Raw genomic sequence first — 54,858 nt, 5'->3', positions numbered from 1 at the left:
GGCCCTGGGCCAGGTGCGCGTCCTCGGCCTCGTCCAAACCGAACCGGCGGACCACAGGAAGCCGGATCCGCCCCTCGGCCGCGGCCTCCAGCAGCGTGGCCAGCACCTGAGGGGTCTGGTCGTCGGCTCCCCCAGACAAGAAGGGAACCCCCAGATCGAAGGCAGCGGAGTCGGCGACCGTGACCACGCGGTCCACACCCCCGCGCAGCGCGACCAGCGCCGGAAGGGTCCCGTTGCCGGCCGAATCCAGGACCGCGTCCACCCCCTGAGGCGCGAGCTCGCGGACCCGCTCCACCAGGCCGTCTTCGTACGTGGTGGCCACCGCACCCAAAGCCCGGACCCGTTCCTGGTTGCGTTCCCCGGCCACGCCCACCACGGTGATGCCCTGTCCGAGCGCGATCTGGGTAGCGACGGACCCCACGCTGCCCGAGGCGCCGTTCACCAGCAGGGTCTCCCCCTCCTTCGGGTCCAGGACGCGCAAGCACCGCAGGGCGGCCTCACCCGGAACCGGCAGGGCCGCCGCCTCCGCCCAGTCCAGCCCCTCCGGCTTGGGCGCGTACACCGACAGCAGCGCGTATTCGGCGTATCCCCCGGTGGCCGACCAGCCAACCACCGCATCACCCACGGCCACACCGGTGACACCGGCACCGACGGCGTCCACCACACCCGCCACCTCAGAACCCAGCACGTGCGGCAAACTGAGCGGCATCACCTCGGCCATCTCCCCCGAACGCAGCTTGGCGTCGATCGGGTTGACCCCGGCGGCACGCACCTTGACCCGAACCTGGTCGGGGGCGGGTTCGGGTATGTCGGCCTCCACGACCCGCAGTGCGGACGGGGCACCGTACTCGGCGAAACTGACTGCGCGCATGGTGTTCTCCTCAGCAATCCTCGTGTCGGGACTCCTCCCCACTGTTCCACGAACACCACGGTCAACGGCGAAGGGCCCCGCACGCCCCAACCGGTCGGGCAGCGGGGTCCCCCGCGCCGCTCACGGGGGGCGGATCAGCCATCGAGGAATTCGAGCAACTCCGCGGTGACGAACCCGGGGATCTCCTCGACGAGCCAGTGCCCCGTGCCCGGCACACCCACCGCGCGCACGAAGTCCTCCATGCGTGTGTCCACGCTGGCGTGGACCGGGTCGAGTTGCCCCTGCGCGGTCAGGAGCGGGAAGGTGAGCATGGCGGTCACCGTCGCCCACGCGGATCGAAGAAAGCTGCCCGGGGACGGCTGTGGTGCGGCGAACATGTGTTCCTTCGCGGAAGAAGTAGCGGAGTCAGCGCCCGGTGGCGCCGTCGATCTGCTCGCGGAGGATGTCGGCGTGTCCGGCATGGCGGCCGGTCTCCTCGATCATGTGGGCGAGTGCCCAGCGCACGCTGGGGGCGGGGCGTCCCGAATGCGGCCGGGGAACCGGTGCGCCCGGGTCGGTGCACTCGTCGAGAACCCGGTTCGCGCGCTCGACCGCATCCCGGTAGCGGGCGACGACATCGGCCACGCTGTCCGTCGGCGCGGCCTGGAACGTCGCCGGCCATTCGATGGCAGCGTCCCCGAGGAACATCGCGCGCTCGACGAAGGTCAGGTGGTTGAGCAGACCGAGCAGGTTCGTTCCCGACAGCACTCCTGCTGTCAGGACGTGCGGTTCGGGGGCACCGTCGACCTTCGCGGCGATCGAGGTCCGCAGGTAGTCGAGGAACCCGCGCAGAACCTCGGCCTCGCTGTTCCCGGTCCGGGGCGGCGGGGTGTCACCGCGGCGGCTGGGGCGGGACGTGGCAGGCATGGCAGTCTCCTTCACGGGGCGCTCTTGGCGCCGGGTCAGACGGTGCGGCGGATGAGCAGGACGTGGTCGGTGACCTCGGCGGTGCGCCCGCCAGGGCCGGTCGCGATCCGGCGGGGTGCGTCGGCCCGCTCGACCGTCCACGTCGCCGGGTCCAGATCAAGGCCCGCGGCGACCTCCTGCGGGCTCGGGTACCGGGCACCGGAATCCTGGTCCCACGACCACGGCGCGGCTGAGCCGTGGTCGACGACCAGCAGCAGCCCGCCTTCACGCAGCGCGTGGACGGCCCCGCGCAGGACGGTCACCCGGTCCAGGTCGAAGGGGATGTGGAGGTAGTGCGCACAGACCAGGTCGAACCGGCCCCGCGGGAAGGACTCGTGCAGGTCATGCCGTTCGGCGGTGACCAGGTCGCCCAGACCGCGTGAGCGGGCCAGGTCGGCGAGCCGGCTGACCGCCAGGGCTGAGATGTCGACCGCGGTGACGTTCCACCCGCGGTGGGCGAGCCACAGCGCGTCGCCGCCATCGCCGCATCCGAGGTCCAACGCGTAGCCGGTCGGCAAGTCGGTGACTGTCTCAGTAAGCCGGTCGTTCGGCCGAGGTTCGGTGGCCGCGGTTCGGGCTGTGTAGAGGTCTTCCCAGAATGTGACCGCGTCTGTGGTGTCCATGAGGCTCCTTCTGTCCGAAGGAGCTCAGTATCGCCGCGGCGCCTACGATCTGGCACGAAATCTTGCGGTTATGGCAAGATGGCCACGTGGACCACGAAACGGAAGACGTGCTCGATGTGGTGGGGGCGCGGCTGCGTGCGCTGCGGCGCGACCGCGGCATCACCCTCGCCGACCTCGCGGTGACGACCGGGGTGTCGGAGAGCACCCTGTCCCGGTTGGAGAGCGGTCAGCGCCGGGCGACCCTGGAGTTGCTGCTGCCTCTGGCCCGTACCTACGGCGTCCCATTGGACGACCTCGTCGGCGCCCCGCGCACGGGCGACCCCCGGATCCACCTGAAGCCGATCCGGCGGTTCGGGATGGTTTTCGTTCCGCTGTCCAGGAGGCCGGGCGGGACACAGGCGTTCAAGATGATCATCCCCGCTCGGACGGAACCGCTCGAGCCCTCCCCGAAGACGCACGAAGGCTTCGAATGGCTGTACGTGCTCAACGGTCGCCTGAGGCTTGTGGTCGGCGAGCGCGACTTGACGTTGCCACCGGGTGAGGCGGCCGAGTTCGATACCTCCCTGCCGCACTGGTTGGGCAGTGCCGACGGCGGCGGGGTCGAGCTGCTCGTCCTGTTCGGCCTGCAAGGGGTGCGCGCGCACGTGCGCTCCGAATCCGCGACCGGGCCCTCGCCCCACTGACCGAGCACGGCTCTCCACCGGCCCTCAGCCGGGTCCCCGACCAGGTCCAGGCCTGTTCGCCTAACCCCGGCGGGTGACAGCCACCAGGTAGCGACAGGGCAGGCCGGTGGGATTGCGGTACGCGCAGGGAACAGGTGGGCCCAGTTGGAGGCAGTCGCCGCGGTCCAGGGTGTGCTCGACCGTACCCTCGTGGAAGGCGAGCGTGCCCTCCAGTACCCAGATCTGGTGGTGGGTGAAGCTGTAGGACTCGGCCGGGTAGTCCATCCGCGCACCAGGGGGTAGCTCCACCTCGACCAGTTCGATGGGTCCACCGGAGCTGGGCGAGACGGCACGGCGCCGGTACCCGGTCTCGGGGTCGGTCCAGGTGGGCTGCTCGTCGAGGCGGGCCAGCCGCCGGTCGCCCTGCTCGGCCCGGGCGATGAGTTCGGACAGGGTGATGCCCAGCGCGCCGGACAGGCGGCCCAGCAGGGAGGCGGTGGGTTGGGCGTCACCGTTCTCGATCCGGCTGATCATGGCCCGGGAGACACCCGAGAGCTCGGCCAGTCCGGCTCCGCTCAGGCCCTTGTTCCGGCGCAGTTTCTGGAGGGTCACGGCGAGGGCGGTCCCCAGTTCGTCGCTCATGCGTTCACCATAGTAGACAAGTTCGCTTACCATAATGGCCTATGAGCTCCCTGCTGACACAAGCCAGAGCCCGCGACGCCACCGCCGCCGACGCGGCGGCCTGCGCGGCGATCTACGCGCCCTACGTCACCGACACCTGCATCACCTTCGAGTTCACCCCGCCCACGGCGTCGGAGATGGCCGAACGCATCGCCGTGGCCCAGCGCGAGCACGCGTGGATCGTCTTGGAGGACAGGGAGGGCGTCATCGGCTACGCCTACGGCAGCACCTTCCGCAGCCGCGCAGCCTACCAAGCAACCTGCGAGGTCAGCGTCTACCTGGACCGGGAACGGCGCGGCCTCGGCGCGGGCCGGGCCCTGTACGAGGAGCTGCTGCCCCGCCTGGCCGAGCGCGGCATGCGTACCGCCGTCGCCTGCATGACCCTGCCCAACGACCCCAGCCTGGCCCTGCACCGGGCGCTGGGGTTCGAGGACGTGGGCATCATGCGGGGCGTGGGCCGCAAGCACGGCGGCTGGCACGACGTAGCCTGGGCCCAGCTGGACCTGGCCCCCGAGGGCTGACCGGCCACCGGGCGCACGGAACCCTGCGCCGGACACAAGTGCCCCGGCCGAACAAGGGGGCACAAATCCGCCTGCACGGATCCGGGGCGCGACCGTATGCTCGAGCAGGTCCCATCTCCCCACCACTGCCCCCTGGAGCGTTCCGTGTCCGCGCACACCACCCGCCACCGCCCCTCAGGACTGGCCTTCGCGCTCGCCTCCGCACTGGCCTTCGGCGGTTCGGGGGTCTTCGCCCGCCCCCTGCTGGACGCGGGGATGGATTCGCTGCACGTCACCTGGCTCCGCGTGGCCGGTGCCGCGCTGATCCTGCTCCCGGTAGCGATCCGGCACTGGCGGGTCGTCCAACGCAGACCCCTCCTGGTCCTGGCCTACGGCGTCTTCCCCATGGCCGGTGTGCAGGCCCTGTACTTTGCCGCGATTGCGCGCATCCCCGTGGGCATCGCTCTCCTGCTGGAATTCCTCGGCCCGGTCCTGGTCCTGCTCTGGGTGCGGGTGGTGCGCCGCAACAAGGTCTCCCCCGCGGCCGTGGTCGGCGTGGTCCTGGCCGTGGCCGGGCTCGGGCTCCTGCTGGAAGTCTGGGCGGGAATGCGCCTGGACGCGATCGGGGTGGGCCTGGCACTGGGGGCGGCCGCAGCCCAGGCCGCGTTCTTCCTGCTGGGCGATGCCATGGGCGACGACGCCGATCCCCTGGCCGTGATCGCCTTCGGATCCCTGGTCGCCACCGTCCTGCTGGGTGTGCTCGCCCAACCGTGGACGCTGCCCTGGGGCCTGCTCGCCGAACCGCTCGACCTGGGCGGGCTCGCCCTGCCAGGCTGGTCGATCGCGCTGTGGCTGGGCCTGGTGTGCACCGCCATCGCCTACTTCACCGGGGTCTCGGCGATCAAGCGGCTGTCCCCGCAGATCGCCGGCGGGGTGGCCTACCTGGAGGTGGTGACCGCGATCGTGCTCGCCTGGCTCCTGCTGGGCGAGGCACTCACCCCCATGCAGATCATCGGTGCCGTGGTCATCGTGACGGGCGCCTTCATCACCCAGACCGCGGTGCCCACCACCCCCGTCACGACCTCGGCGACCGACCCGGCCCCTGCCGACGTCCGCGCGTCGCTGGACCGCCGCTGACCCACCTACGAACGCCGCTTCTCCCGGTCAGCGTCGTACGGGCAGCGGGATGCGCTCCAGGTCGGCGGCCAGCACCACGTCACCGTCGAACTCCGCGCGCGCCTGTTCCACGAAGCGCGCGTCCTCGTCCTCGGTATAGCGCTCCGAAAGGTGGGTCAGTACCAGCAGCCGAACACCTGCCTGGGCCGCGATCCGCCCGGCCTGCCGCGCGGTCAGGTGCCCGTAGTCCCCGGCCAGCCCCTCTTCGGAGTCCAGGTAGGTCGACTCGATGACCAGCATGTCCGCGCCCTGAGCCAGCTCCACGGCCTGCGCGCACACCCCGGTGTCCATAACGAAGGCGAACACCTGCCCGGGCCTGGGCACCGCGCAGTCGGCCAGCTCCACCACCCGTCCGCCCGACAGCTCCAGCGCCCTCTGGCGCTGGAGCCGGGAGATGTCCGGGCCGCGCACCCCGAAGTGCTCCAGGCGTTCGGGCAGCATGCGCCACCCGTCGGGTTCCACCAGCCGATACCCGTAGGCGGGTACCGAGTGCCGCAGTGGAAGCGCCGTGACGGTGAAGGGCTCGCCCTCCCCCACCAGGCAGCTGCCCGACCCGCCTACGGGCTGGGGCACGAGGACATCGGTGTCGCGGAAGGACGTGGCGTACCGGAGCCGCTGCCAGTACTCCTCACCCGCGCCCGGGTAGGCCACCCGCACGGTGTGCGGTACCCCGTCGCGGGCGATGCGCTGGATCGTGCCGGGCAGTCCCAGACTGTGGTCGCCGTGAAAGTGCGTCACGCAGATCCGGGTGATGTCGGTGGCGGCCAACCCGGCCAACCGCATCTGCCGCTGCGTCCCCTCACCCGGGTCGAACAGCACACCCTGGTCGCCCCAGCGCAGGAAGTACCCGTTGTGGTTGCGCCGAGGGGTGGGTACCGCGCTGGAGGTCCCCAGGACCACGAGTTCTCGAACGGACATGGGCCGCATTGTCCCACCACCGGCGGCCGGCCCCGGCCGGGTTCAGCATCGCCAGACGCTCCACCCACCCCGGCCATCCCCGGTCGGGGCGCGGCCCGCCCGGAACATCTCCCGCGCACGGGCCGCCACACGCGGCGCCAGCGAAGCTGAAGGGGTGCGGTAAGTCCCGCTTGACTATTTCGCCCCTCGCGGAATCCCTAGACAAATCTGCCCCAAAAGCCCGCACTGAGGCGACATCCGACTCCCCTACCAGGCCCAACGATGCCTAAGGGTCTCGTTCCTGCTAGCGTGCGGATCGCGAAATACGGGATGATTTAGGAGACCTGAACATGGGGCAACAGCCTCGCGAGCAGTGGGGGACGCGCGCGGGATTCCTGATGGCCGCGATCGGATCGGCCATCGGACTGGGCAATATCTGGCGATTCCCCTACGTCGCCTATGACAACGGAGGCGGGGCCTTCCTGGTCCCCTACCTCATCGCCCTACTGAGCGCGGGTATCCCGCTACTCATCCTCGAGTACACCATCGGGCACCGGTACCGGTCCTCGGCGCCGCTCTCCTACCGACGCATCTCCCGCCCGGCCGAGGCCATCGGTTGGTGGCAGGTGGCGATCTGCTTCGTCATCGCGATCTACTACGCGGTGATCGTGGCCTGGGGTGTGCGCTACACCTGGTTCTCCATCGGCCAGCAGTGGGGAGACGACCCGGACGGCTTCTTCTTCAACGACTTCCTCCAGGTCAGCGACGAGCCCGGCATGGTCTCCGGATTCGTCTCAGGTGTGGCCTGGCCGCTGATCGCGGTCTGGGCGGTCGTCCTCATCGTGCTGGCCCTGGGCATCCGCCAGGGCATCGAGAAAGCCAACAAGATCTTCATCCCCCTGCTGGTGGTTCTCTTCGTCCTGCTGGTCATCCAGGCACTCACGCTGGACGGTGCCGCGGCAGGCTTGGACGCCCTGTTCACGCCGGATTGGGGCGCCATGCTCGACGGCGGGGTGTGGATCGCCGCATACGGACAGATTTTCTTCTCCCTGTCCATCGGCTTCGGCATCATGGTCACCTACGCCTCCTACCTGCGCCGTAAGGCCAACCTGACCGGCTCGGCGATGGTCGCGGGCTTCGCCAACAGCTCCTTCGAGATCCTGGCCGGTATCGGTGTCTTCGCCGCTCTTGGCTTCATGGCCGCCGCAGCGGGCACCGCGGTGGACGAGGTCGCCACCGACGGCATCGGTCTGGCCTTCGTCGCTTTCCCGCAGATCATCTCCACCCTGCCGCTGGGCGGAGCGCTCTTCGGGGTACTGTTCTTCGGATCCCTGGTCATCGCAGGAATCACCTCGCTGATCAGCATCGTCCAGGTGATCATCTCTGCGGTGCAGGACCGCACTGGGCTGGGCCGCGTGCAGACCGTCCTGCTGGTGGGCGGTGCCACCGCGCTCGCCTCGATCCTGCTCTTCCCGACCCCCGAGGGCCTGTACATCCTCGACACCTTCGACCGCTTCATCAACCAGTACGGCATCGCACTGGCCGGCCTCGTGTTGATCGTCGTGTTCGCCTGGGTCCTGCGGAAACTGCCCCTGTTCGAGAAGCACGCCAGTTCCGTCTCCTCGGTCCGGCTGGACTGGTGGTGGAAGGTCGCCCTGGGCGGCATTACCCCCGTCCTGCTGGGCTTCATGATGTGGGACAGCCTGCGCACCGAGCTCATGGAGAACTACGAGGGTTACCCGACCAGCTTCCTGCTGGTCGCGGGTTGGGGTCTGGCCATCGGCGCGATCGTCATCGGCATCGTCATCGCCTGCTTCCCCTGGAAGCGGGCCGACGCCATCGCCCGCCGCGACGCCGAGCGCGGCGCCACCGGGTACAGCGGTGACGAGCCGAACGAGCTGGACGAGCCCAACAAGGTCACGCCCACAGGCCACATCGACCAGGCCGCCGACACGGAAGGGGATCGCTGATGTCCACCAGCGCCATTGTCATGATGGTCTTCTCCATCGTCCTGCTCTGGGGCGGGCTCATCGCAGCCATCGTCCACCTGCGCCGCCACCCTGACGAACCCGAGTCGGAGTAGGCAACACGGAAAGCCACGAGTAGCGGGGTCGCGGACACGTGTCCGCGACCCCGCACTGTTCGTTGGCCCGCCCAGACGTTGGGGAAAGTCTTCACGGCCCCGGTCCGGCCTTCACCCGGGGCCTCCTCGTGCCCACCCGGTCCTCGTCGCCGGATGGGCCCCTGGCCCGGCTGGAGTCATGTCCGGGCCAGGGACGACTCAGGCGGCGAACTCCCGCACGATGCGCGCACAGAACGCGGGCAGGTCGTCCGGGTTGCGGCTGGTGGTGACCCCGTGGTCGGTGACGACCTCCTCTTCCACCACCGTTCCCCCGGCGTTGCGCACGTCGGTGCGGATGCTGGGGTAGGAGGTCAGAGTGCGTCCGCGCACCACGTCGGCCTCCACCAGCAGCCACGGACCGTGGCAGATCGCCGCGACGGGTTTCCCGCGGGCCACGAAGTCGCGTGCGAACCGCACCGCTTCGGGGTCGGACCGCAGGTTGTCGGGGTTGATGGTGCCGCCGGGGATTATCAGCGCGTCGTAGTCGTCGACGGCGACCTTGGCTACTTCCCGGTCCACCGCGAAGCGGTCGGCCGGTTCGATGTCGCCGTTCATGGCCTGGATCTCGCCCCCGTGCAGTGAGACCAGGTCCACGGTGGCCCCGGCTTCGATCAGTGCCCGGCGCGGCTGGACCAGCTCCACCTGTTCGACCCCGTCGGCGGCCAGAATGGCCACCCTGCGGCCGGTGAGTGTGTCGACCATGACATCCCCCTCGCGTGGTGCTCACGTGCCGGACCCGTCTGAAACGGGCCCCTGCCACGTTGGCGGCCCTACCCGCCAGAGCACCGGTTTTCACGCGCCCGGGCCACCAATGTCGGCGACCGCCCCTCTCACCTGCATGAACCTGGGCGGCCACTGCTGAGAAGGCACACCTGCCCCTCAGGCGCCCGAGACAGCGCGAACCGCCGCCGTGGGCGCGGTATCGGAGCGGGTGTCCGTCACCGATACGCCGAAGGAGTCCCGTGCCCAGTACCCGCCGCCTGTACCTCGCCCGCCACGGCGAGGCCGATCCGGCCACCGGCTCCTTGACCGCCCGGGGCCGCCGCCAGGCCGCCCTCCTCGGTATCCGTCTGCGCGAGTACGCCCCGCACGCCCTGTGGCACGGCCCTCTGCCTCGCACGGCCCAGACAGCACGCCTGGTCTCGGACCGACTGGAGGGGGTCCCGCCCATGGCACTTCCTGAGGCCGGGGACTACGCGCCCCACATGCCCGAGCGCCACGAACTCCCGCCCGCCGAGGCCGACGGGATCCTGGAGTTCCTGGACCGGGTCCCCGCCGATGAGCGCTCCCCCGAGCTGGGTCGGCGGGCGTTGGAGCGGCTCACCGGTCCCGCGGAGGGCGATTCGGAACGGCGCGAGGTGGTCATCACCCACGCTTACCTGGTGGGATGGCTGGTGTGTGCCGCCATGGAGGCCCCGCCCTGGCGGTGGTTGAGCGTGGGCGCGGCCAACGCCGGGCTGACGGTCATCCGGTACACGCCCGGGAGAGCAGCCTCGCTATCGGTGCTGAACGACCTCGGGCACCTGCCGCCGGAGCTGCGTTGGACGGGTTTCCCGCTGGAGCTGTGCCCCTGAGTCAGCCCGGGGTCGCCTCCCATACCTGGCCGGGGACCCGCTCCAGCAGGTCGATGAGGTGATCGGCGGATGCCACCATGGCTTCGGGGTCCAGCTTGGTGGCGTTCCAGGTCAGGACGTGGTCACCGGTGAAGCGGAACGGTACGCGTGCCTCGGGCCGCTCCAGCAGCCAGGCCCGCAGGTCGGGGCCGAGTACAGCCAGGGCGAAGGTGTCGTCGTCGGCCGCGATGCGGAAGGTGTCGTCGAAGGCCTTCTCGCCCACCTGCAGGTCGTGTACGCCCAGCAGCCCGAGCAGGGTGTGGCCGAAGTGCTCGGCCTTGACCTCCAGTACGGGGGTGTGCGGGGTGGCCACCGCAACGATGCTGTGGTGGTGCGTGGTGGTGGTCGTGCCCTGACCGGTGGAGGTCGTGTTGGTGTAGGTGTATTCGAAGGCCAGCACGCGGTGGCCGCGGTGGTCCGCGCAGAGCACGTGCTTGGCCTTGGCGTTGGAGCGGCCCCGCCTGAAGGGGGCTCCGCTGAACCGGTGGGTCAGCTCGGGGCGTTCGCGGTCATAGCTCCACCCCCGGTCGCGGGCCCAGGCCACCAGGGCCTCCACCCGTTCTCGTTCGGCGGCCGAACTCATCACCACGATCGCGATGATGACGACGACAGCGACGGCCATGAGGGCGATGGCGCCACCAGACATGGGGACACTTCCTCTCAGTGCGGCTCTCCACCTACTGAGACGCGCCCCATACCGCACCCGGTTCCGGCGACTTTGCGCGCCCCGGCCGTCGGTGGCGGAAGAAAAGCCTTGTGTTGCAGGGGTTATGGGGTGTCACTGCATCCCCCGGGTGCGTAGATTGTTCTGGCCACCACACGCACAAGCACCGAGGACCCCCATGAGCGAGATCGACTCCTCAGCCCCGCACTCCGCGCGAGTCTGGAACTACTGGCTCGGTGGAAAGGACAACTACCCGGCCGACCGTGCACTGGGCGACCTGATCCTCGCGGACTTCCCCGAGATGGGTGACGTGGCCCGGGCCCAGCGCATGTTCCTCATGCGCGCGGTCACGCACATGGCGACCGAGCTGGGCATCCGCCAGTTCCTCGACCTGGGAACCGGCCTGCCCACCACCAACAACACCCATGAGATCGCCCAAGCGGCGCTGCCCGAGGCACGTGTGGTCTACGTCGACAACGACCCCCTGGTCCTGGCGCACGCCCGGGCCCTGTTGGTGGGCTCGTCCGAGGGCGCCACCGAGTACGTGGACGCCGATGTACGCCAGCCCGCCGCGGTCCTGGAGGCCGCAGCCAACACCCTGGATCTGGGCCAGCCGGTGGGTGTGACCATGCTCGGAATCCTCGGCCACATGACGCACGAGGACGCGGTCCCGGTGACGCGTTCCTACATGGCGGCCCTGCCCCCGGGCAGCTGTCTGGCGGTGGCCGACAGCACCGACACCAGCGAGGGCATGCGGCGGGCCGCCGAGGCCTGGAACGCCGACGCGGTGCTGCCCTACATCCTGCGCACCCCGGAGCAGTTCGCCGACTACTTCGAGGGTATGGAGCTGGTCGAGCCGGGTGTGGTGCCCGCGCTGGAGTGGCGTCGGGGCACCATCGCCGTCGGTACGGGGGAAGGGGTGCCGACCGCTGCCGACGAGTACTGCGGTCTGGCCCGCAAGCGTTAGACGTGGCGTGGAGTCATGGCACCGACTCCCCCGGCCATGGCCCCTGGACCGGGCCCGGGTCCCGACGGCCGGGCAGGCCTGTCGGGGCGCTCGCGGCGTCTCAGCGCTCGGTGTGTTCTTGCGTGGCTGCCGCGGCCCCGCTCTCCGGGCCGGGCTCGTTGCCCGTGCGGCCCTTCACCGGTTGCCCCTCCTGCTCTCCCACCGGGTTGTCCGACGGTGCGGGAAAGGCGAGGAACCGGGTCAGCACCACCCGTGCATCCTCGGAGGCCTCTTCCACGGGGCGGTCGTAGGCCTGCATGAGGGCGATGTAGTCCTCGAAGAACGCCAGCAGCTCCTCGGGGTTGACCCGGATCTGCCCGCGCGAGTAGGGGAAGGCGTCCATCCAGAACCCCGGCCCCCGGGCTTCCCGCTGGGCGCGGCGGAACTGCTCGATGTCGTATTCGTAGGCGATGTCCTCGATGGCGTCCATCGCCGCCCGCATGCCCTCGTCCTGCTCGCTGCGCAGCGGGAAGCGGATGTCTTGGTGGGCGGCGCGCCACCAGCGCTCCCGGCCGTGCGCGTGTTCGGGGGCCTCGACGACGAAACCGTGCCTGGCCAGCTCACGCAGGTGGTAGCTCGTGGCCCCGGTGTTCAGGTCCAGGTCCCGGGCCAGGCGCGCCGATGTGGCCGGACCGTTGCGGCCCAGGTGGTCGATGATGCGTTGCCGACGCGGGTGGGCCAGTGCCTTGAGGGCCGCCAAGTCGGTGACCTTATGCGGTCCGAGCGATTCCATGGCGTAACGCTAGGCCTCAGCAGGTAGGACGGGCAACTCCGCTCCGGGTGGTGCAAGCACCACACTTCCTGCACAGCAAGGGAATCTTCTTGCACAAAAAAGTGTGCACAGATTATTGTGCACACACTGGACCCGACTTGGAGCCCCCATGCAGCAGCAGACGCACCCACCCGGACTCAGAGCCAGCGCCCTCATCGCCCTGGCACTCATCGCCGCCCTGATCGCCGGCGCGGTCATCACCCACCGCCCACCGCCCGAACCCGCCACACCCACCGCCGACGCCTTCCACACCCAGCGCGCCATGGACCACCTGGACGAGATCGCCCAGGAAGCCAGCCCCATCGGCAGCGCCGCCAACGACCGCAACCGCGACTACCTGCAACAGCAACTCCAGGAACTGGGCCTGGAGACCGAGGTCCACAGTGCCGTGGGCGCCCGCGCCTTCGGCGACCAGGTCGTCTCCGGACTGGCCCACAACGTCGTCGCCACCGTCCCGGGCACCGACCCCACCGGCCAGCTCGTGCTTGCCGCGCACTACGACTCCACACCCACCACCCCCGGAGCCAGCGACGACAAGATGAGCGTCGCGGTCATCCTGGAGATCGCCCGCCACCTGGCCGAGGGCGCACCACCCCGCAACGACATCGTGCTCCTGCTCAGCGACGGCGAGGAACCCGGACTCATCGGGGCCGAGGCCTTCGCCGAACACCACCCCGCCACCGAACAAGGCGGCGTCCTCATCAACCTGGAGGGCCCCGGCAACTCCGGCCCCTCCGTCCTGTACAACACCTCAGCCGACAACGCCGCCCTGGTCGACCTGCACGCCAGCACCGCACCCCACCCCGCCGGCGAATCGGCCATGGCCAGCGTGTACGAGCTCATGCCAGCCAACAGCGACTTCACCACGCTGACCGAACACGGCTTCACCGGACTGGAGTACGGCCCCCTGGACGGGCGCGTGTACTACCACCACCCGCGCGACACCGTCGAGGCCCTGAACCGCGACACCCTCCACCAGCACGGAGCCAACACCCTGGCTCTGACCCGCGAACTCATGGACACCGACCTGGACCGAACGGAAGCCGACACCAGCGCCACCTACTTCACCGTGGCCGGAACGGCCGTGCACTACCCGGGCACACTGATCTGGCCGCTGGCCCTGATCGCCACCCTGGCCGTGGCCGCACTGGGCCTGATGAGCCGCCTCACCGGCACCGCGACCACACCCCGCCTGCTGGCGGCCGCCGCCACCGGCATCGTCCCCCTACTCGGCTCCCTCGGGGCCGGGTGGGCGCTCTGGCAGGCCCTCATCCTGATCCGCCCCGAGTACGGCGACCTTCTGCCCGCCGACCCCTCCTACCGGCCCGAGCTCTACCGCTGGGCCGTGCTCGCGGTCGTCCTGGCCGTGGTCTGGGCCTGGCACCTGCTGGCCCGGCGCTGGTTCGGCGCTCAGGCGAGCGCAGTGGGTGTCCTGCTCTGGCCTGCCCTGTTCGGCGTGGCCATGGCCGCCTTGGCCCCCGGCGCCGCCTACGTGGGCACCCTGCCCGCCCTCGCAGGAGCCCTTGCGGGGATGGCCGCCCTGGCCATCGGTCCGGCACGCCCCAGGTGGCGGCTGGCGGCCCTGGCCGCGGGCATCGTGCCCGGCACGGTCCTGGCCGCCCTGACCGGCTACCTGTTCACCGCTGCCGTGGGCATGGACATGGGCACCCCCATCGCCGCACTGGGTTTCGGCATGGCGGCGGTACTCACCCTGCCCCTGCTGGAGGCGGCCCTGCCCGGCCCCGGCGCTCGCGCACCACAGCGCGTGCTGGCGCCGCTGACCGCACTGGCCACCGCCGCCGCCCTGGCCGCAACGGGACTGGTCGTGGACCGCTTCGACGAGGACCACCCGCGCATGGCGCACCTGGTACACATCACCGACGCCGACACCGGCACCGCCCAGTGGGCCAGCTACAACACCGCCCCCAGCGCGTGGGTGCAGAACTACGTCTCCCAGGAACAGACCCACGAGGACAGCGACCTCACCGTGCCGCGCGGAGTGTGGTTCGAACAGGTGGGCCCGGCACCCGACATCCAGGAGCCAGCACCCGAGATCGAGGTGGACGAGGTGCGCACACAGGACGGCGACACCGTCATGGACCTGACCCTGCTCTCGCACCGCGACGCCTTCGCCCTGGTCCTGCACCTGGACCGCAAGGTCACCGACGGAACCCTCCAAGCCCCCGACCTGCCCCAGAGCCAGCTACCCGCCATGGACACCACCAACGACACCCAGGACCTGCCCTACGAAGTCCACTTCTACAACCCACCCGAGGAGGGCCTGGCCATGACCGTGCACGTGGAGGGCACCGACCGGCCCGAGCTCGCCGTCTCCGACGCCACCCTGGGCCTGGAGGGCATCCCCGGCTTCGAGCCCCGACCCGACGACGTCGATCTCGCACCCTCCCTCGGCGTCATCTCCAGCGACACCGCCGTCATCACCCGCGCCCACCACTGGTAGCACCCGCTGGCAGAACGGTCCCGGCCAGGTGCGCAGCCCGCGAGCACCCGGCCGGGACCGCCCCTGGCACAGACCGAGGCCCATGGGGTGCCTCAACGCAGCCTGGTCCTCAGACGAAGACCTTGCCCGGGTTGAAGATGCCCCGCGGATCCAACGCCCCCTTGACCGCCCGGTGCATCGCCAACACATCCGGGCCCAGCTCATCGGCGGCGCCGCGCATCTTGAGCAGACCCACCCCGTGCTCACACGCAGGTCGTCATTGGCCGCGCCCGGCTGCACTCTCACGGTCTGCTACACCGGGTCGACCTCCAGGATCCGGTCCATCCGCTCGAAGGAGACCACCACCCACCGTTGCTGATGTCTTAAGCGAACATCAGCATCCCGTGCATTTCTTTACGAAAGGTCCGTGACGGTGTCACCACAACCTGGGTTGGGTGTCCTGACGACGGTGCCGGAGCTTCTTTCCGCATGTGCGGTCTTGCGCCACCGGCCCGCCCCGCACCCGCCCTGCGGCGGGTGCGGGTGGTGCGGGTCCTATGGTCGGCTCCACGGGCCTTCAAAGCTTGCGCTCCCCGGTCTCCGGCCACTCCAGTACCGGTACTGCCCACCTGCGCCGCCAGGGCGGCGAGGTTGCGTGCTGCGTTGACGTCCCGATCCAGCACGAGGGGACATGCGTCGCAGTCGAACACCCGGATGTGCAGCGGCAGCTTGGCTTTCGTCGCCCCGCACCCCGAGCAGGTCTTACTACTGGCGAACCACCGGTCGGCCACCACCAGGCGCCCGCCGCCCCAGGCGGTTTTGTAGTCCAGTTGGCGGCGGATCTGCCCGAACCCCGCATCCGCGATACGGCGGGCCAGACGCCGGTTCATGACCATCCCGGCCACATTGAGGTCCTCCACCACCACCGTGCCGTACTCCCCGGCCAGCGCAGTGGTCAGGTGGTGCAGCGCATCGGTGCGCAGGTTCGCCACCCGGTGGTGCACCTTGTTGCGGGCCTGGTTGGCCTTGACCCACCGCTTCGAAGGCGCGCGCCCGGTGCGCCGGTCCGGACCCTGACGACGCGACACCCTCCGCGAGGCCCGGCACAGGTCGGTCAGTGCCCCCTCCACATGGCGGGGGTTGGCCACCTGCCACACCCCGCCGTCGGAGTCGGCGACCACCGCCAAAGACTTCAGGCCCAGGTCCACCCCGGCCACCCCCTCCGGTGCGAGACCGTGGCCGAGAGGATGCGCGCGGTCCCGTTGGCCAGGCGGCGGTGGAGTTTGCGGGTGGACTCATGGGTGCGCACCCGCCCCACCACCGGCAAGGTGACATGGCGGCGGGTGTGCTCGCACCGGATTACCCCGGTGGTGAAGCGGCAGGACAGGGGCGCCCGGTGCTTGGACTTGGGCCGCGGCACCCCCACCTTCGGACCTTTGCGATCGCCGCGCTTGGCGGCGGAGTAGCCGTCAAAGGCAGCGGCGCCGCCTGCTAGGCCGGTGTTGTAGGCCTCTTTGGAGTTGTCGGCCCACCAGGTGGCGAACCGGGGGTCCTGGCGTTTGGTGGCGTTGAAGGCCCGCCGCAGGGCGGGCAGCGACCAGGACCGCCACGGGGTGCGCTCAGACTCAGCAACCCCGTAGGAGGCCTCGGCCGCGCGCTGGTCCCAGGTGGCCAGGACGTGCTTGCGGGCCCAGTTGAAGGCCGTCCGGGCGGCTCCGCAGTGCGAGCGCAGCCGCTGCTCGTCCTGGGCGCCGGGGTCCAGGGCGAAGACGTAGGCCTGGACCACGTGCCCGGGGCGGGGCTGAAACCCACGCTTCTTCTTGCGCTTGTTCTTGCCTTCCGCTTGTTGGTCGTCCTGCTGTAGAGCGGTCTCGGCCACGGGTTCCACCCCCTCCCGATGTCTCGTTCACATGTTCGAGAAAGACGTTAGCGGAGCGGGTGGGCCGGTGAGGGGGGGAATCGGTGAACTCCCCCTGATTCTTTTCTCCGGGGCGAACCGGTCCGAGTGCCGGGCTCTTCAACGGCAGCCTGCGGCCGTAGTGATCTTTGTTGACGGGGGTGGATGGTTGCTGAGGGAACCCCGAACAGCTCACAACCCCACCCCGGACATGGATGGCTCCTCCCTCACCGGCACCGACAGCCCGTTGCGTCCGTGCTGCCAGCACACTAAACCCGGGCCTTCGCCACGCACACACCCGAGTCGGACAAAACAGCATTTGCGGGGCGCGCGGTGTTAGCGTGAACCCTGGTCAGCGGCCACGACGGCCTCGGAGGTGGACATGAGCACGATCCTGGTCACCGGCGCCACCGGAACCCTCGGCAGACCCCTCGTCGAACAACTGCGCCGAACCGACCACCACATCCACACCCTCAGCCGCCACCCCGGAAGCCTGGACGACACCGCACACCCCGTCGACCTGCGCACCGGCCACGGCCTGGACCACGCACTCCACGGCGTCGACACCATCGTCCACTGCGCCACCACCCCCACCGGCGGAGACATCCCTTCCGCCACCCACCTCATCCGCGCCGCCCGTGCCGCCGACGTCTCCCACCTGGTCTACATCTCCATCGTCGGCACCGACCAGATCCCCCTGGCCTACTACCGGACCAAACACACCGTCGAAGAGGCACTCCTGGCCTCCGGCCTGGGCGTCACCATCCTGCGCACCACCCAGTTCCAAACCCTGGTCCAGAGCATCTGCGCCCGCCTGGCCCTCGCACCCGCCATGCCCTGCCCCGACATCGACGTCCAGCCCATCGACCCCGCCGAAGTCGCCCTGCGCCTGACCCGACTGGCCCAGGAAGAACCCGCCGGGCGCGTCCCCGACCTGGGCGGCCCCCGAGTGGAACCCTTCCACGACCTGGCCCGCGCCTACCTGGACGCCACCCGCACCCGCCGCCTCCTGTGGCCCCTGCACCTGCCCGGCACCACCTTCGCCGCCTACCGCTCCGGCGCCCACCTGGCACCCGACCGCGCGGTGGGCCGCACCACCTTCGCCCAGTACCTCGCCCGCCCCTGACCACACCGCTCACACCTGGCCCGCGACCTGCAACGGCACCGCGCTCAGCGGCTCAACCTGTGGTAACGCCCCAGGGCCAACGGCACGAACACCGCCAACAGCACCAGAGGCCACACCACCGCCATCAACAGCGCGTTCTGCGCCACCCACGACTCACCCACCACCGTGGTGTTACCGAACAGCTCACGGCAGGCCAACACCGTCGCCGACAGCGGGTTCCACTCGGCCGCCGGCGCCAACCACCCCGGGATCATCTCCGTGGGCACGAACGTCTCGGCCACCATCGCCAGCGGAAACACCAGCGAGAAGAACTTCATCGCCGCCTCAGGGCTGCGCACCAACAACCCCAGGTAGATCCCGATCCAGGTGAACGCCAACCGCAACAGCAGCAACAACCCCAGGGCCGCCAACGCCGCCACGGGCCCGTTGTGCCACTGCCACCCGATCAGCAGACCCATCCCCACCAGGACCGCCAGGTCCACCACCGCCGAGACCACGTCGGCCATGCTGCGCCCCACCAACAGCGCCGACGGCGCCATCGGCAGGGTCCGGAACCGGTCCACCACCCCGCGGCCCACATCCGCGACCACGGCGATGGTCGTGTTCCCGATTCCAAAGGCCATGGTCAGCGCGAACAAGCCCGGCAGGAGGAAGTCGCGGTAGTCATCGCCGCCCAACCCCATGGCCGCGCCCATCGCCTCACCGAAGACGAAACCGAACAACAGCACCGCCAGCACCGGGATCAGCAGCGTGCCGACCACCTCGTCGGGCTTGTGCACCAGGTGCGACAGGTAGCGCCGCGCCACCACCGCCGAATCGGCCACCGCCCACCCGGCACGCCCGGCCCACGCGCCGGCCCCCGCAGGCCCGCCCTCCCACTCGCCCTCGACGGCCCCGCCAGAAGACCTGTCCGCAACCGGTTCGGTGACCGTCATGACCGCGCTCCGTCCTGCTGCCCGCTGATCCGGGACCCGCCGTCCCGAAGCCCGTCCTCCTGCCGACCACCGCTCTGGTGCCCGGTCAGGCTCAAGAACACGTCGTCCAACGTCGGGCGGCGCAACGCGATGTCCTCCACGTCCAACCCCGCCTCGTCCAGGGCCCGCACCACCTTGGTCAGCGCAGCACCCCGCCCACCGAGCGAGACCCGAACGCTCAGCGCGTCCCGGTCGACCTCCGGCGGCGCCCCCGCCATACGACCCATCACGTCCGTGGCCACCGGCAGTTCCGCCGCGTCAGCGACCACGACCTCCACGCGGCCGCCACCCACCCGCGACTTCAGCTCCTCCGGGCTGCCCTCGGCGATCACCCGACCGGCATCGATCACCGACACCCGGTCGGCCAGCCGGTCGGCCTCCTCCAGGTACTGGGTGGTCAACAGCACCGTCGTGCCCGCCGCGACCAGCTCCCGCACGGCACCCCACACCTCCTGGCGGCTGCGCGGATCCAACCCCGTGGTCGGCTCGTCCAGGAACAGCACCCTCGGGTCCAGCACCAACCCGGCAGCCAGGTCCAGCCGGCGGCGCATCCCACCCGAGTACGTGCGCACCGACCGGTCCCCCGCACCCGTGAGGTCGAAACGCTCCAACAGCTCCTGGGCCCGCTGCTTCGAACGCCGCCGACCCAGGTGGTAGAGCCTGCCGAACATCTCCAGGTTGCGCCGCCCGGTCAGGAGCTCGTCGACCGCGGCGTACTGGCCCACGAACCCGATCCGCCTGCGCACCCACCTGGCCTGGGTCGACACGTCGGCCCCGGCCACCCGGGCCCGGCCCCCGTCGAAACGCAGCAGTGTGGCCAGCACCCGCACCATCGTGGTCTTTCCGGCCCCGTTGGGCCCCAAGAGCCCGTGTACCGTCCCCGGCGCCACCGCCAGGTCCACCCCGGCCAACGCCACCTTGCCGTTCGGGTAGTGCTTGCGCAGCCCCTGGGCCAGGATCACCGGTGCGCCGCTCATGAGACCACCGCCTCCTTGGCCCCCGCGCCCCCGGGACCACGCGGTGCGGGCACCATCGCGCGCACCGTGCTCACCTCGTCATAGCGGCCCACGGCGATCCGCGCGACATTGCGCACCGACTCACTGCCCTCCCGGTAGTAGGCGCAGTGCCCCGGAATGTCCCCGGTGGCGAAAACCCGCGCACCGAAACCCCGCCGCAGCGGCGAAGGGCCGTGCCCGATCTCTCCCACATGCCCCCGCGGGAAGAACCGGATCCAGTCAGCAGGGCCCAACCCGGCCCACAGGTTCCCGGTGAACCCCAGTTCGGCGCGGCTGCGCACCCCCATCCCGGGGCTGCCCAACGCCACGCAGTCACTGACCCGGGCCCGCCGCAGGGCCAGACCGCACACCACCGTGCCGTAGCTGTGCCCCACCAGAGTCACCCGCGCCGACCGCGGCAGGAACTCCGTCAACCGGGCCAGGTCCGCGGCGCCCTCCAGTGCCGGACGGCGCGACACCGCCTCACCGAACCCGCGCGGGGTCCGGTACCCCACCCACACCACCACCGCCACGCGCTCGCCCGGAGCGAGCTGCCCCATCGTGCGCAGCAGCGTCTCTCCGTTGGCGCGCGGCCGGGTAGCGCGCCTCTGGTTGAAGTAGTTGCCCAGGTAGTTGTCGTTGCCCGGGACCAGGACCGCGATGTGTTCCGCGGTGGCCGCGTCCCCCAGCTCCTCCACGATCCGGCCGTCCTCACGCCCGTCACAGGCCAGCACGCGAACGCCGAACCTTCGAGCGCGCTCATAGTGCAGGGGATCGGTGACTGGAACGCTGGTTGGGCCCGCCGTGACCATGACTTCCCCCGAAAATCCCCGTACCGCAGCTTCTCTGACCCATTCCACGCTAGAGAGGGACGGCCGTTACCGCGATGACGCTGACACCCGCTTCCCAGTCCAGCCGCACCCACCAACAGCAGTGGTGTCAGCACTACCTTCCACCGGATCGACCAGCCCTGACCAGGAAAAATCGCTTTGCCCGCCGCGATCGCCCCTGGGAGCATGCGCTCCATGCAGATCGTGACCCTGGCCCAACGCCCCGACCTCGCCGAGGTCCTGGACCGCCCAGAGCTCAACCCCGGTCCCGAGCTCATGGTCCACGACACGGTGGCCCAGGACCTGTGCCGGACCGCGGCCGAGCACAGCCTGAGCCCGCTCGCCGCACCCCTGCGCCCCACCCTCAAACACCGGTAGCCGCTGCACTGACCACCCACGCCAGTGCGACTACGACCACGGACCTCGCCCCGACCACCCGACCGCAGGAGCACTCCCATGACGCCGCTGCCCCCACCCCAGGGCCTGCACCCCGACGGCACCATCGCCCGCGAAGGCGCACTCGCCCGGATCCCCGCAGCCTTCACCCCCGTCGTGGACGCTCTACGCACCCGCCTGCCCGAGGTCTTCGGCCCCCGCCTGCACAGCGCCTACCTGTACGGCAGCCTCCCCCGCGGCACCGCCCGACCCGGCATCTCGGACCTGGACGCCCTCGCCGTCCTGCACACCCACCCCGACCGCGCCGAACAAGAACGCACCCGCACCCTGGAACGCGAACTCGACACCGCCTTCGCCCAGGTCGACGGCGGCGGCATCCTGCTCGACAGCGTCCCCACCCTGACCAGCGCCCTCGAACGCCACGACGGCGGGTTCTTCGTCGCCTGCCTGTGCACCCCCCTGTGCGGCCCCGACCTGGCCCAGCAACTTCCCGCCTACCGGCCCACCACCCTGCTGGCCCGCGAGACCAACGGCGACCTGCACCTGGCCATCCCCCGCTGGCGCACCCGCACCGCCCACGCCACCACCGAGGCCGAACGCCTACGCCTGAGCCGCGGCGTCTCCCGCCGCCTCACCCGCGCGGCCTTCACCCTGGTCATGCCCTCCTGGGGCGGCTGGACCAGCGACCTGGAACTGGCCGCCGACATCTTCGGCCACTACCACCCCCAGCGCCACCACCAGGTGCACGCGGCCGCCCGCACCGCACACCGCCCCACACCCGACCCCGACCACCTGCACGAACTCGTCGAGGACCTGGCGCCCTGGCTGGCCGCGGAGTACACCGCCACCCACGGGACCAAGACGCCCCGACCCGAACACCCCAGCTCTTGAACAACCCGGCTCAGACCCGCTCCAGGGGGACGTGCGCGCCACAGGGCTCACGCACACCGACCGCCATCCCGGGCTCCACGACCCCGCCGTCCAACACCACACCCATGATTCCGGCCCGGCGCACCAACCCACCCCGCTCGTCCCGGTACACCATCTGCTTGAGCAGCCCCTGGGAGAACCCGTCGATCTGCGCACACGGGTTCCGCAACCCGGTGACCTCCACGCGCGCCTGCCCCAAGCTCAGCACCGTGCCCTTGGACAGTCCCAACAGGTCCACGCCCCGGGTCAGGATGTTCTCGCCCATCTGCCCCGGCTCCACCGAGAACCCGGCCAGGGCCACCTCCTCGAAGAGTTCGGCGTGGATCAGGTGCACCTGGCGCAGGTTGGGCTGGGTGGGGTCGGCCGCCACCCGCGAACGGTGCTTGACCGTCCGGCCCAGGTGCGCGTCCCCCTCCACCCCCAGCCCGGCCACCAGGCGGATCCGAGGCCGGACCGGCTTGCTGAACGTGTGCTCGGGGCTGCTGCTGACCGACTCTACGACGGGGGCCATCGCCGTCCTCCACAACTACGCGCGCAACGGACGGCCCCAGCTTAGAGACCACGATCCCGGTGATCCGGGCCAGGGCCCCCGCAGGGTCCGGTTCGCGCTGGAAACTAGGTGCCCACCGCTCGCAACCCGGTCCGGTTCACCCGGTCCAGCGCCTGCGCGCTCGCGGCATCCGCCGGCAGGTAGACCACCAGATACTGGCCCTGGGCATCCAAACGCTCATAGGACAACCGCAGCTCACCCGCCCGCGGATGCGCCAACCGCTCCACACCGGTACTCGACGGCGCCGCCGGAGCGGCCGCCATCCGCCCGGTGAACTCCTCCCCGCCCACGATCGACAGCTCCTCCACCAGATGGGCCAGGTGCGGATCCTCCGGGGCCGCCTCCGCCCGCAACTCCGCCAACCGCGCCTCGGCCACCGCCGCCCAGTCCGGATAGGCCGACCGTGCCCGGTCGTCGGCGAAGACGAACCACACCCGGTTCGCGGGCTGGTCGTCCTCCACGTCCAACAGCCCCAACGGGCCCACCAGACGTTCATAACCCGACGTGTGGGCGAGCGTCTCACCCAACCGGTTGAACAGCGCCGCCGGAGCCGGCTCCAACCGGTCCAGCAGCGCCCGCATCGTCGCGCGCACCTCACGCTCGGGCGGCATCCCGCCCGGACACAGCGCACCGGCCCCCGACGCCACCTTCGACAGGTTGCGCAACCGCACCCGATCGCCCACCGACAACCCCAACGCATCGGCCAACGCCACCAGCACCTGCGGCGACGGGTTGCGGTCACGCCCCTGCTCCAACCGGGTCAGGTAGTCCACACTCACACCCGACAGCGTGGCCAACTCGGCCCGGCGCAGCCCCGGGGTGCGGCGGCGCGCCCCCACCGGCAGACCCACTCTCTCCGGCGGGGTCGATTCACGACACACACGCAGGAACGCGCCCATTCCGGTTTCGTCCATGCGCTTGAGTCTACGAGCCGGAGCCCCGCTCATCCTGGCCCTGTCAGGGCCAGCCCCCACGCGGCCTTCCCCCGCACCCGGGCACGCCGCACACTGACACCCATGACCACACACACCACCAGAAGGACCACCTGATGCGCTACCAGCTCCTCGGGCCCTCGGGCCTGCGCGTGTCCCAACTCTTCCTGGGCGCGATGGCCTTCGCCGACCGCGACGAGGCGCGCCGCATGATCGACGTCTACCGGGACGCGGGCGGCAACACCATCGACACCGCCTCCGCCTACGGCGACAGCGAGGAGATCCTCGGCGACGTCCTCCAAGGCCGCCGCGACCGCTTCGTTCTGGCCACCAAGTACACGCTGCCCCGCGACCCCACCGACCCCAACACCGGGGGCAGCCACCGCAAGAACCTCACGCTCACCCTGGACCGGAGCCTGCGGCGGCTGCGTACCGACTACGTCGACTTGCTGTGGGTGCACTCCTGGGACGAGCACACCCCGATCGAGGTCACCATGCGGGCCCTGGACGACGTCGTCCGCGCGGGCAAGGCCCTGAGCCTGGGTTCCTCCAACATGCCCGCATGGGTCGTCGCCGAAGCCAACACCCTGGCCCGGCACCACGGGTGGACGCTGTTCGCCACCCTCCAGGTGCCCTACAACCCGCTGCGCCGCGACATCGAACGCGAACTCCTGCCCATGGCCCGCACGCACGGCCTGAGCCTGGCCACCTACAACGGTCTGGCCGCCGGGGTCCTCTCGGGCCGCTTCACCGGCCCGCACGCTGAGGGGGCCAGCCACCGCGTGGAGCCCGCCTCCCTCACCGAACGCGAGCACCGGACCGCCCGCGTGATCCAGCAGGTCGCCGAGGAACTGGACGCCACCCCCGCCCAGGTCGCCATCGCCTGGGCCCTGCACCGCTCACCGCGCGTTCACCCGATCATCGGCGCCAGCAGCGCCCGACAGCTCAAGGACAACCTGGGAGCCGCGGAAGTGTCCCTGCCTTCAGAAACCGTGGAGCGCCTGGACACAGTGGCCGACTTCGACATCGGCTACCCCGGCGACCAGCACGCACAGACGCAGGCCTGGTTCGACGGCCACCACCCCGTAGAACAGCCCACCCGCGAGCGCCCTTTCGGTCACCCGCCGACGCGGGCTTAGGCGGCCTCGGGCCGATCGCACGATCGGCCCCGACTCCGGCCTGATCGGGACCGCACCCCCTTCACCCGTCCGTGGGGGTGAGGGGGACCAGATCCCTGACTACGCGGGTGGGCTTTCCGGAGATCTGCGTCGCCACCAGCCGGTCCACCCCCGGTAGGGACGCCAGGCGCAGGAACATCCTCCGCAACCGCAACCGGCCGGGGGTGGAGGGCAGGAACCAGGAGGTCCCGCTACGGGCCGCGCGCTGGCGTTCCTCCACCACCGGACGCCACCGCTCTTCATACCTGCGCAGTCCCGCCCCGACGCTGTCGGCCCGGGCGAGTTCCTCCCCCAGGACATAGGCCCCGCCCACTCCCATCGAGGCGCCCTGGCCAGCTAGCAGGGACACCGCCTGGCAGGCGTCACCGAGCAGCACCGTGCGCCCCCGGCTCCAGGTCCCCATCCGGATCTGGGCGACGTGGTCGTAGTAGACCTGCTCGGGCGGCGGACACAGCTCCAAGGCCCGGGGCACCACCCAGCCCAGCCCTGCGTAGGCGCCGCGCAGCGCGGCCCGCGGGTCCTGAGGCAGCCGGGTGTCCTCGGTGCGGTGCACCGCGAAGGCCGCCACCCGGTCACCCTCCAGCGCGTAGAGCCCCATCTGCGCCCCCAGGCTGTCGGTGAGCTGGAAGCGCCCCTGGGTCGCCGCGTGCACGCGGGAGTCGTTGAAGGTGTAGGCAGCGGTGTGAAAGCCCAGGTGGTGCAGGTACCGCTCCTGCGGGCCGAACACCAGGCGGCGCACGGTGGAGTGGATGCCGTCGGCCCCCGCCAGCAGGTCGGCCTCCACCATCTGGCCGTCGGTCAGGCGCACCCGAACCCCGTCGGCGTGTTCGTGGATCTGTTCCGGAGCGCTGTTGTAGCGCAACTCCACCCGGTCGGGCAGCGACTCGCGCAGGGCCAGTTCCAGGTCGGGTCGCATGAGGGAGACCAAGGACCCGCCCAGAGACCGGGCGAAGCGCTCGAACCCGACCGCCGCCGTCCTGCGGCCGCGCTCGTCGACCAAGACCGCTTCGGTGAAGTGGTGGCCCAGCTCCCGCAACCGGCCCATGAGCCCCATGGCCTCGGCGGCGTCGTAGCCGGGCCCGAAGAAGTCGATCATGTAGCCCTGCGGCCGCGGCCCTGGGGCCCGCTCCAGCACGGTCACCTCCCACCCGTGGTGGGACAGGCGCTGGGCCAGGGCCAACCCGGCGATCCCGGCGCCCACGATCACCGCGCGCATCGGTGCGTGAGAGGGCGGGCGGATGGTCCCGGTTGTGTGTGTGGTGCTCATGCCTGCCCCCTGGTGGTGGTGCGTGCGGTGTCCAGGACGCGGCGCAGGACGGGTGCGACCTCCTGCGAGGTCAGACCGGAGTCCAGGGCGCGGTGCAGCATCATCCCGTCCACGGTCGAGGCCAGGACCCGGGCCGTGGCTTCGGGGTCGGCGATCCCGCACGAGCGCAACCAGTCGGCCAGTGATGCGCGAAATCGCTCCAGGATTTCGGTGATGCCTCGGCGCAGGTGTTGGTCGCGCCCGGCCGCCAGGTAGGCCTCGATGAACAGCGTCGAGTCGGGGTCGTCACCGGGGTAGGCGTCCAATGCGCCCAGCATCACATCCAACCCTTGCTCGGGGCCGGTTCCCTCAAGGTGGGCGGCGGCCTGGTCGGCCACCTGCACCATCGCACCCAAGGCGGCTTCGTTGAGCAGGGAGTTCAGCGAGGGGAAATGGTAGTGCACGAGCCCGGACCCGACCGCCGCCCGCTCGGCCAAGGCCCGTGTGCTCACTGCGGACCAGCCCCGTTCGGCGATGAGCTCTGTGGCCGCTCCGAGTAGGCGCTCGCGCACCTGCCGTCCCCGTTCCGTCGTCATTCCGCCCCCTTGTGGGCCCACCCCAACCACGCGGTCGGCCATCGACTTGGGCAAGTGCATTGGACAACTGCCCAAATAGAAGGATGGCACGGATCAGGAGCCGCTGTACACACCCAAGGATCGGACCCCTCAGAGAAACCAGGACCCCACAAACGACAGAGGTGCCCTTACCCGGCCCACAGCAGGAAACTGACATCGGTCTCCTCGGGCCCGGCAGGACCTCCGTCGGGACCGGTCACCGAGGCCACCCGCAGGCCCGCCTGGCCGACCAGCTCCTCGAACCCGGCGCGCGTATACCAGTGCAGCACCCAGGGCTGCTCCTGCACGGTGCGCTCACCATCGCGAAGGCGCTCGTAGCGCAGCATGCTGCGCTACGAGCGCGCGTGCTCGTCGCGTTCCTCAACCACCACCGACACCCGCAGCTCAGCACCATCGACACTGGCCACCCGCGCCTGTCCGATCCGCTCGGCCGGGGCGGGTTCGGGAACGGCCAGGGGCACCAGTGCCACCCCGCCCTCGCACAGGTGGGCACGCATACGGCGCAGTGCGGCCAGGGCGGTGGCGTCGTCGGCCAGCAGCGTGAAGGTGGGCCCGGCCAGGAAGATCGAGGCGTAGCGGCGCGGCAGGTCCAGCTCCTCCATACGCTGGCAGTGCACGCGCACGTCCACCCCCGACTGGCCGGCCCGCTGAAGACAGCGCTCGAGCATGTCCGCCGAAGAATCCATGCCGTCCACGTCCAGCCCGCGCTGCCGCAGTTCGATCAACGGGTCTCCGTCCCCGCACCCCAACTCCAGCGCGGGCTCGCCCCACTCCTGGACGAAAGCCGCATAGGGCTCCGGATCATAGGAAGCGCCCTTCAACGGGCTGTAGAGGTCGGCAACGAGTCCGGTATAGAAGTCCGCAGGCTGCATGGCGAGCACCCTAGGACTCGCGCGAGCGCGACCGCCACTCAATTAATCGGCGCGCACGCCCGCGCTACGTAGTCCGCGCGGGACGAGCAGGGGCGGAAGGCAGGGGCCGTGGAACGAAAAAAACGCCCACCGAAGGTGGGCGACCGCGCGGCAGGAGGGTTTTGGTAACTCTCCGCCACTCTTAATTTATAGCGCACCCCCGGGCTTGCGGCAAGACCCGGGTCATGGCGGACAATCATCGATCGTGAACACCAAACGCCACACGGGAGACGCCGTGAAACCCACCGCCACCAGCGCGTTCGCCCTCCCGGAGCACCTCGCCCCCAAGGCCGAACCGGACCTGATCGCCAACGACGAGCGCCACTTCGCCGCCATCGCCACCACCCTCGAACAGACCATCGCCGACCTGTCCGACCGCCTCGACACCCAGCGTCAGACCACCGGGGGTAACATCCGCGAAGTAGTCGAGCGCGACCAAGAGGTCCGTCGGCTCTCCTCCCGCCTGCGCACCCTGCGCCGCTTCAGCCTGGACCTGTGCCTGGGACACATCGTCCACGACAACGACCCCGAGCCCGTCTACATCGGCCGACTCGGCCTGACCGACAGCGACGGCAACCGCCTGCTGCTCGACTGGCGATCCCCCGCGGCCGAACCGTTCTTCGCCGCCACCCACGCCCACCCCATGGGGCTGACCAGCCGCCGCAGGTACCGCTGGGACCAAGGCCACATCAGCGACTACTGGGACGAGGTCTTCACCGAGGACGGGTTCGAAGGCCACGCCGCCCTCGACGACCAGTCCGCCTTCATCGCCAGCCTGGGCGCCCACCGTTCCGACCGCATGCGCGACGTGCTCGGCACCATCCAGGCCGACCAAGACGCCATCATCCGGGCGGGATCACGCGGCGCCCTCGTGGTCGACGGCGGCCCCGGCACCGGCAAGACCGTCGTGGCCCTGCACCGCACCGCCCACCTGCTCTACTCCGACCCGCGCCTGGGACACCGCCGCGGCGGCGTGCTCTTCATCGGCCCGCACCAGCCCTACCTGGCCTACGTCGCCGACGTCCTGCCCAGCCTCGGAGAGGAGGGCGTACAGACCTGCACCCTGCGCGACCTGGTCCCCGAGGGCGCCACAGCAGCGCCCGACACCGACCCGCACACCGCCCGCCTCAAAGCGTCGGCCCGCCCGGACCAGGTGATCGAGGCTGCCGTGCGCTTCTACGAGAAACCACCCAAGCAGGGCATGACCGTCGCCACACCCTGGTTCGACCTGCACCTGAGCGCCCAGGACTGGGCCGAGGCCTTCAGCTCCGTCGACGCAGGCACCCCGCACAACGAAGCCCGCGAACACATCCTGGAAGAGCTGACCGCGATCCTGTCCGACCAGCACGACGACGAAGAGATCTCCACCGAGATGCTCCACGCCGCACTGGCCCAAGACCGCGAGCTCCTGGAAACGCTCTACCGCTCCTGGCCGATCCTGGAGCCCACCGACCTGGTCGGTGACCTGTGGTCGGTACCCGCCTACCTGCGCCTGTGCGCCCCCTGGCTCCACCCCGACGACATCCACCGGCTCCAACGCCACAGCGCCCACGCCTGGACCGTCTCCGACCTGCCGTTCCTGGACGCCGCACGCCTGCGCCTGGGCGACCCGCACGCCTCCCGGCGCAAACGCCACTACAACGCCTCGGCCGCCGCCGAACGCGAGCGCATGTCCACCGTCATCGACAACCTCCTGGCCGCCGATGACGACGGCGAGGGCTTGGTGACGATGCTGCACCAAGAGGACCTGCGCGAGGACCTGGTCGACGAGGCCGCCCTGCCCGCCGCCGAACGCGACCGCCTGGCCGGAACCTTCGCGCACATCGTCGTGGACGAGGCCCAGGAACTGACCGACGCCGAGTGGCAGATGCTCCTGCAGCGCTGCCCCTCCCGGAGCATGACCATCGTCGGGGACCGCGCACAGGCCCGGCACGGCTTCACCGAGTCCTGGCACGAGCGGCTGAAGCGGGTCGGGTTCGACCAGGTCGACCTGGCCTCCCTGAGCGTCAACTACCGCACCCCCGAGGAGGTCATGGCCGAGGCCGAGCCGGTCATCAGGGCCGCGCTGCCCGACGCCAACGTGCCCACCTCCATCCGCAGCGGCGGTGTGCCCGTCCTGCACGGATCCACCGAGGAGCTCGACTCGATCCTGACCACCTGGCTGGCCGAGAACACCGAAGGCAGCGCCTGCGTCATCGGTGACCCGGTCTTCGAGGAGCGGCCGCGAGTGCGCTCGCTCACTCCGAGCCTGGCCAAGGGGCTCGAGTTCGACTTGGTCGTCCTCGTGGACCCGCAGGGGTTCGGTGAAGGCGTCGAGGGGGCAGTGGACCGCTACGTCGCGATGACCCGGGCCACACAGCAGCTCGTCATCCTCAGCGGGAGCGGCCGTCGGTGAAGACGCCGTTGAACGGCATCGTGCGCCAGTGCTCGACCGCGGGCGTCAGGTAGTCCATCAGCTCGGGCAGTTGCGGCACCAGCGCCAGGGTGGTGACGGCGCGCAGCATCCCGACGCTGTTCACGAAGCGCAGGACGTCCTCGTTCAACTCCCGCAGGCCCGCCCGGCGGGCACCGCGGTTGTAGGCGGCCTCGTGCTCGGGTCCCAGGACGGCCAGGTCCCACTCCACGGGGCCCAACGAGACCAGTTCGAAGTCGGAGTACAACTCGCCCGCCACCCCGGAGAAGATGTTCGCGGGAGGGGAGTCGCCGTGGACGGGCTGCAGGCCGATGCCGGGGAAGGCGGCCTCGAAGGCCGTACGTGAGCTCACCAGGGGTTCCAGGACCTGCCACTGGCGGCGCGCACGGTCCACATCGGCCGCGGCGATGAGGTCGGGACGGTCGGCGAGCAGTACCAGGTCCTGGGGCAGGCCCCGCGGTTCGGCCGCGCCCAGGAACGGCAGGCGGCCCGGGTAGGTGCGCATCGCGGCGTGCAGGTCGGCGGTGCTCTCGGCGTTGGCCACGTAGTCGGGCTCTGTGCCGTGGTCCTCCTCGACGAACTGCCAGAAGGTGATCGAGAACCCGTCGCGCTGGACGGGCTCGCGCGGCACGAGGGGGCTGGGCGCGATCACGGGGGTGCCCTGGCCGGCGAGCCAGCGTGTCACGTCCAGTTCCGCCTGCTGGCGCAGTGCCAGGGAACCCAGGTCCTGGTAGTGGGGCAGGACGGTGGGAATGCGGGCCACGACCGGTGCGGGCGCCAGGTGTACCACGACCGAGAACAGGTCGTGGAGCACGGAGGCGTCGGTGACGGTGAGGCCGAGGTCGCGCCCGGCCGCCACGGCGGCGTCGAGTGCGGCGCGGGTGCGGGCGTCGCGTTGTTGTGGGGTCAGGAAGTCGTTCACCGGTCGATCATGGCACGTCAGGCGGTGTCGGACGGGGCGGCGTGTGTGCTGTGTGGCGGCCTTGACGGTGGTGGTCGGGGCGGTGCGTGCCGCCCCGACCACCGGGCTAAGGACGGGTTAGGCAGCCGGTCTGACCAGGACGAACCTGAAATCCCGCGTGGTCCTGCGCTTCAGCGGGATGTCGATCTTGACTCGGCGAAGGACCTCAGTGCGGCTGATCCCCAGCCCATGGGCGATGAGCTGTTCGGGGCGTACCGGCACGGGTGCGTCGAAGGACACGCTCACCGGCAGGGGCCACGGGTCCTCGGGAACCGGGGGTGCGTGGAGCTGCCAGCACCCGTCCCAGTCGAGCGCGAACCGGTGGCGCCGGGACAGCACGGGGTTGAGGAGTGTGTCGGTGACCAGGTCCGGGGCGTTGGCGGTGTAGTCGGCCAGGAGCTGGGCTGGCAGGGAGCGCACGGGGACGCGGTGGTGGACGGTGAGCTTGCTGGTCCGGTCACAGCCAACGCAGTTGACCAGCAGCCAGACGTCGAGGAGCTTGCCGTTGGCGTTGACGCGGAACCTGCCGTCGCCGGTGGTGGCGTGCCCGGAAGGGCAGGCCACGCAGGGGAAGGCGAGCAGGGGCAGGCGGGTGCGTCGTACGGCCCAGGGCAGCACGAAAGAAAGCGCAGACATAATCTCTCTGAAGATCTGACGCAGAGCACGGGGAAGAGAGCCGACGGCGACGTCGGCTGACCGATGCGTAGGAAAGTCAGACCTAAAGAGCGGGGGGCGTCATGCGCGCAGGATCCTCTCGTGGGGGCGGAGCCAACCTAGAGGTCTCCGCCCCGGGGGCGCCACTCCTTTTTCGCGCGCCGGGTCGGCGTCAGCTCGGGGCGAGAACGCAGAATTCGTTGCCTTCGGGGTCGGCCAGGACCGTCCAGGGCACCTCGCCCTGGCCGACGTCGACGGGGGCGGCTCCGAGGGTGCGCAGTCGGGCCACTTCCGCCGCTGGATCGCCGCCGGGGTAGGGCCGCAGGTCCAGGTGGACGCGGTTCTTCACGGTCTTCGCCTCGGGGGTTCGGACGAACTCCAGGTAGGGGCCGACACCCGCGGATGAGCGCAGAACCGCGTAGTCGTCGGTGACCTCGTGCAGGGTCCAGTCCATCGCTTGGTCCCAGAACCGGGCCATCGCCCGCGGGTCGGCGCAGTCGACCACTACGGCGGCCATGGGCCCGGTGTCGAGGTAGGCGGGTCGGGGTTCCAGCACGCAGAATTCGTTGCCTTCGGGGTCGGCCAGGACCGTCCAGGGCACCTCGCCCTGGCCGACGTCGACGGGGGTGGCACCGAGGTCCTTCAGGCGCGTGATCTGCTCCGCCTGCTGGTCCGCGGACGTGGTGGCCAGGTCGATGTGCACGCGGTTCTTGACCGTCTTGGCGTCGGGGGCGGCAACGATGTCGACGCAGAGTGCGGAGGGGTCCGGGTAGTCGAAGTTCTCGGGTTCCAGGTTGGTCACGCTTGGACCCTCGCTGTGGGTAGCCCAGCCGAGCACCTGTGCCCAGAACCGTCCGAGCGCGGAGTCGTCCAGGGCGCTCATGTGGATTTGCACCAGTCGAGTCGTCATGCCGGAGACCTTATGCCCGTTGGACTCCCGGGCCTACGGCTTTTCCGTGTCGGCACACCCCTCCTGGATAACGTTTGGTTTGTAACGTTTATTCGTAACGTTACTCATTCAAGGCAACGAAACGAATCCCGCGAGGGGCGGAAATCCTGACTTCCGATAAGTCAACCTTCTAGGAAGCCAGCCCCGCAGGGGTGCCCGAACCCCCGCCGCCACCGCCACAGGGCCCGCCAACGTTATTGACCCCGCCCCCCGGCCCCCGGCCCCCGGCCCCCGAAAACGAGACGGATACACCCACCGCTGTACAGTCCCCCGGGTCAGGTCTGAAGGCACCCGCCCGGCCCTGAACTGACAGGCACGGTCTACGCTCGGGCGCCGGTAGCGTGCTTCCGCCGACGGGTATGACTTTCCACCCCTGGCACCAGAGGAGGCACGGCCATGGGGTCGGTCCACACGCGCACCCCGATACGACGGGCTACCGCCCTGGCCCTACTGACCGCGTGCGCCGGCGGCATGGACCTGCTCTCCATCGCGGTCCTGGGCGGGGTCTTCAGCGGCATCATCACCGGCAACCTGGTGCACGCCGGCCAGAACCTGGGCTCGGGCCACTGGCTCGTGGCGGCCACCGCCCTGGCAGCCGTGGCCGCCTTCGGCGCAGGGGTGTGGGTGTGGGCCCGCCTGCTGGGACCAGCCGACCGGGCCAACCCCCGCCGCACGACCGCCCTGTTAGCCACCGAGGTGGCACTGCTCACCGTCTTCACCACCGCCTGGATCCTGCTGGCGGGCGCACCACCCCATCACACGGCGGCCACGGCCCTGCTGGTGCTGGCCGCCTTCTGCATGGGCGCCCAGAGCGCCTGGGCCCGCACCACGGGCGCCTCCACCACCTACCTGACCGGAACCCTGGCCACAGCCTTGGCCGGGTGGGCGACCGGTGATCCCTTCCGCGCCCACCGGGCGGCCATCACCCGGTTGAGTACCTTGTTCGTCGGCGCGCTGGCCACCATGCTGGTGTTGCTCGCCTGGCCCTGGGCCGCCGCGCTGCTGCCCCTGGGGTGTGCGCTCACCGCCCTGGTCCTGTGGCGCTCTCCGTGACCGAGCCCCGCCCCCATGCCTGCTCACGGGCCGAAAAACAGCGGCGGCCCCGCATCGGCCCGTGCCACAATCGCCGCCCGTGACTCCACCCACCGTTGAAGCGGCGGGCTTCCCACGACACCTAACCGGTGCCGTAGAGGGCCAGCCCGGCCCTGAGAACGTTCGTCGCCCCGACCACGTCGGCGTGCTCGGTGAACGAGCACTCAACGCACCGGAACGTCTCCTGCGTGGGGCGGTTCTCCTGCGCGACATGCCCGCAGTCGGGGCACGTGCGCGAGGTGTTGCGGGGGTTAACCGGGACCACCACACGACCGGCACTCTCAGCCTTGCGCGCGAGGATGCCCAGGAACACCCCCCAACCCGCATCCGAGATCGCATAGTTCAGCCCCGCCTTGGCCGCCCGCCCGTTGGGCAGGTAGGCGCCCGGGATGTCGGGGTCGGGTTTGGGCTGGGGGGCCTTGACCATGTTCGCCACAGTCAGGTCCTCGTGCGCGATCAGGTCGTTCTCGCGCACCAGGTTCAGGGCGGTCTTGTGCGCGTGGTCCAGCCGCTGCCGTGCGGCCTTGCGGTACAGGCGCGAGACCTTGGCCGCCGCGCGCCGGTGGCGTTTGGTGCGGTTACCGGACCGGCGGCGGGGGAACTCGGCCAGCTCCCGTTGCGCGCCAGCGAGCGCGTCGGCGCTGGCTTTGGCGTGGCGGGGGTTGGGCAGGTGGCGGCCGTCGCTGGTGGTCGCGAACGAAGCGATGCCCATGTCGATGCCCACCACCGCGCCCGTGGGCTCCAGGGGTTGGGCGGGCACTTGGTCGCAGGCCAGCACCACGTACCAGCGGTCACCCTCACGCTTGACACTGATCGTTTTGACCCGGCCCTGGACATCCCGGTGCTGGTGCACCCGCACATGACCCACGCCCTGCAATCGGATGCGAGTGTCGGACCGGTGGGGGCGCTGTCCCACCGGCACCCGTCCCCGTCCTTGGGGAAGATGACGGTGTCGAAGCGGCCCGCCCCCTGGAACCGGGGGTAGCCCGGCGCCTGCCCGGCCTTGGCCCTGCGGAAGAACGCCTGGAAGGCCTGGTCCAGCCTGCGCAGGGTGGCCTGCTGGGAGGAGAAGGACCACCGCCCCTGGCGCTGGGGGTCGAAGGCGCGGATGTCTTTGAGCTGTCCCGACTGGTCCCCGTAGCGGATGCTGGTCTTGGACGGGTGGGCGTAGGCGTCCCGGCGTTCCTCTGCAGCGCGGCGTTGTACAGCGACCGGTGGTCGGTCAGCATCGCCGTGAGCGCCCCGACCTGCCGGGCGGTGGGCCGGAGCAGGAACTTGTAGGAGCGGATCACCGGTCGCGCCTGCGCTCGGCGCGCAGTCCTTCGGTGAGCAGAACGCACGCGGCGGCATTGATCGAGATGCCCATGCGCTCGGCATGCGCTTCGATATTGCGCTTTAGGTCTGGGGGGACGCGCAGGTTCAGCGATTCCCGGGACGCACGTTCACTCACAACCACAATGCTACCACTATGCAACGAAGGGAGGGAGCGCGGATTCACCCCTGCCTAAAGGACAGGGGTCCCCTCCGCGCGCACCTGATGGAACCGACCGACACCGCCCGCGCGCTCGCTGCCCGCCACGGGCTCTCACCCGAACACGTACACCCGTTGCCGCCGGGTGCGGCCAACCACGTGTTGGCCCTGGGCCCCGACCTGGTCCTGCGTATCCCCCGCTCCCCCGGCTTCGCCGACGATCTGCGCAAGGAAGCGGCGCTGATCCCCATCGCCCACCGTGCCGGGGTGCGCACCCCGGCCCTGGTCGACTTCGCCGATCCGCTGGACGGGCCGCCTTACCTGCTGTTGGAGCGCCTGCCCGGCACCGACCTGGCCGACCGCGAACCCGCACAGGGGACCCTGATGGCGCTGGGCCGCCAGCTGGCCCGTGTACACCGCATCCCGACCACGGGACTGTCCGCACTCCCTCGGGACCACGGGGTCAGCGACCCCGAGCCCCTGCTGGAGCGTCTGCGCCGCGAGGGCCACATCGACGCCGGGTCCGCCGACTGGCTGCGCTCTTGGTGCGAGCACCTTGCCGCCCGCGTCCCCGCGACCCTCACCCCCGCGCTGGTGCACGGCGACGTGGCTCCGCAGAACCTCGTGGTCACCGCCACCGGTGATCTGGGAGGGATCGTGGACTGGGGCGACGCCGCTCTGGCCGACGCGGCCACCGACTTCGCCAAGCTCCCGCCGCACTGGCTGCCCTCGGTCCTGGAGGGATACCGCGACGCACGCGGCGAGTCGGCCGCTCATCCTTGGGAGGCCCGCATCCTGTGGCACCACCTGACCTGGGCGCTGGGCAGGTTGGCCGACCCCTCACCCCAACCCGGCCGACGCCACTGGACCGCCCCGCCCGCCAGTCGGCTGCTCGGTCTGCTGCGCCTGTTCTCCTCGCGCCCGCCCGCACCGTGGCCCGACATGGCGCCGCCCGCCTCTCCCGGCCTGTGAGCGCCGGGGGTCAGGGGGCCGGGTGGCCGTAGCGGTCCAGCAGCGCGCGGGAGTGGTCCAGGATCCCGTGTTGGTCGGTGCGCACCGGGCCCGCTCCGTGGCGCAGGAAGGCGTCGGCGCGTTCGGTGAGCTGCTGGTCGAGCCACCGGCCCGCCGGGCCCGGATCGACCAGGGCCTGGTCCAGCCCCTGCCCCCACAACTGCCACCGGGACCGGTAGTAGCCGCCGACCAGCCCCGACCAGAGCCTTCCGGCGTAGTCGTGCAGGAAAGGGCTGTCGGGGGTGTCCCACACGGTGATGATGCGCCGGGCGTTGTCGGCCAGCACGTGGTGTTCTTCGGTGCTGGTGGCCCAGGAGGTCGCCTTGTGCTCCCAGTTCTGGAAGCGGTACTCGGGGCGGGTGGCCAGCAGGGCGTCCAGGTCCTCGAACAGGCCCAGGAAGCGCTCCAGCGCCTGGGGGCGGTGGGCGCCTTCGCCCACGGCCTCCTGCACCAAGGTCAGGTAGGAGTGGTCGGCCACGCGCGCCATCACGGCCATGGCCACGTCGGCCAGGTCGCGTCCCAGCGGCCCTTGGGCGAGTTCGGGGTGGCGCTCGCCCGCACTGACCAGGTCCTGCCAGGCCCGCACCAGGACCGGCCAGTCGTACCAGACCAGCGCGCTGGCCTCGGCGCGCAGCCGCTCGGTTTCGGCCAGGTCGCGGTAGTGGGGCTTGGTGGTGATGATGCCGTTGAACTGTTCGGGGAAGATCCGCACCCCCGAGGCGCCGTAGATCGTGGCCAGCAGTCCCCGCCACCCGCGCAGGAGGGCCGGGTCCGCGCCGCTTCCGTAGCGTTGGGCCACGAACGCGGGCAGCCAGTCGTCGTCGACGTCCTCCACCCGGTTCCAGGCCTGGTCGGCCACCAGTTCGAAGAAGGCGGGGTTGTTTCCGGTGGCTTCCATGGCCAGGCCCAGCCCTACCGGCGGGGCTTCGGTGTCCTTGGCCTTGTTGATCGCTTCGGTGGTGCCCTGCAGGTCGCCGAGGGGGTCGGTTCTGCCACCGAAGTTCAACAGCGCGCACCACACCCAGGGTGTGCCGCCGAAGGAGTCGAAGCGGCTCCACTGCGGGTCGTGTTCGGCCCACAGGTCCAGCACGAGCAGGCGGTGGTCTTCGATGGCGTCCAGGAACGCGGTGACGCGCTCGGTGGTCCAGAAGTGGCTTTGGTAGGAGAAGGGCCAGGCCTGCATGACCCACACGGCTTCGGGGTCGGTGCGGGTCAGCCCGTCCAGGGTGGCCTGGGCCACCGTGCCGGGGAAGGCGGGGTCGGCCTCGACCGGCGGCATCTCGATGAAGGGGTCGATCGCGTACAGGTGGTCGGTGCCCAGCAGGTCCTGTTGGGCGGCGGTGATCTGGGCGCCCACGTGGGTGTAGAGCGCGTCGCGGGGGTCCAGGACGTGGGTGGTGAACCCCTGCCAGGGGCGCGGGGTGACCTGGTCGGGGGCCAGTGCTCGGGGGACGTGGCCGGTGAAGCCGGGCAGTACGGGCCGCATTCCGAAGGAGCGCTGCCTGTCCAAGACGCGGCGGGCCAGGTCCAGGTGGCCCTCGATCCAGGCCTGGGGCAGGGGGCCGGCGAAGGAGTCCAGGTTGCCCATGTACTGCCAGGGCAGGTAGCCGGGCCCGCCCAGGAAGGTGCGGATCACGTCGTCGTCCAGGCCCAGGCGGGTGTAGGCCTGGCGCAGGACCGCTTCGTGGCCCAGGATCGTCAGCGGCATGGTGACACCGTGCAGCGCCATCCAGTCGCACTCGCGTTCCCAGTCGTCCCAGCCCCAGTAGGGCGCCGTGTAGCCCTGGGTGCAGAAGTTGAGGTAGTAGCTCTGGTCGACCTCGGCGGTGCGGTGGGTGGTGGGGGCGTCGGGGAAGGCGGTCACCGGCAGGGGCAGGCGGGTGTCCCAGGCCACCATGACCCCGCAGGACCGGCGCAGGTAGGTGTGCAGGCCCACGGCCGCGGCCACCCCGTCGGTGGCTGCGAGGGTGAGCACGCCCTGGTCGGCCCGGTACTCGAAGGATCTCCTATCGTGGGGGAGCTGGCTCAGGCGCAGTGGTGGGTGCGTGCGTCCCAGGATTCTGCGGGCCAGGCCGCGCACCGTGGCCCCCCAGTCGGGTTCGCCTTGGGTCCGTGCCGCCATCGGGTCTCCCCTGCTTGCCTGGGCGCCAATTAGTTCCGTACAGTACATAACTAATTTGGTTTCGGGCAAGACCCGCACAAGCACAGGGGAGGGCGCGTGAGCGCACCGGTCGCCGCCGACACACGGCTCATGCGCGAGATCAACGCGACCGCGGTCCTGACCGAACTACGCCAGGTGGACCACACCAGCGTGCCCGCCCTGGCCAAGGCCACCGGACTGTCCCGCCAGGCCGTCACCCGCTCCCTGACCACCCTGGAGGAGACGGGCCTGGTCCAACTCCTCGAACCCGCACGCACCAGCGGCCGCTCAGGGCGCCCCGCCCAACGCGTACGCTTTCGCGCCGAGGCCGGCCACATCCTGGGCCTGTCGGTCACCCCCACCGAGGTCAGGGTCGCCCTGGCCGACCTGGCCGGCACCACCCTGGCCACCACCGCCACCCCCCTGGCCGCACCCCACACACCCCTGATCACCCAGGCCCTGACCACCACCGTGCACCAAGCCCTGCGCGAAGCCGGCTCGGCGCCCGACCGCATCTGGCACGCCTCCATCGGCGCACCCGGCATCGTCGACCCCCACACCCAGCACATACAGTTCACCGCCAGCATGCCCGACATCACCGGCGACGTCCTGGTCACGGCCCTGGGCGATCTCCTGACCTGCCACATCTACCTCGACAACGACGTCAAACTCGCCACCGAAGGCGAACGCTGGCGCGGCCGCCCCCACCACGAAGAGTCGATGGTCCTCATCCACTGGGGAGAGCGCGTGGGCGCCGGGGTGGTGGTCGGCGGCCAACTCCACCGAGGCGCCTCCAACGACGCCGGAGACCTGGGCTTCCTCGACCTGTTCGCCGAAGAACCCACCGACCCACACACCCCGCCCCAACTGGGGCGCTTCGAAGCCTGGGTGGGCTCGGCCGAACTGCACCGCCTCACCCGCCAAGCCGCCCACCGCCAGGGCGGGCACGACCTGCACCAACGCCTGGGCCACACCCCCGACCTGACCGCACTGGCCCAGGCCGTCCACGACCGCGCCCCCGCGGCGATGGAAGGCCTCCAGGAGATCACCCGCCGCTTCGCCCACGGCATCGGCGCCATTCGCGCACTCCTGGACCCCCAGGTCGTGGTCATCGGCGGCCCGATGTCCCAGTGCGGACCCGCCCTGCTGGAGGCCCTGGAAGGCCACCTGGAGCACCAACGCCTGACCCCGCCCCAGTTGGAGCTGGCCCGCCTGGGCGAGGACGCCATCGTCCAAGGCGCACTCCACCACTCACTGAGCGCGGTGGAAGCCACCCGGTTGCGGATCCCACCGAACCGCACCTGAAAGCCCACCCCCTAAGCGCACCGGCCCGCGAGCGTTACAGACCCATACCCTGGTCGGCCAGGAACCGGCGTGCGAACTCCGCGAACTCCTCGGCCCGCGGGTGCCCGGGTTCGGCGGCCAGCACCGCAGACACGGTGACCGGATCGGCGTCGGCCAAGGGCAGGTAGCGCACCTCGGGGTGGGGATGGGAGTACGCACTGCCGCTGGCAGTCACCCCCACGGCCGCACCGGTGGCGATCAACGTCAACCACTCCTCCACGTTGGCCACCTCCACGGTGTGCGGACGCTGACCCGACGGCCACAGCTCACTTCCGGTGGTCGCCGCGGTCGAACACAGCGCGACCGTGTGCTCAGCCACCTGCGCCAACCTCAACGATTCCGCCTGCGCCAAGGGTGTGCCTTCGGCGACCGCCACCACCCGGGGTTCGCGATACAGAGCCCGCGCCACCAGTCCCGCGCTCTCCTCGGGCAGGGTGCGCACGAAACCCACATCCACCTGGCCGGCGCCCAAGGCCTGGAGGGGATCCTGTCCGCGCCGCACCCGCAGCGGACACTCGCCAACATCGGTGTCCCAGGACCGCAGCAGCGCCACGGTGTGACGCCCCAGCGCACCCCAGGCGAACCCCACCCGCAACGGCCCGGTCCCGTGGGCCACCTCGGCCACGGCCTCCTCCACTTGGACCAGCACCCGGTGGGCCCGCTCCCACAACCGTCGCCCCGGCGCGGTCAACGTCAGCGAGCGGGTGGTGCGTTCCACCAAGCACACCCCCAACCGCCGCTCCAGCTGGTCCAGCGTGCGCGACAGAGCGGGCTGGCTGACCCCCAACACGAATGCCGCCTCGGAGATGTTGCCGTGGTCACCGATGGCCGCCAACGCCCGCAAATGCCGCAACTCCACATTCATAACCAATGAGCATAAATCCCGCATCGCGCACATTTCTCGCCCCACAGCACCCTCCACTAGCGTCACCGGCATGCGAACCCTGTTGATCGGCGCCACCGGACGGCTCGGCAGCGCCCTGCACCACGAACTCCGCACCCGCGGCCACGACGTCACCACCGTGGCCCGCACCGGCGGCGACCATCACCTGGACCTGACCGACCCCGAACACGCCACCCACCTGTGGGAGCGCGTGGGAGCCGTCGACGCCGTGGTCAGCGCCGCGGGCGACGTCCCCTACAAGCCCCTGGACCGCATGGGCGCCCACGACTACCAGGCAGCCTTCACCGGCAAGGTCCTGACCCAGATCGGCCTGGTCACCCACGGCACCCACCACGTGAGCCCACACGGCTCCTTCACCCTGATCACCGGCTCCCCCGGACGCGACCCCGTCGCCCAAGGCAGCGCCGCCGCCATGGCCAACGGAGCGGTGGAGGCGTTCGTGCGCACCGCCGCCGTGGAGATCGCGCCCCAGCGCGTCAACGCCGTCAGCCCCGCGGTCTTCACCGAGTCCCTCGCCGACTTCGGCGACTTCTTTCCCGGCCTGGCCCCCGTGGACCTGGCCGAGGTCACCCGCGCCTACGTGCGCTCCATCGAAGGCGCCCAGACCGGCCAGGTCTACATCCCCTGACCGACAAGGCCGCATGCGCGGCTCACACGTGGGCCAGCACCCGCCCCAGGTGGTGCTCGGCGATCTGCAACATCACCTCGCGGTCCGGGAAGTCGCCGTCCAACAACCGCAGCGGGCCCGCCACCAGCGACAGGTGCTGGCCCAGCAGGTACAGATCCATGCGGGCCTGGTCCAGCCCCGGAACGGCCAGACGCTCATACAGCCCACCGAAGCGCAGGCGCAGGAACGCGTGCTCCCACTCGGCGTCGAAGTACATGAGCCCCTCGATGTCGATGAGCACCGGGGCCCCGTCCTGTCCCACCAGGACGTGGTCGGGGCCCAGCTCACCGTGGACCAGCCCGTGCCCGGAACGCGGCCCAACCCGCCGGGCCAGTTCGTGCAGCCGCTCGACCACCCGGTCCGCGACCCGGGCCAGCTCCACCCGCCGCTGGGCCCCCTCGGCCACGTCGCGCAGCGCCCGCTCCAGGACCAGGCCCTGACACGTACGGTCCCGCACCAGGGGCCGCGACACCTTGCCCAGCCCCGTCTCTGCCCGGGTGGCCATGGCACCCAGCGCCGCACCCAACCCCTCCAGTACCCCGTCCACCCACACCGGGTCGCTGTGGTCGATGTGCTCCTCCAACGTGGGACCGCGCACGTCTTCCACGATCGCCACGTCGGCGTCCAACTCCCGCCGCTCACGGTCGACCAGGTGCACCCGCGGGGTGCGCACCCCCACCTGCGCCAACGACTCGGAGGCACCCACGAACAGGTCCAGGCCGTCGGCGTCGGCGAAGGGGTCCTGCTCGTCGCGGCCCTCGGGGAGAGGGCGTTCGGGCCAGAAGTTCTCCGCCGCGGACCACACGTAGGCGACCACGGCGGGCCCCTCGTTCAGGTGCAACCGGTAGACGCCCTTCTTGGTGCCTCCGCGCAACCGCTCCACCCCCCTCACGCGCACGTGCGGGCCCAGGGCGCGGCGCGCCAAGCTCTCCAACGGTCGGATCTGCGCGAACTCACGCGGCACGGTCACCGGGGGCTCCAAAAGGTGGAAGGGGGTGGGCTGAGCTAGCCTAAGCCCGGACGGCCCCGGCCGCATGGGCCGACGGCCACCGCCACCCGCTCCGGGACGGGACCTGCCCGAACCGCCGGGCACGGCCGCGATCACACCAGCGCCCCTTGCTGTTACCGTCAGGGGCCCGGACCTGCCCCTCCACTGCCACCCCCTCCAGGAGACGGCGATGCCCCGACCAGGGCCACCGGCCGCCCCGCCCCTGATCCGTTCCCTGGCCCTGGTCCTGGGCCCGGCGCTGCTGACCGTGACGGCCCTGATCCACCCCACCGGCACCGACCTGGTCCACATGGCCACCCACCAACCACAGCTGTGGTTGACCGTGCACGTCATCCAACTACCCTTGTTCGGCCTGGTGGCGGTGTCCCTGTTCCTGCTGGCCCGCTCCGGCAGCGGGTGGGCGCGCGCCGTCAACCTGGTGGGCCTGTGGCTGTTCGTGGTCTTCCACACCGCGATGGACACCCTGGCCGGGATCGCCAGCGGCCTGCTGGCCCTGCGCTCCCAAGACCTACCTGCCGACGAACGCCAGGTGGTCCTGAACCAGATCAGCGCCTTCAGCGCCGACTTCTCCGCACCACTGGCCGACGCGGGCTGGGCGGCCTTCACCCTGACCCTGCTGGGCGGCCTGGGCTGGGTGGCCGCCACCCTGGGTGCCGCCGCGTGCCTGTGGCGCTCCCCCGTCCACAACGGGGCAGCGGTCCTGGTGGCGCTGAGCGCGACCTACTTCGTGCACGACGCCCCCACCGCACCGGTAGCGATGGCGCTGCTCACCGCGGGGGCCGTGTGGGCGGCACTGTCCCCACACGACCCCACCAACCCCGGCCCCACCGGGCAACCCTCCGGCCAGACCGGGACCTGAGCAAGGCACACCCTCAGGCGGAAACGGCCCCGGCCTCGGAGACGGCCCGCTCGGCCTCGGCGAAGACCAGATCGGCGTTGATCGCCGCCCCGGCCCGACCACCCGCGGCGGCCGACCCCACCACCTGCTCCGACACCGAGGCGATGTTGCCCGCCACCCACACCCCCGGCACCCCCGTGGCGCCCATGGGCCCCGACTCCACATAGGTGCCCATCACGTGCTCACCCATCTTCTGCTCGACCACCTCAAGTCCCAGACCCACCAGCAGATCCGCGCGCGCACGCATGAACGTGGGCACCACCACCGCACGCACCGCCACCACCGACCCCTCGGCGGTGCGCACCCCGCGCACCCCAACATCGTCGGACTCCACCGCCACCACCGGCTCGTCCACCACGGTGATCCCTCGCGCGGCCAGCCTGGCCCGGTCCTCGGCACCCAGGTCCTGCCCGGGGTGGGCGAACACCGTCACCTGCTCACTCCACTGCCGCCACATCAGACCCGCGTGCACGGCCACGGGGCCGGTGGCCAACACCCCCACGCTCTGGTCGCGCACCTCCCACCCGTGGCAGTAGGGGCAGTGCAGCACCCCGCTGCCCCAGTGCTCGGCCAGCCCGGGAACGTCGGGCAACTCGTCGACCAGCCCGGTGGTGACCAGCAACCGCTGGGCCGCCACCACCGCACCGTTCTCACACTCGATCCGAAAACCCTCCCCAGCCCCTTCGGGGGCGCGCTCGACGGCCACCACGCGGCCCCGCTCGACCACACCCCCATAGGACTCGACCTCGGCGCGCCCCCGCGCCACCAGTTCCGTCGGCGAAATGCCCTCGTTGCCCAGGAAGGCGTGTACTCCTCGGGCGGGGGCGTTACGCGGCCGACCCGCGTCGACCACCAGCACCGAACGCCGCGCGCGGGCCAGGGTCAGCGCCCCGCTCAACCCGGCGGCACCGCCGCCGACGACCACGACCTCGAAAGCGCGTGTGGGCTCGTTCATGGGTGTCCTCCCTAGTTCGTGCACCCATCCTGCGCACCACCCCACCAACGGGCAAACAATATTGCCAATCCAGCAAAACCCAGGCCAGAGCAGCACCCCCACCCTCCTCTACCGCCGGCACCCGCCCCAGCCCAGCACCGGCCACTAGGCTCCCCAACCATGAACCACCTGTGGAACACCGACACCGTCTGGCTCAACACCGCCCAGTACGGCATCCCACCCACCACCGCCCACCAGGCCCTGACCGACGCCATCCACAGCTGGCACCACGCCACCGGCGACCCCCACCACTGGTTCGAGGCCGTCGAAACCACCCGCACCCGCTCCGCCCACCTGCTCAACGCCCCCACAGACGACATCACCCTGGGCGCCACCACCGCCCAGATCATCGGCACCATCGCCGCATCCCTGCCCCACGGCGCCCACATCCTGCTCCCCGAAGGCGAATACACCTCCGCCACCTTCCCCTTCCACGCCCACACCGACCGCGACATCACCGTGCACACCGCACCCCTGCACGCCCTGGCCGACCACATCACCCCCACCACCCACCTCGTGGCCTTCAGCCCGGTGCAGTCCGCCAACGGCGCCCTGGCCCCCACCGACCAGATCCTGGCCGCCGCCCGCACCCACCACACCCTCGTCGTGGCCGACGCCACCCAAGCCGCCGGCTGGTACCCACTGGACGCCACCCGCTTCGACGCCCTGGTCTGCTCGGCCTACAAATGGCTGATGGCTCCCCGCGGCCTGGCCCTGGCCTACCTCGCCCCCACCCTGCGCACCCGCCTGCGCCCCACCAACGCCGGACCCATGGCCGACGCCACCCCCGCCACCGCCTTCTACCGCGACCACTTCGAGGCCGCACCCACTGCCCGCGCCTTCGACCTGTCGCCCAACTGGTTCGCCGCCGTGGCCGCCGCACCCTCCCTTCAGGTGCTCCTGGACCACGGGGTGGAACACGTCCACGCCCACAACACCCGCCTGGCCGACCGCCTGCGCGCCCACCTGGGCCAGCCCCCGTCCCACTCGGCCATCACCACCGTGGACACCCCCGGCGCCCTAAAAACGCTGCGCCAAGCAGGCATCGTGGCCACCGAACGCGGCGGCCGCACCCGCCTGGCCTTCCACCTGTACAACACCGAAGCCGACGCCGACCTGGCCGCCAAGGCCCTCACCGGATGACCCCGCGGCCCCTCCATGAGGCGAGCCGGGGTCCAGCACACATCAGCGGGGGGCTGGTGTGCCCCGAACACGCCAACCCCCGCGACCCCCGAGTGGAACCAACCCCCGCTGTCAGGGAATGATCCCCTCACTCTCGGGGCGCACGTTGCCCAGCACCCGCTTCACGGCGATCTCGATCACCACCCGGCCCGGGTTGGGGCGCGGCTGCCGGTACCGCTCTGCGTAACGGCGCACAGCCTCGGCCACCGCACCCTCCTCATGGGAAACCGTGGCCTCACCCTCCAGGGTCGACCACCGCCCCCGGTCCACCTGGCACACCGACACCCGCGTACCCGGACGCCGAGCCAGGTTCCTGGCCTTGAAACTGGAGGCGAAGGTGATCACCCGCGCCAGGTGCCGCTCGGGCTCATAGGTCACCCCCACCGGAACCTGGTGGATGCTGCCGTCCGGGCGCGGCGAAGCCAACGTACACAGGTGGTATTCACTCCAAAACGCCAGGAAGGGGTCTTGGGCCCCGGGCCCTTCGGTCATCGAACCGGGCTCCGGGGGCACTGTCTGGTCGGGCACAGGGACTCTTCTCCATGGTCGGCGGGCATGCCAGAACACCAGCTTCCCAGCCCTCATCCACCGCACCGCCCCCATCAAGGCTGACCAACGCCGCCCAACCCCTCCGCCGAAGCAAGTTCGAGGTCACGCAGGGGCGCCGAGCGGCGGGCGCTCGAGCACGCGTGGCTTGTACTCAACCAGCTGGATGCGACCGTCGAAGGTCCGGTGCTCGGTCATCTCGAGGGCGACGTCCGGGTAGCCGTCGTAGATGCGTTCTGCGCCCGTGGCCCCGGTGATCACCGGGAACATCACGACTCGGAAGCGGTCGACGAGTCCGGCCCGTAGCAGGGAACGGCACAGGCTGAGGCTGCCGATCGTGCTGAGGAGCCCCGAGCCACTCGACTTCATGGCGCGGACCGTCTCGACGGCGTCGTCACGGACGAGCGTGGAGTTGGCCCACGTCAGTGGCTCCTCAAGCGAGGAGGAGAACACCACCTTGGACGCTTGAGTGAGCTCGTCGACAGACGCCTCTTCTTCGGCCCTGAACTCGTCTTGGCCATTCGGAACCTCGCCAGCGGCAAAGCCCGACATCAGACGGTAGGTGTTCGCTCCCATGAGGTGGATGACCTCGGGCTGCTCGCCGAGCCAAGCGAGGTACTCCGGACCCTCGAGGCCCCAGAACCCGGGCCAACCCTCTCCCGATGCGTTGCCGTCGAGGGAGGTGATGAAGTCAACGAGAAGCTCTGACATGGCCGTGTCCTTTCCTCGGGTCTCACTTGTTGAGACCGGCCGCGGGCCACGAACTCATCGAGTCCGTTCGGTTGTTTCAATGAATTCTCCTCAACTTGCCCCTGGTGGCCCCGAGGCGTTGACGGACAGGACGACAGCGGTCGACCTGCACACACCACTCGACCCACCGTTAGGTAGAGAAAAAACCGGAACCACGGCCACCCACCCCACCACCACAGGCAGACCGGGCTCACAAGCGCGGCTCGGCCACCCGCGAGACCAGATCCACCCAACCCCGATACCCCGACGGCGACGCGCAGTACACCCGACCCCCCGGATTCAACCGAACATCCCGCCAAAACCACTCCGCCAACGCCTCCCCCGCACCCCCATCCCCCGCATCCGCGGCCACCACCAACCCCGCCACCTCATCAGTCAACTCGTTCTCACCCCACCGACCCATCGCACCCCACTGATCCCACAACAACGTCTCCACACCCAGCCGGTGCGCCACCTCCACCCACACGTAGTCACGCACCAACCACCCACCCCGCAGCATCGGCAACCCCGGAGCCACCCCGAAATCGGCCCCGTCCACCTCACCGGAGCGCACCGCCAACCACACCGCCGAAGCCCCCGAGAACGCCACCTGACCCACCGCACCCTCATGCGACAGATCCAACACGTCCACACCCCACCCACCAGCCGGATCCAACTGGGTGTCCACCCACACCCACCGCCGCCCGTCCCAGTACTCCACCACCACGTGATCAGTACCAAAACCCGCGTTCAGATACGACGCGAACCCCACCCGCGTACGCGCCGCCACCCCGTGCTCACGCAACGCCGCCACCGTCACCAACGCGAAATCCCGGCAACACCCCACCAACGGCCGCTGCCGCCCCACCGACCAACCCCGCCCGCCCCGCGCAGCGTCGGTGGCCAACATCGACTCCACCCACCGAAGATCGACCTCCTCCCACCGCTCACCCACACCCACCCGGCCCCCGTACACGTAATGCGTCAACACCCCACGCACCCGCGCACCGATGCCCGCCACATCCCCCGGCAGGTCCGCCAACACCCCCCGGTAAGCACCCGGGTCGGTAAAGGGCGTATGCGCACGCCACCGCTCCACACCCACACCCTCAACCAGCCCGTCACCGCTCATCCCGCCACCTCCACCGGCCGCGCCACCCACGCAAACGTCTCCCGCTCACCCACCCGCTCGAACGGGCGCAAATACACCTCCCGAAACACCTCCACCGGCACCAACCCCCGCTCCCCCACACCCCGCTCCACCGCCGCATACGCCCCCATAATCCGCGGATAGAAACAATCCCGCCGCTCCACCGCGGCCACCAACCACTCCCCACCCGGCTCCCACCGCAACGACACCCGCCCCTCCGGCCACGCCACCCCCACATACGGCACCGCCACCTCGATCAACGCCGCCCCATCCGGCGACGGCGTCCCGTGAAACAACACCCACGTACGCTCACCGGCCCGCGCCCCCTGCCGCGCCAACACCCGCCGCACCCCAGCGGCCAACCCCAGGTAGGTCTCCACCAGGTCCTGCACACGCACATACGCCCGCGCGCACGCCACCCTCTCCCCGGGCACCGACTCCACCGACGTCTGCCAGGCCGGACCACCCCCACCGAGATCACCCGAACCTCCAGGACCCCGCAGGTCCTGCTCGCCGCCCACCAAGGCACACGCCCGCTCCACCATGGCCTCGCGCGAACGCTCCACCTCCCGGCACACCCGCCACCAGGCCCGCACCAACCCCACGGCCTCCTCGGGCGGGGCTGCCACCACCTCGGCCACCGCCGACAACGGCATGTCCATCCGCCGCAGCGCACGCACCCGCACCGCCACCTCCAGCTGCTCGGGCAGGTAACGCCGGTACCCGTTGCCGGGATCCACCCGGTACGGCACCAACAACCCCGACCGCTCATACAGCCGCAACGCCTTGGGCGACAGACCACTGCGCCGCGAGAACTCGCCCCGCGACAGCCCCGACCTCTCCTGTGCCTCGTCCATGGCCCCGAGTCTGGCCCCTGCCCCAAGGGCACGGTCAAGACACCCAACCGTCTCGACGGCCCACCGCCACACCCCCGGGCACCGCCCACATATGGACTGGGAACGCCAAGCACCGACCGATAGCATCGGGGACCACCCGACCGGCCCCAGGCCCCGCACCACAGGCTGCGCCAGCACAGCGCCCCGAACGGTCCCGGGCCAGTTCCGGATCGACGCACCCAACCCCGCCGCGGCCCCGCACCAGGGCCGCCCCACCGCCCTGCCCACACTCTGCCGAACCGGAGCCCCCACCATGTACCCCGCCAGCACCCCCCACACCAGCGGCTACCTGCCCCGCCCCGGCGGCCACCGCCTGTTCTGGCAAGAATGCGGAAACCCCCACGGCACCCCCGTCCTGGCCGTCCACGGCGGCCCCGGCTCCGGATCCCGCCCCCAGTGGTCACGCTTCACCGACCCCGACCACTACCGCATGATCCTGCTCGACCAACGCGGCACCGGCCACAGCACCCCCAACGCCGGCGAACACACCACCGACCTGTCCACCAACACCACCCCCCACCTCATCGACGACTTCGAAGCCCTACGCACCCACCTGGGCATCGACCGCTGGCACGTCCTCGGCGCCTCCTGGGGCTCCTGCCTGGGCCTGGCCTACGCCCAAGCCCACCCCGACCACGTCATCTCCCTGGTGCTGTTCGCCGTCACCGCCGGCACCCGCCGCGAGATCACCTGGATCACCCACGACATGCGCCGCATCTTCCCCGAAGCCTGGGAAAGCTTCCGCGCCGACGCCGGCCCCGACGCCGACCCCCACCACCTGCCCGCCGCCTACGCCCGGCTCCTGGCCGACCCGAACCCCAAGGTGCGCCACGACGCCGCCCAAGCCTGGTGCCGCTGGGAAGACACCCACGTGGCCACCGCCCCCGGCTTCACCCCCAACCCCCGCTTCGAAGACCCCGCCTTCCGCCTGACCTTCGCCCGCACCGTCACCCACTACTGGGCCAACGACTGCTTCCTGACCCCCCACCAACTCCTGGACCACATCCCACGCGTGGCCCACATCCCCGCCGCCCTCATCACCGGCCGCCTGGACATCAGCGGCCCCAGCGACACCGCCTACGACCTGGCCCGCCACTGGCCCGCCGCCGAACTCGTCATCGTCGACGACGCCGCCCACACCGCCAACACCTCCGGGATCGGCGCGTCCGTCGTGGCCGCCACCGACCGCTTCGCCCACCTGCACTAGCCAGCGAACAACCGCGGGCCTGCGGGGGATCCGGCGCGCCGCCCCGCAGGCCGTCAGGCCAGCTCGGCCACCAACCCCGCCAACGCCCCCACCTCCTCCTCGGTGTTGTAGTAGTGCACCGAAGCGCGCACCACCTCACGACCGGGCTCACCCCACCCGTCCCACACCTGCGCCCCCGGATGCGAGACCCTCGTGCTCACCCCGCGCTCACGCAACACCTTCGACACCCACACCGCATCGCGCCCGGCCACCGCGAACGTCACGATCCCCGACAACGAACGCCCCCGGTCACAGACCCGCACACCCGGCACCTGCCCCAGCGCCGAACGCAGCCGATCCGACAACACCCCGATCCGCTCGCGCGCCCACCCCATCCCCACCCGGCGGGCGTACCGGGCGGCCACCCCCAACCCGATCTGGGCCGCCACCGCGTGCTCGAAGGACGCAAAACCCGCCGCGCCCGGCAGCACCCGGTACTGCCCCGACCCGGTCCACTCACCCCCGATGTGGTTGACCAGCAACGGCTCACCCAACCGGGCCCCCGACCGCACATACAAAAACCCCGACCCGCGCGGACCGCGCAGGAACTTGCGGCCGGTCGCCGAGAGCAGATCACACCCGATCCGCTCCACGTCCACCTCCCACTGGCCCACCGACTGGCACGCATCCAGCAGATAGGTCACACCGAACCGCCGGCACAGCGCCCCCACCTGCTCAGCCGGGTTCACCAACCCGTTGTGCGTGGGCATGTGGTTGATCGCCACCAACCCCACGTCCCCGCGCCCCAGTTCCTCCTCCAAGGCGCCCACGTCCAGCACCCCGTCGGCGTCATCGGCCACCACCTCCACCCGCACCCCGCGCAGAGCCGCCGCCCGCAACAACCCCACCCCGTTGCTGGCGTACTCGCTGGTGGTCGTCAGCACCCTCTGGCCCGGCACCAACGCCACCGCACCCAGGGCCTGCGACCACGCCTGGGAGGCCCCCTCGAAGAACACCACCTCCTCCGGTGCCGCCCCGATCAGACCCGCCACCTGCGCCATACCCTCCTCCAGCTGGGCCTGCGCCAGGTCCATGGCCTCATAGCCACCCACCCGCGCCTCCAACTCCAGGTGCGCCACCATCGCCTCGGTCACCTGCCGGGGCACCAACGCCGCACCCGCGTTGTCGAAGAACGCCAACCCCGCACACCCCGGAGTGTCCGCACGCAACCCGGCCACATCCACACCCACCACAGCACTCCCTCACCTCTGGGCGGCCCAGGACAGCCACCAACGCCAGGCACTCTGCCACCACAACCCCCGACCACACCGGAGCGGCCCCACCACCCGCACACCCCCTCGGCCCCATGTGGCACACACCAACCCCACAACCGAACCACCCACCCCCTCCCATCAGCCACAATGGCCACCAACCCACACACATCCCACGAAAGGGCGCCCGGCTGCCATGGCCATCCCCAAAGCCGAACTCCACCTGCACATCGAAGGCACCCTGGAGCCCGAACTCGCCTTCCACCTCGCCGAGCGCAACAACATCACCCTCCCCCACCCCGACATCGCCGCCCTACGCGCCGCCTACTCCTTCACCGACCTCCAATCCTTCCTCGACCTCTACTACGCCCTCATGGACGTCCTACGCACCGAGGACGACTTCCGCGACCTGGCCGAGGCCTACCTGACCCGCGCCGCAACCCAAGGGGTCCGCCACGCCGAGATCTTCTTCGACCCCCAAGCCCACACCAGCCGCGGCATCCCCCTGGACACCGTCATCAACGGCCTCACCGCCGCCCTGGACACCAGCCTGGCGCGCCACAACATCTCCACCAGCCTCATCCTGTGCTTCCTGCGCGACCGCCCCGCCACCGAAGCCATGGACACCCTCCACGCCGCCCGCCCCCACCTGGACCGCATCACCGCCGTCGGACTCGACTCCGCCGAAGTCGGCAACCCACCCGAGAAGTTCACCGAGGTCTTCACCGCCGCCGACCAACTCGGCCTGCGCCGCGTCGCCCACGCCGGCGAAGAAGGCCCCGCCGACTACGTCTGGCAAGCCCTCAACCTCCTGGGCGCCGAACGCATCGACCACGGCATCCGCGCCCTGGACGACCCCACCCTGATCACCCACCTGGCCACCACCCAGACCCCCCTGACCGTGTGCCCCTTCTCCAACGTGCGCCTGCGCGCCGTCCCCACCCTGGCCGACCACCCCCTGCCCGCCCTCATGGACGCCGGACTCCTGGTCACCGTCAACTCCGACGACCCCTCCTACTTCGGCGGCTACGTCCACGACAACTACCTGGGCCTCCAAAAGCACCTGGGCCTGACCAACGAACAGCTGCGCACCCTGGCCCGCAACTCCTTCACCGCCTCCTTCCTGCCCACCGAACGCCGCGACGCGCTCCTGGCCCAGGTCGACGCCCACACCTTCTAACCCACACAGAACAAAGAAGGGGGGCTGCGCACCCGAGTGCCAGCCCCCTCTTCCTGTTCTCCGGGCGTCCTACCGCCAGGTCAACGACTGGCCGTGCTCACCCGCATACGCCACCACACGACCATCCACACCCACCGTGAAATCGGTCTCCACCTCCGGCCGGGCATGCTCCCAGTCCGGGAAGGACCGCCACCCCTCATTCGACACCCAGTGCCCCGGCAACCCCCGCACCAACTCAGCGAACCGACCCCGCTGCGCCGCCGACAGATACGACACCACCGCACTGTGGAACACCACCAGCGTGGCCCCCTGCGGCGCCTGCCCCGCCAACCGAGGCAACTCCTCCAACAGGGTCCCCGACACCAACCGCGCCGGATCGGCCGCGACCACCGACGCCGCCGCCCGCAACCGCTCCACCCGCTCGAGCTGGGTACGCCCCGGCCACACCAGCGACTCCAACCACCGCACATCACCCTCATCACCCGCGTCCAACGGGTTCAGGTCGATACCCGCCCGCCACACCACCTCGGGCGGCGCCCCCGGAACCGGCACTGCGCCCCGGGTGGAACACTCCAACAACACCGGGCTGTCGACAGGACCGATCGGCGCAGCCCCGTCAAAGGAATACCGGTACCGGTCCGGATACAGGCACAGCCCCGCCGACGCCCCCACCTCGATCAGTGCCAAAGGCCCCTCGAACCGCGCCAGTACCGGCAACAGCGTCGCGCACCGGCGCACCTCATTGGTCTGGGTCATGCGCTCCGACACCACCCGGCGCACCGCATCCCAGTGCTCCACCAACCAGTCCCGAAACCCCTCCCAGGAGTCGGTGGGCCCTCCCAGGTACCGCACCGCTCCCAACAACAGGTTGGGCTGGCGCTTATTGCCCTCGGGCAACGACAACACCAGGTCCAGCACCCGCTCGTCCCCGGCCAACCCCAGAGCGATCCGCTCATAGTCCGCCGAACCACCGTGGGCGAAATTCACCGCGAACCGCCGATACCGCTCAGCGATCCGCTCCCGCTCCGCACCCGGCTCCACACTCACGTCCACAGGCAACCCTCCACATACGCACACGTGCGCGGAAACCTACCCGCCGCCCTCCCGGCCGGCCGAGCCCGCCCCCACCCGAAACCGCTCCCGGTACTCGGACGGAGCACACCCCAGCGTGCGCACGAACGCCCGCCGCATCGCCTCGGCCGTACCGAACCCGCACCCGCGCGCGATCGCCACCACCGGAGCCGACCCCTCCTCCAACCGGCGCCGCGCCCACTCCACACGCACCCGCTCCACATACCGGCCCGGCGTGGCCCCCACCTGCTCGGCGAAGACCCGCGAGAACTGGCGCACCGACAACCCCGCCCGCTCAGCCAACACCGCCAACGACCACTCCCGGCCCGGGTCGGCATCCACCAGGTGCTGCACCGCACGCACCTCGGCCCGCTCAGCCCGCTGGGTGGCCAACTGGGTGGAGAACTGCGCCTGACCACCCGGCCGGGCCAGGAACACCACCAGGTTGCGCGCCAGCGACAACGCCACCTCACGGCCCAGGTCCTCCTCCACCACCGCCAACGCCAGATCGATCCCCGACGTCACCCCCGCCGACGTCCACACCCGCCCCGAACGCACGAACACCGGGTCCCGCTCCACCCGCACGCCCGGAAACTCCGCCGCCAACCGGTCGCAGTGCCGCCAGTGCGTGGTCACCACCAACCCCTCCAGCAGCCCCGCATGGGCCAACACGAACGCCCCCGAACACACCGACGCCACCCGGCCCGACCGCCCGGCCACCTGGCGTACCACCTCCACCAGCGCCGGATCCGGGTCATGGGCGCCCTGCCCACCGGCCACCACCAAGGTGTCCACCCACCCCACGTCCTCCAACGCCACCGACGGCACCAACCCCACCCCGCTGGAGCCGTACACCACCGCGCCGCCCAACGAGGCCGTACGCACCCGGTACCGCGAGCCCCACGCCCGGGCCGCCCCGGCAAAGACCTCCAACGGCCCCGTCGCATCCAGACTCTGCACACCGTCGAAGACGACGATGACCACCTCATGATGTGTGCTCTGCTCCATACACCCCACCCAACAGCGCACCGCACACGGCCACAAGGTCACACACCCCACCCATCCGGACACCCACCCTCCGTCACTATCCCTCACCCACAGTTCACCCAACCTGACACCATTCTGATCCGCCCGCGCCTACCCTGGACCAACGAGACCAAGGACACGAACAGATAACGAGAACTCTCACACGCCCGGGACAATCCCAGGCAGGTGACAACCACTCACACGAACGGACACCCGTGAGGCTCTCCCACCGCCAACACCTGCGCCACAGCACCACACCCACCCACACACCGGCCCCACCGCTCGTCGAGCTGCACGACGTGTCCCTCACCCACGCCCACCACACCCTCCTCCACCACCTCGACCTCACCATCCGCCCCGGCCAACACATCGCCCTCGTCGGCCTGACCCCCACCGCCGCCACAGCCCTCACCGACATCCTCACCGGCCACACCCACCCCACCCACGGCCACATCACCACCCACACACCCATCCACACCACCCACCCCGACCCCACCCTCGCCCAAGCCATCACCGGCCACACCCACCCCAACCCCCACGAC

General features: G+C 70.6%; 58 protein-coding genes and 1 pseudogene (1 of these 59 only partly in view). 22 read left to right on the top strand and 37 right to left on the bottom strand.

All coding sequences use genetic code 11. The features are described from left to right. The 4 genes from ACYVDG_RS24705 to ACYVDG_RS24690 form a co-directional block, all read right to left on the bottom strand. A protein-coding gene (locus ACYVDG_RS24705; RefSeq protein ID WP_460758242.1) for an NADP-dependent oxidoreductase crosses the window boundary here: on the bottom strand, positions 1-871 show its 5' portion. The gene continues 26 nt to the left of window position 1, outside the view; only the first 871 of its 897 coding nucleotides appear in the window; its start codon is at positions 869-871; the stop codon falls past the left edge of the window. A 134-nt stretch (positions 872-1,005) separates the two neighbouring features. Further along, positions 1,006-1,248, bottom strand: coding sequence for a hypothetical protein (locus ACYVDG_RS24700; protein WP_460758238.1), 243 nt, complete (start codon positions 1,246-1,248; stop codon positions 1,006-1,008). Between the two features lie 28 nt (positions 1,249-1,276). Beyond that, positions 1,277-1,777: a DinB family protein gene (locus ACYVDG_RS24695; RefSeq protein WP_460758234.1), complete on the bottom strand. Its 501-nt coding sequence runs from the start codon at positions 1,775-1,777 to the stop codon at positions 1,277-1,279. Between the two features lie 35 nt (positions 1,778-1,812). Next, entirely contained in the window at positions 1,813-2,439 is a 627-nt protein-coding gene (locus ACYVDG_RS24690) for a class I SAM-dependent methyltransferase (protein WP_460758230.1), read from the bottom strand. An 86-nt stretch (positions 2,440-2,525) separates the two neighbouring features. Between ACYVDG_RS24690 and ACYVDG_RS24685 the strand changes: the two genes are divergently transcribed. Then, the gene (locus ACYVDG_RS24685; protein ID WP_460758226.1) at positions 2,526-3,122 is read left to right on the top strand and encodes a helix-turn-helix domain-containing protein; all 597 of its coding nucleotides are present in this window, start codon (positions 2,526-2,528) and stop codon (positions 3,120-3,122) included. Between the two features lie 60 nt (positions 3,123-3,182). Here the strand turns inward: ACYVDG_RS24685 and ACYVDG_RS24680 are convergent, their stop codons facing one another. After that, entirely contained in the window at positions 3,183-3,743 is a 561-nt protein-coding gene (locus ACYVDG_RS24680) for a helix-turn-helix domain-containing protein (protein ID WP_460758223.1), read from the bottom strand. A gap of 41 nt (positions 3,744-3,784) precedes the next feature. On the opposite strand from ACYVDG_RS24680, the gene ACYVDG_RS24675 reads away from it, so the two are divergent. Beyond that, the gene (locus ACYVDG_RS24675; RefSeq protein WP_460758220.1) at positions 3,785-4,303 is read left to right on the top strand and encodes a GNAT family N-acetyltransferase; all 519 of its coding nucleotides are present in this window, start codon (positions 3,785-3,787) and stop codon (positions 4,301-4,303) included. Positions 4,304-4,447: 144 nt separating this feature from the next. Further along, a complete protein-coding gene (locus ACYVDG_RS24670; protein WP_460758218.1) occupies positions 4,448-5,419 on the top strand; it encodes an EamA family transporter in 972 nt (323 codons plus the stop codon). Positions 5,420-5,446: 27 nt separating this feature from the next. Here the strand turns inward: ACYVDG_RS24670 and ACYVDG_RS24665 are convergent, their stop codons facing one another. After that, complete coding sequence (locus ACYVDG_RS24665) at positions 5,447-6,376, bottom strand: ribonuclease Z (protein WP_460758213.1); 930 nt, start codon at positions 6,374-6,376, stop codon at positions 5,447-5,449. Between the two features lie 329 nt (positions 6,377-6,705). Between ACYVDG_RS24665 and ACYVDG_RS24660 the strand changes: the two genes are divergently transcribed. Together ACYVDG_RS24660 and ACYVDG_RS24655 are read left to right on the top strand one after the other, a co-directional pair. After that, positions 6,706-8,325 carry a sodium-dependent transporter gene (locus ACYVDG_RS24660; protein ID WP_460758210.1) on the top strand — a complete coding sequence of 540 codons (1,620 nt, stop codon included), beginning with the start codon at positions 6,706-6,708 and terminating at the stop codon, positions 8,323-8,325. Continuing rightward, complete coding sequence (locus ACYVDG_RS24655) at positions 8,325-8,438, top strand: methionine/alanine import family NSS transporter small subunit (protein ID WP_460758206.1); 114 nt, start codon at positions 8,325-8,327, stop codon at positions 8,436-8,438. The genes ACYVDG_RS24660 and ACYVDG_RS24655 overlap by 1 nt, the downstream gene beginning before the upstream one ends. A 198-nt stretch (positions 8,439-8,636) precedes the next feature. On the opposite strand, the gene ACYVDG_RS24650 is transcribed toward ACYVDG_RS24655, so the two are convergent. Then, positions 8,637-9,179 (bottom strand): type 1 glutamine amidotransferase domain-containing protein, encoded by a 543-nt coding sequence (locus tag ACYVDG_RS24650; RefSeq protein WP_460758202.1) that lies wholly within the window; start codon positions 9,177-9,179, stop codon positions 8,637-8,639. 260 nt (positions 9,180-9,439) lie between these two features. Here ACYVDG_RS24650 and ACYVDG_RS24645 point away from each other — a divergent pair, with 260 nt between their 5' ends. Continuing rightward, a complete protein-coding gene (locus tag ACYVDG_RS24645; protein ID WP_460758199.1) occupies positions 9,440-10,051 on the top strand; it encodes a histidine phosphatase family protein in 612 nt (203 codons plus the stop codon). Between the two features lies 1 nt (position 10,052). Here the strand turns inward: ACYVDG_RS24645 and ACYVDG_RS24640 are convergent, their stop codons facing one another. After that, positions 10,053-10,736: a hypothetical protein gene (locus tag ACYVDG_RS24640; RefSeq protein ID WP_460758196.1), complete on the bottom strand. Its 684-nt coding sequence runs from the start codon at positions 10,734-10,736 to the stop codon at positions 10,053-10,055. A gap of 196 nt (positions 10,737-10,932) precedes the next feature. Between ACYVDG_RS24640 and ACYVDG_RS24635 the strand changes: the two genes are divergently transcribed. Beyond that, the gene (locus ACYVDG_RS24635; RefSeq protein ID WP_460758193.1) at positions 10,933-11,721 is read left to right on the top strand and encodes an SAM-dependent methyltransferase; all 789 of its coding nucleotides are present in this window, start codon (positions 10,933-10,935) and stop codon (positions 11,719-11,721) included. A 100-nt stretch (positions 11,722-11,821) separates the two neighbouring features. Here the strand turns inward: ACYVDG_RS24635 and ACYVDG_RS24630 are convergent, their stop codons facing one another. Next, entirely contained in the window at positions 11,822-12,493 is a 672-nt protein-coding gene (locus tag ACYVDG_RS24630; protein ID WP_460758191.1) for an ArsR/SmtB family transcription factor, read from the bottom strand. Between the two features lie 148 nt (positions 12,494-12,641). Here ACYVDG_RS24630 and ACYVDG_RS24625 point away from each other — a divergent pair, with 148 nt between their 5' ends. Further along, positions 12,642-14,993 carry a M28 family peptidase gene (locus ACYVDG_RS24625; RefSeq protein ID WP_460758189.1) on the top strand — a complete coding sequence of 784 codons (2,352 nt, stop codon included), beginning with the start codon at positions 12,642-12,644 and terminating at the stop codon, positions 14,991-14,993. A 109-nt stretch (positions 14,994-15,102) separates the two neighbouring features. Here the strand turns inward: ACYVDG_RS24625 and ACYVDG_RS24620 are convergent. The 3 genes and pseudogenes from ACYVDG_RS24620 to ACYVDG_RS24610 all read right to left on the bottom strand — a co-directional run. Further along, positions 15,103-15,237, bottom strand: a pseudogene (locus ACYVDG_RS24620) (FAD-linked oxidase C-terminal domain-containing protein); the annotation flags it as partial. Positions 15,238-15,355: 118 nt separating this feature from the next. Beyond that, positions 15,356-16,180: an RNA-guided endonuclease TnpB family protein gene (locus ACYVDG_RS24615; protein WP_460758186.1), complete on the bottom strand. Its 825-nt coding sequence runs from the start codon at positions 16,178-16,180 to the stop codon at positions 15,356-15,358. Next, entirely contained in the window at positions 16,165-16,851 is a 687-nt protein-coding gene (locus ACYVDG_RS24610) for a hypothetical protein (RefSeq protein WP_460758182.1), read from the bottom strand. Before ACYVDG_RS24610 ends, ACYVDG_RS24615 begins: the two co-directional genes overlap by 16 nt. 400 nt (positions 16,852-17,251) lie before the next feature. Here ACYVDG_RS24610 and ACYVDG_RS24605 point away from each other — a divergent pair, with 400 nt between their 5' ends. Then, complete coding sequence (locus ACYVDG_RS24605; protein ID WP_460758179.1) at positions 17,252-17,995, top strand: SDR family oxidoreductase; 744 nt, start codon at positions 17,252-17,254, stop codon at positions 17,993-17,995. Positions 17,996-18,039: 44 nt separating this feature from the next. Here ACYVDG_RS24605 and ACYVDG_RS24600 read toward each other — a convergent pair whose 3' ends face one another. Genes ACYVDG_RS24600 through ACYVDG_RS24590 form a run of 3 tightly spaced genes read right to left on the bottom strand, consistent with a single transcriptional unit; the run spans position 18,040 to position 20,776 of the window. Further along, positions 18,040-18,930 carry an ABC transporter permease gene (locus ACYVDG_RS24600; protein ID WP_460758176.1) on the bottom strand — a complete coding sequence of 297 codons (891 nt, stop codon included), beginning with the start codon at positions 18,928-18,930 and terminating at the stop codon, positions 18,040-18,042. Next, complete coding sequence (locus ACYVDG_RS24595) at positions 18,927-19,946, bottom strand: ATP-binding cassette domain-containing protein (RefSeq protein WP_460758173.1); 1,020 nt, start codon at positions 19,944-19,946, stop codon at positions 18,927-18,929. Before ACYVDG_RS24595 ends, ACYVDG_RS24600 begins: the two co-directional genes overlap by 4 nt. After that, complete coding sequence (locus ACYVDG_RS24590) at positions 19,943-20,776, bottom strand: alpha/beta hydrolase (protein WP_460758170.1); 834 nt, start codon at positions 20,774-20,776, stop codon at positions 19,943-19,945. Before ACYVDG_RS24590 ends, ACYVDG_RS24595 begins: the two co-directional genes overlap by 4 nt. A 213-nt stretch (positions 20,777-20,989) precedes the next feature. On the opposite strand from ACYVDG_RS24590, the gene ACYVDG_RS24585 reads away from it, so the two are divergent. Next, entirely contained in the window at positions 20,990-21,172 is a 183-nt protein-coding gene (locus ACYVDG_RS24585) for a hypothetical protein (RefSeq protein WP_460758166.1), read from the top strand. Positions 21,173-21,250: 78 nt separating this feature from the next. After that, entirely contained in the window at positions 21,251-22,081 is an 831-nt protein-coding gene (locus tag ACYVDG_RS24580; RefSeq protein WP_460758163.1) for a nucleotidyltransferase domain-containing protein, read from the top strand. A 10-nt stretch (positions 22,082-22,091) separates the two neighbouring features. On the opposite strand, the gene ACYVDG_RS24575 is transcribed toward ACYVDG_RS24580, so the two are convergent. Further along, positions 22,092-22,631: an MOSC domain-containing protein gene (locus tag ACYVDG_RS24575; protein WP_460758160.1), complete on the bottom strand. Its 540-nt coding sequence runs from the start codon at positions 22,629-22,631 to the stop codon at positions 22,092-22,094. Between the two features lie 104 nt (positions 22,632-22,735). Further along, the gene (locus tag ACYVDG_RS24570; RefSeq protein ID WP_460758158.1) at positions 22,736-23,584 is read right to left on the bottom strand and encodes a helix-turn-helix domain-containing protein; all 849 of its coding nucleotides are present in this window, start codon (positions 23,582-23,584) and stop codon (positions 22,736-22,738) included. Positions 23,585-23,718: 134 nt separating this feature from the next. Here ACYVDG_RS24570 and ACYVDG_RS24565 point away from each other — a divergent pair, with 134 nt between their 5' ends. Next, entirely contained in the window at positions 23,719-24,741 is a 1,023-nt protein-coding gene (locus tag ACYVDG_RS24565; protein WP_460758155.1) for an aldo/keto reductase, read from the top strand. A 61-nt stretch (positions 24,742-24,802) separates the two neighbouring features. Here the strand turns inward: ACYVDG_RS24565 and ACYVDG_RS24560 are convergent, their stop codons facing one another. The 4 genes from ACYVDG_RS24560 to ACYVDG_RS24545 all read right to left on the bottom strand — a co-directional run bounded on the left by ACYVDG_RS24560 (position 24,803) and on the right by ACYVDG_RS24545 (position 27,533). Then, on the bottom strand, positions 24,803-26,047 hold the full coding sequence (locus tag ACYVDG_RS24560) for an FAD-dependent oxidoreductase (protein ID WP_460758153.1): 1,245 nt from the start codon (positions 26,045-26,047) through the stop codon (positions 24,803-24,805). Next, positions 26,044-26,622: a TetR/AcrR family transcriptional regulator gene (locus ACYVDG_RS24555; RefSeq protein ID WP_460758150.1), complete on the bottom strand. Its 579-nt coding sequence runs from the start codon at positions 26,620-26,622 to the stop codon at positions 26,044-26,046. Before ACYVDG_RS24555 ends, ACYVDG_RS24560 begins: the two co-directional genes overlap by 4 nt. Positions 26,623-26,789: 167 nt before the next feature. Continuing rightward, complete coding sequence (locus ACYVDG_RS24550; RefSeq protein WP_460758148.1) at positions 26,790-26,987, bottom strand: hypothetical protein; 198 nt, start codon at positions 26,985-26,987, stop codon at positions 26,790-26,792. Between the two features lie 6 nt (positions 26,988-26,993). Next, positions 26,994-27,533 carry a class I SAM-dependent methyltransferase gene (locus ACYVDG_RS24545; protein WP_460758146.1) on the bottom strand — a complete coding sequence of 180 codons (540 nt, stop codon included), beginning with the start codon at positions 27,531-27,533 and terminating at the stop codon, positions 26,994-26,996. A gap of 274 nt (positions 27,534-27,807) precedes the next feature. Between ACYVDG_RS24545 and helR the strand changes: the two genes are divergently transcribed. Next, positions 27,808-29,967, top strand: coding sequence for an RNA polymerase recycling motor ATPase HelR (gene helR, locus ACYVDG_RS24540; RefSeq protein WP_460758318.1), 2,160 nt, complete (start codon positions 27,808-27,810; stop codon positions 29,965-29,967). On the opposite strand, the gene ACYVDG_RS24535 is transcribed toward helR, so the two are convergent. The 3 genes from ACYVDG_RS24535 to ACYVDG_RS24525 all read right to left on the bottom strand — a co-directional run bounded on the left by ACYVDG_RS24535 (position 29,945) and on the right by ACYVDG_RS24525 (position 32,510). After that, positions 29,945-30,907: a phosphotransferase gene (locus ACYVDG_RS24535; RefSeq protein ID WP_460758144.1), complete on the bottom strand. Its 963-nt coding sequence runs from the start codon at positions 30,905-30,907 to the stop codon at positions 29,945-29,947. The two genes, helR and ACYVDG_RS24535, sit on opposite strands and share 23 nt — an antisense overlap. Positions 30,908-31,024: 117 nt before the next feature. Next, positions 31,025-31,582 carry a DUF1062 domain-containing protein gene (locus ACYVDG_RS24530; protein ID WP_460758139.1) on the bottom strand — a complete coding sequence of 186 codons (558 nt, stop codon included), beginning with the start codon at positions 31,580-31,582 and terminating at the stop codon, positions 31,025-31,027. Positions 31,583-31,772: 190 nt separating this feature from the next. Continuing rightward, the gene (locus ACYVDG_RS24525; protein WP_460758135.1) at positions 31,773-32,510 is read right to left on the bottom strand and encodes a VOC family protein; all 738 of its coding nucleotides are present in this window, start codon (positions 32,508-32,510) and stop codon (positions 31,773-31,775) included. Between the two features lie 435 nt (positions 32,511-32,945). Between ACYVDG_RS24525 and ACYVDG_RS24520 the strand changes: the two genes are divergently transcribed. Beyond that, positions 32,946-33,602 (top strand): DUF1275 family protein, encoded by a 657-nt coding sequence (locus ACYVDG_RS24520; protein WP_460758132.1) that lies wholly within the window; start codon positions 32,946-32,948, stop codon positions 33,600-33,602. Between the two features lie 121 nt (positions 33,603-33,723). Here ACYVDG_RS24520 and ACYVDG_RS24515 read toward each other — a convergent pair whose 3' ends face one another. Both ACYVDG_RS24515 and ACYVDG_RS24510 read right to left on the bottom strand, forming a co-directional pair. Continuing rightward, positions 33,724-34,494: an RNA-guided endonuclease InsQ/TnpB family protein gene (locus ACYVDG_RS24515; protein WP_460758129.1), complete on the bottom strand. Its 771-nt coding sequence runs from the start codon at positions 34,492-34,494 to the stop codon at positions 33,724-33,726. 435 nt (positions 34,495-34,929) lie between these two features. Next, a complete protein-coding gene (locus tag ACYVDG_RS24510) occupies positions 34,930-35,091 on the bottom strand; it encodes a toxin-antitoxin system HicB family antitoxin (RefSeq protein ID WP_460758126.1) in 162 nt (53 codons plus the stop codon). 87 nt (positions 35,092-35,178) lie between these two features. Here ACYVDG_RS24510 and ACYVDG_RS24505 point away from each other — a divergent pair, with 87 nt between their 5' ends. After that, on the top strand, positions 35,179-36,084 hold the full coding sequence (locus ACYVDG_RS24505) for a phosphotransferase family protein (protein WP_460758123.1): 906 nt from the start codon (positions 35,179-35,181) through the stop codon (positions 36,082-36,084). 10 nt (positions 36,085-36,094) lie between these two features. Here the strand turns inward: ACYVDG_RS24505 and ACYVDG_RS24500 are convergent, their stop codons facing one another. After that, the gene (locus tag ACYVDG_RS24500; protein WP_460758118.1) at positions 36,095-38,245 is read right to left on the bottom strand and encodes an alpha-N-acetylglucosaminidase; all 2,151 of its coding nucleotides are present in this window, start codon (positions 38,243-38,245) and stop codon (positions 36,095-36,097) included. Between the two features lie 96 nt (positions 38,246-38,341). Between ACYVDG_RS24500 and ACYVDG_RS24495 the strand changes: the two genes are divergently transcribed. After that, entirely contained in the window at positions 38,342-39,568 is a 1,227-nt protein-coding gene (locus ACYVDG_RS24495; RefSeq protein WP_460758114.1) for an ROK family transcriptional regulator, read from the top strand. 34 nt (positions 39,569-39,602) lie between these two features. Here ACYVDG_RS24495 and ACYVDG_RS24490 read toward each other — a convergent pair whose 3' ends face one another. After that, positions 39,603-40,472 (bottom strand): LysR family transcriptional regulator, encoded by an 870-nt coding sequence (locus ACYVDG_RS24490; RefSeq protein ID WP_460758110.1) that lies wholly within the window; start codon positions 40,470-40,472, stop codon positions 39,603-39,605. Between the two features lie 70 nt (positions 40,473-40,542). Between ACYVDG_RS24490 and ACYVDG_RS24485 the strand changes: the two genes are divergently transcribed. Continuing rightward, on the top strand, positions 40,543-41,139 hold the full coding sequence (locus ACYVDG_RS24485; RefSeq protein ID WP_460758107.1) for a short chain dehydrogenase: 597 nt from the start codon (positions 40,543-40,545) through the stop codon (positions 41,137-41,139). A gap of 22 nt (positions 41,140-41,161) precedes the next feature. On the opposite strand, the gene ACYVDG_RS24480 is transcribed toward ACYVDG_RS24485, so the two are convergent. Beyond that, positions 41,162-42,148, bottom strand: a complete 987-nt coding sequence (locus ACYVDG_RS24480; protein ID WP_460758103.1) for a phosphotransferase family protein — start codon at positions 42,146-42,148, stop codon at positions 41,162-41,164. A 208-nt stretch (positions 42,149-42,356) separates the two neighbouring features. Here ACYVDG_RS24480 and ACYVDG_RS24475 point away from each other — a divergent pair, with 208 nt between their 5' ends. Beyond that, a complete protein-coding gene (locus ACYVDG_RS24475; RefSeq protein ID WP_460758100.1) occupies positions 42,357-43,046 on the top strand; it encodes a hypothetical protein in 690 nt (229 codons plus the stop codon). Positions 43,047-43,059: 13 nt separating this feature from the next. Here the strand turns inward: ACYVDG_RS24475 and ACYVDG_RS24470 are convergent, their stop codons facing one another. Further along, positions 43,060-44,040 (bottom strand): NAD(P)/FAD-dependent oxidoreductase, encoded by a 981-nt coding sequence (locus ACYVDG_RS24470; protein ID WP_460758097.1) that lies wholly within the window; start codon positions 44,038-44,040, stop codon positions 43,060-43,062. Between the two features lie 159 nt (positions 44,041-44,199). On the opposite strand from ACYVDG_RS24470, the gene ACYVDG_RS24465 reads away from it, so the two are divergent. After that, positions 44,200-45,222 carry an aminotransferase class V-fold PLP-dependent enzyme gene (locus ACYVDG_RS24465; protein ID WP_460758094.1) on the top strand — a complete coding sequence of 341 codons (1,023 nt, stop codon included), beginning with the start codon at positions 44,200-44,202 and terminating at the stop codon, positions 45,220-45,222. Positions 45,223-45,333: 111 nt separating this feature from the next. Here ACYVDG_RS24465 and ACYVDG_RS24460 read toward each other — a convergent pair whose 3' ends face one another. From ACYVDG_RS24460 to ACYVDG_RS24445, 4 genes are all read right to left on the bottom strand, one after another. After that, complete coding sequence (locus tag ACYVDG_RS24460) at positions 45,334-45,753, bottom strand: PPOX class F420-dependent oxidoreductase (protein WP_460758316.1); 420 nt, start codon at positions 45,751-45,753, stop codon at positions 45,334-45,336. A gap of 159 nt (positions 45,754-45,912) precedes the next feature. Further along, the gene (locus ACYVDG_RS24455) at positions 45,913-46,518 is read right to left on the bottom strand and encodes a dihydrofolate reductase family protein (RefSeq protein WP_460758092.1); all 606 of its coding nucleotides are present in this window, start codon (positions 46,516-46,518) and stop codon (positions 45,913-45,915) included. Between the two features lie 229 nt (positions 46,519-46,747). Next, on the bottom strand, positions 46,748-47,581 hold the full coding sequence (locus tag ACYVDG_RS24450) for a transglutaminase-like domain-containing protein (protein WP_460758312.1): 834 nt from the start codon (positions 47,579-47,581) through the stop codon (positions 46,748-46,750). Positions 47,582-47,664: 83 nt separating this feature from the next. Continuing rightward, entirely contained in the window at positions 47,665-48,543 is an 879-nt protein-coding gene (locus tag ACYVDG_RS24445; protein WP_460758087.1) for a MerR family transcriptional regulator, read from the bottom strand. Positions 48,544-48,835: 292 nt separating this feature from the next. Here ACYVDG_RS24445 and pip point away from each other — a divergent pair, with 292 nt between their 5' ends. Then, entirely contained in the window at positions 48,836-49,789 is a 954-nt protein-coding gene (gene pip / locus ACYVDG_RS24440; RefSeq protein ID WP_460758082.1) for a prolyl aminopeptidase, read from the top strand. Positions 49,790-49,842: 53 nt separating this feature from the next. Here pip and ACYVDG_RS24435 read toward each other — a convergent pair whose 3' ends face one another. Further along, entirely contained in the window at positions 49,843-51,018 is a 1,176-nt protein-coding gene (locus ACYVDG_RS24435) for an aminotransferase class V-fold PLP-dependent enzyme (protein ID WP_460758309.1), read from the bottom strand. Positions 51,019-51,235: 217 nt separating this feature from the next. Here ACYVDG_RS24435 and ACYVDG_RS24430 point away from each other — a divergent pair, with 217 nt between their 5' ends. Beyond that, positions 51,236-52,219: an adenosine deaminase gene (locus ACYVDG_RS24430; protein WP_460758076.1), complete on the top strand. Its 984-nt coding sequence runs from the start codon at positions 51,236-51,238 to the stop codon at positions 52,217-52,219. Between the two features lie 69 nt (positions 52,220-52,288). On the opposite strand, the gene ACYVDG_RS24425 is transcribed toward ACYVDG_RS24430, so the two are convergent. Both ACYVDG_RS24425 and ACYVDG_RS24420 read right to left on the bottom strand, forming a co-directional pair. Beyond that, positions 52,289-53,266: a DUF2332 domain-containing protein gene (locus tag ACYVDG_RS24425; RefSeq protein WP_460758073.1), complete on the bottom strand. Its 978-nt coding sequence runs from the start codon at positions 53,264-53,266 to the stop codon at positions 52,289-52,291. Between the two features lie 42 nt (positions 53,267-53,308). Next, on the bottom strand, positions 53,309-54,298 hold the full coding sequence (locus tag ACYVDG_RS24420; RefSeq protein WP_460758069.1) for a GlxA family transcriptional regulator: 990 nt from the start codon (positions 54,296-54,298) through the stop codon (positions 53,309-53,311). A 233-nt stretch (positions 54,299-54,531) separates the two neighbouring features. On the opposite strand from ACYVDG_RS24420, the gene ACYVDG_RS24415 reads away from it, so the two are divergent. Beyond that, a partial coding sequence (locus ACYVDG_RS24415; protein WP_460758064.1) for an ATP-binding cassette domain-containing protein occupies positions 54,532-54,858 on the top strand: 327 nt, incomplete at its 3' end.

The sequence above is a fragment of the Nocardiopsis oceani genome (genome assembly GCF_054777395.1).
Note: the sequence above shows the minus strand (reverse complement) of the source record. Positions and strands in the feature narration are given on the sequence as shown.

Excerpts from the sequence above, each read along its gene's own strand:
- ACYVDG_RS24500 (WP_460758118.1), bottom strand. The coding sequence starts at position 38,245 with ATGGCGGCACGGACCCAAGGCGAACCCGACTGGGGGGCCACGGTGCGC.
- pip (WP_460758082.1), top strand. The coding sequence starts at position 48,836 with ATGTACCCCGCCAGCACCCCCCACACCAGCGGCTACCTGCCCCGCCCC.
- ACYVDG_RS24635 (WP_460758193.1), top strand. The coding sequence starts at position 10,933 with ATGAGCGAGATCGACTCCTCAGCCCCGCACTCCGCGCGAGTCTGGAAC.
- ACYVDG_RS24695 (WP_460758234.1), bottom strand. The coding sequence starts at position 1,777 with ATGCCTGCCACGTCCCGCCCCAGCCGCCGCGGTGACACCCCGCCGCCC.
- ACYVDG_RS24650 (WP_460758202.1), bottom strand. The coding sequence starts at position 9,179 with ATGGTCGACACACTCACCGGCCGCAGGGTGGCCATTCTGGCCGCCGAC.
- ACYVDG_RS24555 (WP_460758150.1), bottom strand. The coding sequence starts at position 26,622 with ATGACGACGGAACGGGGACGGCAGGTGCGCGAGCGCCTACTCGGAGCG.
- ACYVDG_RS24570 (WP_460758158.1), bottom strand. The coding sequence starts at position 23,584 with ATGGACGAAACCGGAATGGGCGCGTTCCTGCGTGTGTGTCGTGAATCG.
- ACYVDG_RS24545 (WP_460758146.1), bottom strand. The coding sequence starts at position 27,533 with ATGCAGCCTGCGGACTTCTATACCGGACTCGTTGCCGACCTCTACAGC.
- ACYVDG_RS24700 (WP_460758238.1), bottom strand. The coding sequence starts at position 1,248 with ATGTTCGCCGCACCACAGCCGTCCCCGGGCAGCTTTCTTCGATCCGCG.
- ACYVDG_RS24465 (WP_460758094.1), top strand. The coding sequence starts at position 44,200 with ATGAACCACCTGTGGAACACCGACACCGTCTGGCTCAACACCGCCCAG.
- ACYVDG_RS24525 (WP_460758135.1), bottom strand. The coding sequence starts at position 32,510 with ATGACGACTCGACTGGTGCAAATCCACATGAGCGCCCTGGACGACTCC.
- ACYVDG_RS24565 (WP_460758155.1), top strand. The coding sequence starts at position 23,719 with ATGCGCTACCAGCTCCTCGGGCCCTCGGGCCTGCGCGTGTCCCAACTC.
- ACYVDG_RS24575 (WP_460758160.1), bottom strand. The coding sequence starts at position 22,631 with ATGGCCCCCGTCGTAGAGTCGGTCAGCAGCAGCCCCGAGCACACGTTC.
- ACYVDG_RS24550 (WP_460758148.1), bottom strand. The coding sequence starts at position 26,987 with ATGCTGCGCTACGAGCGCCTTCGCGATGGTGAGCGCACCGTGCAGGAG.
- ACYVDG_RS24600 (WP_460758176.1), bottom strand. The coding sequence starts at position 18,930 with ATGACGGTCACCGAACCGGTTGCGGACAGGTCTTCTGGCGGGGCCGTC.
- ACYVDG_RS24655 (WP_460758206.1), top strand. The coding sequence starts at position 8,325 with ATGTCCACCAGCGCCATTGTCATGATGGTCTTCTCCATCGTCCTGCTC.
- ACYVDG_RS24605 (WP_460758179.1), top strand. The coding sequence starts at position 17,252 with ATGAGCACGATCCTGGTCACCGGCGCCACCGGAACCCTCGGCAGACCC.
- ACYVDG_RS24665 (WP_460758213.1), bottom strand. The coding sequence starts at position 6,376 with ATGTCCGTTCGAGAACTCGTGGTCCTGGGGACCTCCAGCGCGGTACCC.
- ACYVDG_RS24625 (WP_460758189.1), top strand. The coding sequence starts at position 12,642 with ATGCAGCAGCAGACGCACCCACCCGGACTCAGAGCCAGCGCCCTCATC.
- ACYVDG_RS24690 (WP_460758230.1), bottom strand. The coding sequence starts at position 2,439 with ATGGACACCACAGACGCGGTCACATTCTGGGAAGACCTCTACACAGCC.
- ACYVDG_RS24585 (WP_460758166.1), top strand. The coding sequence starts at position 20,990 with ATGCAGATCGTGACCCTGGCCCAACGCCCCGACCTCGCCGAGGTCCTG.
- ACYVDG_RS24445 (WP_460758087.1), bottom strand. The coding sequence starts at position 48,543 with ATGGACGAGGCACAGGAGAGGTCGGGGCTGTCGCGGGGCGAGTTCTCG.
- ACYVDG_RS24560 (WP_460758153.1), bottom strand. The coding sequence starts at position 26,047 with ATGAGCACCACACACACAACCGGGACCATCCGCCCGCCCTCTCACGCA.
- ACYVDG_RS24680 (WP_460758223.1), bottom strand. The coding sequence starts at position 3,743 with ATGAGCGACGAACTGGGGACCGCCCTCGCCGTGACCCTCCAGAAACTG.
- ACYVDG_RS24595 (WP_460758173.1), bottom strand. The coding sequence starts at position 19,946 with ATGAGCGGCGCACCGGTGATCCTGGCCCAGGGGCTGCGCAAGCACTAC.
- ACYVDG_RS24520 (WP_460758132.1), top strand. The coding sequence starts at position 32,946 with ATGGGGTCGGTCCACACGCGCACCCCGATACGACGGGCTACCGCCCTG.
- ACYVDG_RS24475 (WP_460758100.1), top strand. The coding sequence starts at position 42,357 with ATGCCCCGACCAGGGCCACCGGCCGCCCCGCCCCTGATCCGTTCCCTG.
- ACYVDG_RS24490 (WP_460758110.1), bottom strand. The coding sequence starts at position 40,472 with ATGAATGTGGAGTTGCGGCATTTGCGGGCGTTGGCGGCCATCGGTGAC.
- ACYVDG_RS24530 (WP_460758139.1), bottom strand. The coding sequence starts at position 31,582 with ATGTCTGCGCTTTCTTTCGTGCTGCCCTGGGCCGTACGACGCACCCGC.
- ACYVDG_RS24485 (WP_460758107.1), top strand. The coding sequence starts at position 40,543 with ATGCGAACCCTGTTGATCGGCGCCACCGGACGGCTCGGCAGCGCCCTG.
- ACYVDG_RS24470 (WP_460758097.1), bottom strand. The coding sequence starts at position 44,040 with ATGAACGAGCCCACACGCGCTTTCGAGGTCGTGGTCGTCGGCGGCGGT.
- ACYVDG_RS24580 (WP_460758163.1), top strand. The coding sequence starts at position 21,251 with ATGACGCCGCTGCCCCCACCCCAGGGCCTGCACCCCGACGGCACCATC.
- ACYVDG_RS24420 (WP_460758069.1), bottom strand. The coding sequence starts at position 54,298 with ATGGAGCAGAGCACACATCATGAGGTGGTCATCGTCGTCTTCGACGGT.
- ACYVDG_RS24675 (WP_460758220.1), top strand. The coding sequence starts at position 3,785 with ATGAGCTCCCTGCTGACACAAGCCAGAGCCCGCGACGCCACCGCCGCC.
- ACYVDG_RS24505 (WP_460758123.1), top strand. The coding sequence starts at position 35,179 with ATGGAACCGACCGACACCGCCCGCGCGCTCGCTGCCCGCCACGGGCTC.
- ACYVDG_RS24460 (WP_460758316.1), bottom strand. The coding sequence starts at position 45,753 with ATGACCGAAGGGCCCGGGGCCCAAGACCCCTTCCTGGCGTTTTGGAGT.
- ACYVDG_RS24640 (WP_460758196.1), bottom strand. The coding sequence starts at position 10,736 with ATGTCTGGTGGCGCCATCGCCCTCATGGCCGTCGCTGTCGTCGTCATC.
- ACYVDG_RS24630 (WP_460758191.1), bottom strand. The coding sequence starts at position 12,493 with ATGGAATCGCTCGGACCGCATAAGGTCACCGACTTGGCGGCCCTCAAG.
- ACYVDG_RS24590 (WP_460758170.1), bottom strand. The coding sequence starts at position 20,776 with ATGGTCACGGCGGGCCCAACCAGCGTTCCAGTCACCGATCCCCTGCAC.
- ACYVDG_RS24455 (WP_460758092.1), bottom strand. The coding sequence starts at position 46,518 with ATGTCAGAGCTTCTCGTTGACTTCATCACCTCCCTCGACGGCAACGCA.
- ACYVDG_RS24660 (WP_460758210.1), top strand. The coding sequence starts at position 6,706 with ATGGGGCAACAGCCTCGCGAGCAGTGGGGGACGCGCGCGGGATTCCTG.
- ACYVDG_RS24430 (WP_460758076.1), top strand. The coding sequence starts at position 51,236 with ATGGCCATCCCCAAAGCCGAACTCCACCTGCACATCGAAGGCACCCTG.